Annotated in this window: 41 protein-coding genes (1 of these 41 running past the window's edge); 22 read left to right on the top strand and 19 right to left on the bottom strand. The window is 57.7% G+C overall.

Annotated elements, in window-relative coordinates; genetic code table 11:
• Positions 1-564: the 5' portion of a Gfo/Idh/MocA family protein gene (locus IEN85_RS00205; protein ID WP_191615045.1), read on the bottom strand. The gene continues 483 nt to the left of window position 1, outside the view; 564 of the gene's 1047 nt are visible here — the first part of the coding sequence; it begins with the start codon at positions 562-564; the stop codon falls past the left edge of the window.
• A gap of 552 nt (positions 565-1116) precedes the next feature.
• Between IEN85_RS00205 and IEN85_RS00200 the strand changes: the two genes are divergently transcribed.
• Entirely contained in the window at positions 1117-4491 is a 3375-nt protein-coding gene (locus tag IEN85_RS00200) for a TonB-dependent receptor plug domain-containing protein (RefSeq protein ID WP_224772372.1), read from the top strand.
• Positions 4492-5012: 521 nt separating this feature from the next.
• On the opposite strand, the gene IEN85_RS00195 is transcribed toward IEN85_RS00200, so the two are convergent.
• A complete protein-coding gene (locus IEN85_RS00195) occupies positions 5013-7259 on the bottom strand; it encodes a beta-galactosidase (RefSeq protein ID WP_191615044.1) in 2247 nt (748 codons plus the stop codon).
• Between the two features lie 203 nt (positions 7260-7462).
• Here IEN85_RS00195 and IEN85_RS00190 point away from each other — a divergent pair, with 203 nt between their 5' ends.
• Positions 7463-8506: a glycoside hydrolase family protein gene (locus IEN85_RS00190; protein ID WP_191615043.1), complete on the top strand. Its 1044-nt coding sequence runs from the start codon at positions 7463-7465 to the stop codon at positions 8504-8506.
• Positions 8507-8533: 27 nt separating this feature from the next.
• Here IEN85_RS00190 and IEN85_RS00185 read toward each other — a convergent pair whose 3' ends face one another.
• The 6 genes from IEN85_RS00185 to IEN85_RS00160 form a co-directional block, all read right to left on the bottom strand.
• The gene (locus IEN85_RS00185; RefSeq protein WP_191615042.1) at positions 8534-9475 is read right to left on the bottom strand and encodes a glycoside hydrolase family 43 protein; all 942 of its coding nucleotides are present in this window, start codon (positions 9473-9475) and stop codon (positions 8534-8536) included.
• Positions 9472-10518, bottom strand: a complete 1047-nt coding sequence (locus IEN85_RS00180) for a nucleoside hydrolase (protein WP_191615041.1) — start codon at positions 10516-10518, stop codon at positions 9472-9474. Before IEN85_RS00180 ends, IEN85_RS00185 begins: the two co-directional genes overlap by 4 nt.
• 486 nt (positions 10519-11004) lie before the next feature.
• Complete coding sequence (locus IEN85_RS00175) at positions 11005-13425, bottom strand: glucosidase family protein (RefSeq protein WP_191615040.1); 2421 nt, start codon at positions 13423-13425, stop codon at positions 11005-11007.
• A 72-nt stretch (positions 13426-13497) separates the two neighbouring features.
• Entirely contained in the window at positions 13498-15810 is a 2313-nt protein-coding gene (locus tag IEN85_RS00170; protein ID WP_191615039.1) for a hypothetical protein, read from the bottom strand.
• A gap of 154 nt (positions 15811-15964) precedes the next feature.
• Complete coding sequence (locus IEN85_RS00165) at positions 15965-17401, bottom strand: enolase-like domain-containing protein (protein WP_191615038.1); 1437 nt, start codon at positions 17399-17401, stop codon at positions 15965-15967.
• On the bottom strand, positions 17398-18114 hold the full coding sequence (locus IEN85_RS00160; protein ID WP_191615037.1) for a Type 1 glutamine amidotransferase-like domain-containing protein: 717 nt from the start codon (positions 18112-18114) through the stop codon (positions 17398-17400). Before IEN85_RS00160 ends, IEN85_RS00165 begins: the two co-directional genes overlap by 4 nt.
• A gap of 136 nt (positions 18115-18250) precedes the next feature.
• Between IEN85_RS00160 and IEN85_RS00155 the strand changes: the two genes are divergently transcribed.
• Positions 18251-19531: an aminotransferase class V-fold PLP-dependent enzyme gene (locus IEN85_RS00155; protein WP_191615036.1), complete on the top strand. Its 1281-nt coding sequence runs from the start codon at positions 18251-18253 to the stop codon at positions 19529-19531.
• Between the two features lie 78 nt (positions 19532-19609).
• Here the strand turns inward: IEN85_RS00155 and IEN85_RS00150 are convergent, their stop codons facing one another.
• The 4 genes from IEN85_RS00150 to IEN85_RS00135 form a co-directional block, all read right to left on the bottom strand.
• The gene (locus IEN85_RS00150) at positions 19610-20134 is read right to left on the bottom strand and encodes a RidA family protein (RefSeq protein WP_191615035.1); all 525 of its coding nucleotides are present in this window, start codon (positions 20132-20134) and stop codon (positions 19610-19612) included.
• Positions 20131-22089 (bottom strand): CRTAC1 family protein, encoded by a 1959-nt coding sequence (locus IEN85_RS00145; RefSeq protein ID WP_191615034.1) that lies wholly within the window; start codon positions 22087-22089, stop codon positions 20131-20133. The genes IEN85_RS00150 and IEN85_RS00145 overlap by 4 nt, the downstream gene beginning before the upstream one ends.
• 124 nt (positions 22090-22213) lie before the next feature.
• Positions 22214-23029 carry a sugar phosphate isomerase/epimerase family protein gene (locus IEN85_RS00140; protein ID WP_191615033.1) on the bottom strand — a complete coding sequence of 272 codons (816 nt, stop codon included), beginning with the start codon at positions 23027-23029 and terminating at the stop codon, positions 22214-22216.
• 400 nt (positions 23030-23429) lie between these two features.
• A complete protein-coding gene (locus IEN85_RS00135) occupies positions 23430-24278 on the bottom strand; it encodes a helix-turn-helix domain-containing protein (RefSeq protein ID WP_191615032.1) in 849 nt (282 codons plus the stop codon).
• Between the two features lie 100 nt (positions 24279-24378).
• On the opposite strand from IEN85_RS00135, the gene IEN85_RS00130 reads away from it, so the two are divergent.
• From IEN85_RS00130 to IEN85_RS00095, 8 genes are all read left to right on the top strand, one after another.
• Positions 24379-25302 carry a phytanoyl-CoA dioxygenase family protein gene (locus tag IEN85_RS00130; RefSeq protein WP_191615031.1) on the top strand — a complete coding sequence of 308 codons (924 nt, stop codon included), beginning with the start codon at positions 24379-24381 and terminating at the stop codon, positions 25300-25302.
• A 23-nt stretch (positions 25303-25325) separates the two neighbouring features.
• A complete protein-coding gene (locus tag IEN85_RS00125; RefSeq protein WP_191615030.1) occupies positions 25326-26648 on the top strand; it encodes a DUF455 family protein in 1323 nt (440 codons plus the stop codon).
• A 154-nt stretch (positions 26649-26802) separates the two neighbouring features.
• A complete protein-coding gene (locus IEN85_RS00120) occupies positions 26803-27525 on the top strand; it encodes a creatininase family protein (protein ID WP_224772371.1) in 723 nt (240 codons plus the stop codon).
• Between the two features lie 7 nt (positions 27526-27532).
• Positions 27533-28495 carry an aldo/keto reductase gene (locus IEN85_RS00115; protein ID WP_191615028.1) on the top strand — a complete coding sequence of 321 codons (963 nt, stop codon included), beginning with the start codon at positions 27533-27535 and terminating at the stop codon, positions 28493-28495.
• Positions 28496-28662: 167 nt separating this feature from the next.
• The gene (locus tag IEN85_RS00110) at positions 28663-29961 is read left to right on the top strand and encodes a Gfo/Idh/MocA family protein (RefSeq protein WP_191615027.1); all 1299 of its coding nucleotides are present in this window, start codon (positions 28663-28665) and stop codon (positions 29959-29961) included.
• A 17-nt stretch (positions 29962-29978) separates the two neighbouring features.
• A complete protein-coding gene (tdh, locus tag IEN85_RS00105; RefSeq protein ID WP_191615026.1) occupies positions 29979-31004 on the top strand; it encodes an L-threonine 3-dehydrogenase in 1026 nt (341 codons plus the stop codon).
• A 24-nt stretch (positions 31005-31028) separates the two neighbouring features.
• Complete coding sequence (locus IEN85_RS00100) at positions 31029-32213, top strand: glycine C-acetyltransferase (protein WP_191615025.1); 1185 nt, start codon at positions 31029-31031, stop codon at positions 32211-32213.
• A gap of 44 nt (positions 32214-32257) precedes the next feature.
• Positions 32258-33511 (top strand): BNR-4 repeat-containing protein, encoded by a 1254-nt coding sequence (locus IEN85_RS00095; RefSeq protein WP_191615024.1) that lies wholly within the window; start codon positions 32258-32260, stop codon positions 33509-33511.
• A 93-nt stretch (positions 33512-33604) separates the two neighbouring features.
• Here the strand turns inward: IEN85_RS00095 and IEN85_RS00090 are convergent, their stop codons facing one another.
• Together IEN85_RS00090 and IEN85_RS00085 are read right to left on the bottom strand one after the other, a co-directional pair.
• Entirely contained in the window at positions 33605-34999 is a 1395-nt protein-coding gene (locus IEN85_RS00090; RefSeq protein WP_191615023.1) for a M28 family peptidase, read from the bottom strand.
• A gap of 5 nt (positions 35000-35004) precedes the next feature.
• A complete protein-coding gene (locus IEN85_RS00085; RefSeq protein WP_191615022.1) occupies positions 35005-36192 on the bottom strand; it encodes a sialidase family protein in 1188 nt (395 codons plus the stop codon).
• Between the two features lie 127 nt (positions 36193-36319).
• Between IEN85_RS00085 and IEN85_RS00080 the strand changes: the two genes are divergently transcribed.
• From IEN85_RS00080 to IEN85_RS00050, 7 genes are all read left to right on the top strand, one after another.
• Entirely contained in the window at positions 36320-38368 is a 2049-nt protein-coding gene (locus IEN85_RS00080) for a heparinase II/III domain-containing protein (protein ID WP_191615021.1), read from the top strand.
• A complete protein-coding gene (locus IEN85_RS00075; protein WP_191615020.1) occupies positions 38358-39353 on the top strand; it encodes a zinc-binding dehydrogenase in 996 nt (331 codons plus the stop codon). Before IEN85_RS00080 ends, IEN85_RS00075 begins: the two co-directional genes overlap by 11 nt.
• A gap of 2 nt (positions 39354-39355) precedes the next feature.
• Entirely contained in the window at positions 39356-40321 is a 966-nt protein-coding gene (locus IEN85_RS00070; RefSeq protein ID WP_191615019.1) for a zinc-dependent alcohol dehydrogenase, read from the top strand.
• 51 nt (positions 40322-40372) lie between these two features.
• Complete coding sequence (locus IEN85_RS00065) at positions 40373-42283, top strand: hypothetical protein (RefSeq protein ID WP_191615018.1); 1911 nt, start codon at positions 40373-40375, stop codon at positions 42281-42283.
• Complete coding sequence (locus IEN85_RS00060) at positions 42280-43290, top strand: WD40/YVTN/BNR-like repeat-containing protein (RefSeq protein ID WP_191615017.1); 1011 nt, start codon at positions 42280-42282, stop codon at positions 43288-43290. Before IEN85_RS00065 ends, IEN85_RS00060 begins: the two co-directional genes overlap by 4 nt.
• 104 nt (positions 43291-43394) lie before the next feature.
• Positions 43395-44336, top strand: a complete 942-nt coding sequence (locus IEN85_RS00055) for an N-acetylglucosamine-6-phosphate deacetylase (protein ID WP_191615016.1) — start codon at positions 43395-43397, stop codon at positions 44334-44336.
• Positions 44337-44342: 6 nt separating this feature from the next.
• Positions 44343-45131: a 6-phosphogluconolactonase gene (locus IEN85_RS00050; RefSeq protein WP_191615015.1), complete on the top strand. Its 789-nt coding sequence runs from the start codon at positions 44343-44345 to the stop codon at positions 45129-45131.
• Positions 45132-45168: 37 nt separating this feature from the next.
• Here IEN85_RS00050 and IEN85_RS00045 read toward each other — a convergent pair whose 3' ends face one another.
• From IEN85_RS00045 to IEN85_RS00025, 5 genes are read right to left on the bottom strand one after another with little or no spacing between them, the layout of a single operon-like run.
• Positions 45169-46875, bottom strand: a complete 1707-nt coding sequence (locus IEN85_RS00045; protein ID WP_191615014.1) for a sodium:solute symporter family protein — start codon at positions 46873-46875, stop codon at positions 45169-45171.
• Positions 46876-46931: 56 nt separating this feature from the next.
• Positions 46932-47960: a cobalamin-independent methionine synthase II family protein gene (locus tag IEN85_RS00040; RefSeq protein ID WP_191615013.1), complete on the bottom strand. Its 1029-nt coding sequence runs from the start codon at positions 47958-47960 to the stop codon at positions 46932-46934.
• A 51-nt stretch (positions 47961-48011) separates the two neighbouring features.
• Entirely contained in the window at positions 48012-48821 is an 810-nt protein-coding gene (locus tag IEN85_RS00035) for a methylenetetrahydrofolate reductase (protein WP_191615012.1), read from the bottom strand.
• 20 nt (positions 48822-48841) lie between these two features.
• Entirely contained in the window at positions 48842-49708 is an 867-nt protein-coding gene (gene purU, locus IEN85_RS00030; RefSeq protein ID WP_191615011.1) for a formyltetrahydrofolate deformylase, read from the bottom strand.
• Positions 49695-51050, bottom strand: a complete 1356-nt coding sequence (locus IEN85_RS00025; protein ID WP_191615010.1) for an aminomethyl transferase family protein — start codon at positions 51048-51050, stop codon at positions 49695-49697. Before IEN85_RS00025 ends, purU begins: the two co-directional genes overlap by 14 nt.
• Positions 51051-51217: 167 nt before the next feature.
• Between IEN85_RS00025 and IEN85_RS00020 the strand changes: the two genes are divergently transcribed.
• The 4 genes from IEN85_RS00020 to IEN85_RS00005 all read left to right on the top strand — a co-directional run bounded on the left by IEN85_RS00020 (position 51218) and on the right by IEN85_RS00005 (position 57398).
• Positions 51218-52114: an AraC family transcriptional regulator gene (locus IEN85_RS00020; RefSeq protein WP_191615009.1), complete on the top strand. Its 897-nt coding sequence runs from the start codon at positions 51218-51220 to the stop codon at positions 52112-52114.
• Positions 52115-52183: 69 nt separating this feature from the next.
• The gene (locus IEN85_RS00015) at positions 52184-54025 is read left to right on the top strand and encodes a M61 family metallopeptidase (protein ID WP_191615008.1); all 1842 of its coding nucleotides are present in this window, start codon (positions 52184-52186) and stop codon (positions 54023-54025) included.
• Between the two features lie 257 nt (positions 54026-54282).
• Entirely contained in the window at positions 54283-55782 is a 1500-nt protein-coding gene (locus tag IEN85_RS00010; protein WP_263597499.1) for a sulfatase family protein, read from the top strand.
• A gap of 191 nt (positions 55783-55973) precedes the next feature.
• Positions 55974-57398: an SLC13 family permease gene (locus IEN85_RS00005; RefSeq protein WP_191615007.1), complete on the top strand. Its 1425-nt coding sequence runs from the start codon at positions 55974-55976 to the stop codon at positions 57396-57398.
• The last annotated feature ends 273 nt before the right edge of the window (positions 57399-57671 follow it).

Below are 57671 nucleotides of genomic sequence, written 5' to 3'. Positions count from 1 at the left end.
GGCTCCCCAATTGTTGAGGTAGCCGCCACCGAACTTGAGCTCTGTTTGCCAGTCTTCGCGTTTGCTGAACTGGGCGATGTAGCGGCGAATCGTGAAGACGCGTCCGATGGCGTTCTCCTCTACGAGTTGCTTGATTTTGCAGTATTCGGGAGACCAATACATCGGTATCCAAGGGAAAATCAGTTTGCCGCTGCCGAGCTGAGCTCGGATCAGGAGATCTGCTTCCTTGGTGTTGACCGCCCACGGCTTGGTGATCAGCACGTTGACGCCGGCGTCTAGCAAGTCGCAGGCTACTTGGCAATGGGTGTCGGATCGAGTGACGATGGAAGCGAGTTCGATTTCTGCCTTCGAATCCAGGAGTTCGCGGTGGTCGGCGTAGGCCGGGCAGCCGATGCTTTCTTGGGCGAATTGGCGTCGCTGGGGCGACAGGTCGCAGATGGCCACGATTTCGAACTCTGGATTGGCTTGAATGCCGTAGGCGTGGGAAAGCTCTCCGCTTTGCCCGTAGCCGACGATCGCCGTTTTGATCGGTGTAAACGCTTCGCTCACAAGGTGATTTGGCAAGTTTGAAGGTGAGGGGGGTAGGGTATGAACGAATGTGTCCGAAGTTGAGCCGTTTTGAGAAAGCTCAGGGTGCTTTACAGTAAAGCGCGGGGTTGCCGGGAAGGCTAGCGTGTTCTGCTCAGATCGAGCTACGGGGCGCAAAACCGTGTGCTCGCTTGCGGCTGAACCGCTTTGGAGTTAGGGTTTTCCGTTCGCTTGAAGATATCCCCGGTCTGGTAGCTTTCTCGCCGCGACCGCTTATTTGCAGCTATATTATAGGCCCAAGGAAGCTCGTGAAGGGGCGGTTTACGGATTACTGTAAAACAGCAAATGGGTAGATGAAATTGAGGTAAATCGGATAGGTTTTTTGTAAGGTCAGCCACTCTCTGTTTCGCGAGAAACGAAGCATCAATCCACCACAGACCTGATTTCATGTATCGAAGAAAGTAGGCAAGCTCCCCTTATTGGAATCGCTTATTTGGTACGCAGACTCGTTTCTTGGATTTGCTTAGTGGCCGTCAAATTACCCCTATTAGAACACCTCTAAAAATACGCCTTATGAAACTACTAAGAATGTCACTGCCATTATGCAGTGTTTTCGCGCTCTCGGGACTGTATGCCCAAGACGCTGCCTCTGATGAAGATGAGGTCTTTGAGCTGTCGCCCTTCGAGGTCATTGGCGACGACGACGTTGGCTACCGCGCCACATCCACCCTTGCCGGAACGCGACTGAGAACGGAAATGCGCGACATTGGTTCTTCCATATCTGTCGTGAACAAGGAGTTTCTTCAGGATACCGGTTCCACCAACCTCGAAGATGTTCTCATCTTTACCCCCAACACCGAGATCGGTGGCCTGGGCGGTAATCACTCCGGTTCTCAAGGCGCCAACCCGATTCCTGAGCAACAGCGTGACGACCCTAGCGGCGGTTTGACCCGCGTGCGTGGTTTGGCTAGCGCCGACCTCACTCGTGACTATTTTCTCACCAACATCCCGTTTGATACCTTCAACACCGATCGTGTAGAAGTCCAGCGTGGCGCCAACTCGGCCCTCTACGGTCTTGGCAGCCCGGGTGGTATCATCAATGCTTCTACCATTCGCGCCGATTTCAATGGCGACCGTGGCCGCATTCGCTTCGAAACCGACGAACACGGCACTGCTCGCTACTCCTTGCGCTACAATAAGGAGGTAACGGACAAAGTTGCCATCCGTATCGCGGCGCTATCCGAGGACAAAGGTTACGAACAGAAGCAGGCGTTTCTGGAAGACGACCGCCTCTTCGTGGCCGTAACTGGCAAGCTACCGTTTAACCTCACCGCTCGCGGAAGCGCGGAAGTTGCCGAGCGCCATTCCTCCAACCCAGACTACGTTCTGCCCAACGATGGCATCACGCCGTGGATTAACTTGGGTAAGCCCATCTCCAGTTCTCCGGCTGAAGGCGCGGCCATCTTTCGCGGCACGGGTACTTTCTTCCCCGGCGTGGCCAACTCCAACGTAATGCATCTCTCCTCTGGGAATGGAGCATCCGTTGGTCTTTACCGCTTCTATCAGGATCCGAACGATCCTAATCCGACCTTTGGCGGCCACAATTACCTCGTCCAGACTCCCGCCGATTCGGCGCTCCCTCCGGAGAACCAACGCCTCACCGAGCCCGGCGCCCCTGCTGGTCAGTGGATGCGAATCAAGGCTTGGGACGAAATTAACATCATTCGCCGCTCGGGTTACTATTCTGACGGAACGCCCGTTGCTCCCGGCACGGCCCCCTTCTTCAGCAACGGTTTCGTTTCTCACCAGATCACGGATCGCAGCATCTTCGACTACCGGAAGAATCTGTTCAGCGGAGGCACGGCTCAACAATACGGCGAGTGGGAAAACTATACCGCTAGCCTCGAAGGCAACTGGTTCGACAATCGCTTAGGCTTGGAATTCTCCCACAACGAGCAGACCTTCGAAAGCGCGGGTAACAACTCCCTGCAAGGTGTCCAGCAGCGCACTATCTACATCGATATCAACGAGTACATGCTGGCCACCACGGATGGTTCGGCCCAAGGAACTTTGGTTCCAAACCCGACCTTCGGCCGTCCGATAATGGGTGGCGGTTCAGGCGGCAATCGTATCTACAACGATCGCGACTCCACTCGTCTCCAAGGTTATGTCGAAGTTCGCTTCAACGACTTTATGGACGAGGACAGCTGGATGACCCGCCTCTTGGGCAAGTTCACCCTGACCGGCTTGATCGACGAGAGCACCCACTACAATCAGACGCTCTATTCGGCCCGAGCCGATCCTATCGATTCGTATGACCTCGACACCTACCTCCCAGGCCACCACGCGGTGACTCAGCGGAGCGGTCAGGAGTTCGCGCTCCCCGTTACGAACGACACGAACTTCCTCAACATCACTTCCATCAACGATCTCGCTGGAGTGGGGATTCAGGGTGTTTCCTTTGGTCGCCAACGGAGCAACATGAGCATTGTGCCCATCTCCGCTAACTTCACCGGATGGAATCCGACGGACGGAGAATTCGTCAACTTCGATTCCGTGATCAACACGCTCTATCAACCCAACAGCTGGCCTGCCGCGTCCCACGCGAACAAGGATATCAACACGGTTGATTCAGAGGTGATCATTGGCCAGCATTCCCTCTGGGACAATACAGTGGTCCTCACTGGAACGTGGCGTAACGACAAAGCCACTACAGCCACAGGACCTGGCCGTTCGGTCGCGAATGCCCGTCAGGACATCAGAGACACCCTTGATCCCGTCTACTTAGCCGGACCTCAGGGGCCTTACGAGGTCACCGCTGACGACGATACGACTTCCTATTCGGTCATGATCCACACGCCTCCGTTCCTGCGGGATCGTCTTCCCTTCGAACTCTCCGTCTACAAGAGCGAAGCAGACAACTTCCGTCCAACAGGCAGCAATGTAACCATCTTCAACGATACCGTCGGCGCGACTGCTGGTACCACCGAAGAAATGGGATTCATCATCGATGGACTCGACCGCAAGTTCTCCGCTCGTTTCAACTGGTTTGAATCCGCCGTGGTCAATAATCGTTTCGAAGAAGGTGCCCTTTACGCTTCGGAAGGAATCCTGCGTGGTCTGGCTCATGAGCTGAACAATCCTGCCAATGCCGGCTTCACTGTCGCGGATGTCCAAGCGGTACTGCCTCCCGCCGGCGTGATCGCTGTGAATGGCTTCCAAGTTGACTGGAGTAACCCCGACGCTGCGACCACTCTTCGTAACTCTTCCGACACCGGAACGCAGGACTTCAAGGCAGAGGGGATGGAAGTCGAAATCGGTTACAATCCAACCCGCAAGTGGACTCTGTTCTTCACCGCGGGTCAGCAGGAAACGATTGCCGATAACACCTACCCCGAGATGCGGCGATACGTTGAGGAGTTCGTCCTCGATAATTGGGTGAACAGCACCTTCGCCCAGAACTATTACATCGATGAGGGTGCCACTCAGACTCTCGCTGAGCGGGCGCAGACATCCATCGTAGAGGCCGTCCAACGTGCGGCCCTGCAAGACGGTAACCCTGCCAAGGAACAGGCTGAATGGCGCTTCGCTCTCAATACCAACTACCAATTCGGTTCCGACAGCGGAGTCATTCCTGGTTGGCTGGGGGACCTGACCGTTGGCGGTGGCCTCCGTTGGCAGGACAAGACGGGTATTGGCTTCGAAGTGAGCACGAACGAACTGGGCGATTACGCCCTGGACATCGACAAGCCATTCTACGCGCCCTCGAAGACATACCTCGATGTGTTCGCTCGCACGTCCTACCAGTTGAAGGATGATCGTTCCCTCGATCTCCAGATCAACATCAAGGATCTCACCAACCATGATGGTCTGATTCCCTTCGTCGCAAATCCCGACGGCAGTCTTCTCTACCGTATCGAGGAAGGCCGTTTGATCTCAGCTTCGGCTACGCTTAATTTCTAAGCTCCTATCGCTCGAGCTCAGCCTCTTGTTTCAAAGCCGGCTCCCTTTGGGGAGCCGGCTTTTTTTGGTTCATCGCCAAAAGCAGTGGAATTGCTGTTTACCTGTAGAACCGTCGCTTGCGACGTGCCGCAGCTCGCTACTCAATTGTCGGCTTGGCGCGAGCGCCAGCCCTACGCTCGAAAGCGTCTCCCGGCAAAATGGTGATAAACTCTTTTCGTTTCTAGCGAACAAGGACGGTTACCTGCACTCTCAAGAGCGAGACGTCTCAGGCTGTGCCCCAAATTGATATCGTAGGGCTGCCGCTTGCGGCATGCCGCTTTGCAGGAGAGCGACCAAAATTTTGGCTCGCTGCAGCTTGCCGCAAGGAACAGGCGTGCCGTTCGCAAGTATACTGCTTTAGGGGATGGCTCTGTGAGGTATCCAAAATCCAGCGACACGAATCGGTGGAAGAAGGATTCGCTTGGGGGAATAGGGGCCTTGAGCAAGTGCCCAAGCCCTTTCACACTGGGGAGAACGCCCTCTTACTCAGGGTAAGCCTCGACGAGCTCCCCGCGATCGACGCCGTACTCGTTGAGAAGAATCTCGCCTGTTGAGCCATCGAGGATGACCGTGGCGGGTCCTGGAGGCAGTGGGAGGGAGATCGTTTTGCCGTTGGGCAGTCGAATCTCTCTCTGCCCTCCGCTCAAACTGTGCGTCGCGAGAATTCCACTACCACCGTAGAAGAATGCGTCAGGCTCGCCGTAGCAATGGGCGCCGCAGCGCTCGAGGAGGGTGCGGAAGGGCTCGGTCGCTTTGCTGGGAAGGCTGACGAACCAGCTCGTATGGTTGGGAAAGGTTTTGCGGGCAATCGCGGCACTATCGCTACCTGCGAAACGGGCCAAGGTTTCTGCCTTGACGTCCTCCGCTGCGAAGAGCGGAGAAATTGGCGAGTCGCCCACGGTGTAAGAGGTGGCCTCTGCGAAACAATCGCCTAACTCCACAGTCGGGGGAGCGTCGATCGAAATCTCCTTCAGTTTGATGCCGCATAGCTCTTCCACGTTTTGCAGCGACGCTGATCGGTCTTGCGGAGAAATGTATCCGGGAGCGTAGTTCCAAATCAGGTGGCGCCCGTTGCAGGCGACCTTGCTCTGTATCCACTGACGCATGTCAGCATTCAGCGCAAAGGTGTTTCCGAATACGATGACCCGGTAGGGCGAGAGGTCCATCTGCGGCAGGTCGTCCAAGTGGATGGTATCGAATACGACGCCGCTGCGGAAAGCGGCGAGCGTGAGGTGGTCCAGCAAGGCCGGACTGATGGGGTCGCTGTGCTTCAAGCTAGCAGTGTAGTAAAAACTCTTTGTGTCGTAGACCATGAGCACGTCTGCCATGCTGCTGTGTGGCTGTTTCGCGTAGGCGGCCTGTAATTCGCGCAAACGCTCAATCTCGCGTAGCAGCACGGGATGATCCCAATTGCCCTGGGAGCCGCACAAGGGGTGCGTATAGCCATCGAGATCTACTCCGGAGACGTTGAAGTCGTAGTACCAGAGCCCCATTCCCTTTGTCAGCGAAAAGGCGGTATTGCGTCTCAGGTCGGCGACGCTTTGCTGCACGCGCTCCGAGTAGTCGGAGTCCTTCAGGATCGGGGTCTTGGGCTCGCAATCCATTTCGTCGAGCCAGAGCTTGCCGTGCATGCGAACCGAGTCGATGAGGCTGCGGGAGCGGTAGGGGTCGCCCAGCTCGATGGCTTCCGGCTCGTAGGCTTGGGGGCCGCTGAGGTAGTCGATCGCATCGCAGTCGAGGATGCGCTGCAGGTGAAGGTGCCCGCCGGCCGCATGGCGCCCGAAGCAGGAGAAGAAATAGCCGTAGAAGGTGCCCACGATGATGGGGCGGGGCCAGTCTTCCTTCACCGTCTGGGCGAAGTGAATGATAGCGTCGGCTGTGACCTGGTGCATGCAGTCGTAGAAGTCTACCACTGCTGCTTGTCTCTTGGGGTCGCGGAAAATGCCGTCGGTCCGGCGCTGCTCTACGCCAGGCGTTTGAGCGGTTGCGAAATCGGCATCGGGTTGTCCCCAGGCCTGTCTCAATGTATCCACGTTTCCATACTTGTTTTTGAGCCAGTCTCTGAAGGCCTGGGTCATCGGCTCGCTGACATCCGGTTCGTTGTCGAAGAAGCCCCAATTGTGCCACTCTCCGTAGACGCCATTGGCTACTTGGATTCCCACGAGGGCGCGGCTTTCTGGGGTTGCGGAGAATTCCGTGAGAAAGCGTTTGAACTGGATGGTAATTTCCTCTCGCCAGAGACGTGAGGCCATGCTTACCCGGCGGACTGGATTGTTGTCGTGTTCTATGATTCGAAGCAGTCCCCAGCTTTGCTCGTCAACGTAGTCGGTATCCGCATACGCGACCCATTCCTGCGGATGGGATTTAAGCCACCATAAGGGAGCTCTCACGTGGAAACGGAAGATCACGCTAGCGGAGGGACAGGCTTCGAGCACCCCTTGGATCTGGCGCTGAGCGACGCTGAGGTCGAAGCTTCCGTCCTCCTTCCAGATATGTTGGAGGGACAGGTCCAGTTGCACGAGCTTGATCCCTCTCTCGCAGAAACGCGCGATGTTGTGCTGGGGAAGCTCTTCCCATGACCACCTCCCGGAAGGTACATCGGTGAGGGCGTAGATCAGCGGCGAGACGGGAGTTCCGTCTATATGGATGCTGGGTCGTCCGTTGAGATTGGCGACGGAGGCGGTCCGCGCAGTTGCCGGGTATTGTAGTTTTTTTTGGGGGGTATGCATTTGCGAAAATCAGTTTGGATTGCGCTCACGATGGTGCGGAAAAACGGGGCTTTGGCAGGCCTGTTTTCAGGTCTTGCGCATTTACTGTAAACCGGGAATCGCGGTGAATTCGTCTGTGGCTTCGGATTGCTTGGATCACAGAATCAAGCCTTGGGTGCCGCTGGACCTGTGTCCTCGGGTGGCCTGCAACTTTACCCTGAATCATGAATAACAACTCGAACGATTCCGTTAAGAATGTCGCCTCTCGCATTTCCGTTGAACAAGCCGAGGAATGGTCTGAGAAGTTTCGCAACTGGCACTATTATCCTGAGCATGTGATACCAGCTGTCCCAGAGATAGAGGGGGTCGAGAACGTGCACATGACGGACGTGCCGACCGTTTTCCAATTACCGGATGATCCACTTTATTACATGAGTTTTCTCGGTTACGATGGCCGTGGCTACCAGTCGTTCATCGCTGACAGCGAGGACTTGGTTAATTGGCGAAACATCAGACTGGCCATGAGCTACGGTCCGGAAGGGGAATTTGACTTCGGCGGTCGTGTCATCGGAGCGTATCAGTATGAAGACTACGACTTGAAGGCTCCTCGCATCCTCAAGAAGCGGGACGGGCTCTACTACTCTCTCTATTTAGCCTTTCCAAGGCAGGGCGGGTATGAACTTCCTCCCGGCAGCCAAGGGATTGCCGCGAGCTCTGACGGGATTGCTTGGGAGCGAGTGAAGGAAGATCCTATTCTCTCCGTTTTTGATGAGAAGTGCGGAAATTGGGAAAAGGACTGCATCTTCCTTCCTTGGCTTGTGGAGCATGATGGTCGTTTCTACAATTTCTACAATGCTGCGAAAGGGAAGTTCGAACAGATGGGCTTGGCTACCTCTCAAGATTTGTATCAGTGGAACCGCTACACCGGAAATCCTATTCTGAGCAACGGAGAAGACGGATCGTTCCACGAGGTTTTCTGTTCAGATGCCAAGGTGTTCTGGGACGAGGACCATTGGTCTATGTTCTTTTTTGGAGTGGGGCGAGGGGGAGCTCACATCATGATGGCCTACTCGCGCGATTTGGAGCACTGGACAATCGATCCGGAGCCGCTTTATAAAAGTGGCGGTCATCCAGCCGGTTTGGATTCTCAATACGCCCACAAAATTTCCATCGTATGGAACCCGAGTAACGAAACGTTTTATATGTACTACAACGCAGTTGGGGAAAAGGGGCGCGGTATCGGTCTGCTCACCAGCAAACCGCTGTAAAAATTCGATAGATACAGGATCAGTTTATCAGCTGCCGGAAGGTAGGGCTTGCGGAGAACGGGTTGGACCCTCTATTCGCAAGTGCCCGCTTTCCACGAATATGCGGTCGATGTTGACGCTGCGTTTTTCGTTGTTGGGATCCGCAGGGTCTTGGTGGGTATGATAGACGATGAAGCGCTCGCTTCCGTCGGGCGAAGAGACGATTGAATTGTGACCCGCTCCGGAGTAGCCGTTCGCGAGATCGGTTCCCGCTATGGGGTTTTCCTCGGCCTTGGTCCAAGGGCCCAAGGGGTGAGCGGCGGTGGCGTATCCTATGCCGTAGCCGGGACGGAAAGTATGGTTGGCCGAATAGGTCATGTAATATGTTCCATCCTCGTTGATGACGAATGGCCCTTCGTTGCAGCGGTTGGAGTTCCAGGCGATCCTTTCCCAGGCTTGGTCCGCTTCGAGTAGGAGAACGGGTTCGCTTTCAAGGCCGGATAGGTCGGCTTTGAGGGGGGCTCCGTAGACCTTGCCGTAGGAATAGCCGTCCTGTTCCCCGTTTCGGCTGAAGAGTAGGAACGGTTTGTTTTCAGTGTCGCAGACGATATGGGAATCGATGGCGGAATAGCCGAGGTCGAACCAAGGCGCGTGCCAGTTCCTATAGGGGCCTTGAGGGCGGTCGCTCACTGCGATTGCGCTGAGCAGGCGTCCAGTGTCGCCGTGCTGGGCGCTGTAGGTCATGTAGTAGCGATTTTGATACGTTATCACCTCGGGCGCCCAAAACGGCGCGTTGCCCCAATCCTTGGGTCCGTTCTCAAGGGCGAAGCCCAGCTCTCGCCAGTCGCGGAGGTTTTCGGACTGGTAGCAACGGAAGCCGCGGTCGGGATCGGTAGTGCCGAAAAGGTAGTAGCTGCCCTCCGCTTTGAGGACGAAGGGATCTCCCATGAGGAGGTCGTCTCCAACGGGATTTGTATAAGAATTGTTCATACGGGAATCGATTGGAAGAGGGCGTTCAAGGCTTGGGCCATTGCCTCTCCGTAGCCGACCCCTTCTTTTCGGCCGAAGAGTTTGTGCGGCGTTTCCGATTCGCTTACGCTCCATTTGACGAGCGTCTCGTTATCGACCGCGGCGTTTATGGAGTCCAGTCGCCAAGGCCAAGTTTCCAGGCCGGATGCGGCTTGGGCCTGCAAAAAACGCCAACCGTGCGGCGTTTTAGCGAGGCTGCGACCTGCGGCCATGACAAGGGAGGCAGTCGTCCACATATTGCGCTCGCCAGCAAGCACGTGTTCCCAGACGGCGCCTTTGCCGAGATCGGTCAAGGAACTGATGATATCTCCACGGGCGGAACCAGAAAAGCCGTAGGCGATCCATGCTCGGATTGCTTCTGGAATGTCGTGGAATAGGGTTTCGTGGCTGGCTTTCCAATAGGTGCCGCGAGGGTCCCTGCGGTTGAAAGCGCTGTGTTCCGTGGCGCAAGGGTACCAATGGATGCGAATGCCCGAGCGCCAAAGTCCGGTGTAGGCATGTGGGTCGAGGCCTACGTTCCATTCTCTTTTCTCTCCAGCGGTGGCGCCAGCGTTGAGCAGCACGGCCCGCGTTTTGTTTCGGACCAAGTCAGGCGCTCGGTTGAAGGCGGCGGTGATGATGCGGGCGGAACCGACGGAAGAGATGAGGACCGGTTCTGGGCTCGCTTCCAAGCTTTGTAGAAGCAGGTCGATCCCGGCCTGTTCGCTGCGCGGTCGGGAGCGTGCATCGTCGCTTGGCGACGATAGCGGTTCGAGAGGACCGAGGGCGCAAGGGAAGGTACGGCCGAGGATATGACCCAACTGTGCGACCAGTACGTAGCCCGGGTCGCGTCGTACATCCCAGCCAGCGGGGGCTGGTTCGAGAAAGGGTTGCGTGCAGTCGAGGATGACTGCTTTGAGGTCGAACTCCGGCAAGGCAGCAACGGTGAGCAAGTCTAGCTGGTCGTCCGGATCCTGCGGAGAGTGGTAGAGATCGGTGACATGAATGAGGGGAATGCGTGACATTTTCAGATTCAGTGATGGTGAGGGGTGTGTATTCGCGGATACATTTCTGTGGAGAATGGCAGCTGCTCCTAGAAGTGTCGCCCTTGCAAGAAAGCGTCTTCGGTTAAGTGATGACATGGGATGTATGGGGGATTTCTCGACTCGATAAATCGAAGAGTAAAGCGAGGCTCTCGCCAAGTCGGTTAAACGTATTCGCGAAGCTCAAGGGTGCGCAGGGATCGGCGCGGTAGGCTGTGTGGTCCAGGTTATGGTGCGATGAGGTATCGGCCGCGGATTTTCTTTGTTCCGGAGTTCACGGATGGTGTATCCGAAATCTGAATAAACGACTAGAAATCGTTCCATCGGGATTCTCCTTGTTTCTACGGCTTTGCTTCCGTCCCAGTATGAGACGGCGCATTTCGTTTCTCCAACAGGCCCCCGATAAACTTAAAATCGGAGGACGGAACAGGATTGGTGCCCTTTTGAACGCGCATGGGATCGAAAGAGCTAAGTCGGATCGACGCCGTAGCGTTCGAGGATGAGACCGATGATGCCGAACTGGTCGGTCAACAAGCCTTCGTAGCCGCAGGGGCGGTCGTCCCAGTAGCGCCAGTCCAGCCCGCTCTTGCAGCCGCCGAAGACGGATGCGTCGGCGAATCCTTCGCAGAGCTCTTGCAGCATAGCGTCGGCCGCTTCGTGAAGTCCGACTGCGTAGAGCCCCCGCAGGAAATGGCGAGCTTGAGCGTGGGTCCTGCCACCGTTCTGGTAGTAGCCGAACGGGTAGCCTTGGATGATATCGGACAGGTCCTCGTCGGGGATGGGGCGCAGGTTGCCCGGAAGTCCTAATTGGGCGGATGGCATGCCAACGGCTTTCGCCTCTTCGAGCAAACCTTGGAGGAGCTCTTTTGCGGAGTCCTTCGGGACGAGGCCGACGGCGACGGCTGCTCCATTGACGGCGAGGAAGGCGTGGTCGTGACGTTTGCCTTCGCGGCAAACCCAGCCGGCGAGCCAACCGGTTTCCGGATTGTAGAAGGTGTTGAAGTAGGAATCGCGCAGCCGCGTCTTCCATTGCGCGAGGGGGGCGGACCAATGGGCGAGCGAGGTTTTGGGCAGGGCGTCGGACAGGTGTTGCAGGGCCTCGTAGAGTAGGGCGTTCGCGAAGGCGTCTTTCCAGCCGTAGGAGATCACGTCGTACCAGCAGGTGCTCCATTGCTGGGATCCGGAGGTGCCGGTGCGGTAGGGACTCTCGATCAATCCGTCTCCGTCAAGGTCGCGCTCTTTCATCTCGCGGAGCTTTCTCTCGATTTGGAGGGAGAAGCGTTCAATCCATTCGGAGGAGGCGGCTTTGCTTAGGTATTCAGCAAGCCCGAGCAAGGCGGCGGTGCCGGTCATGAGGTACTCGTCCTCTCCGGAGTGAAGGGCGCCGTCTTGTTTCAGGTTTCCTCCTGCGTAGCCGGGGCCGCCGTCGAGCCACCGCTCGAGAGAAAGGCGCAGAAGCTCTTCGCTGCGTAGAGAGGGAACAAGTTCGCCCATGCGAAGGCATTGGCAGGACCATGTATCCATGGAAATGGGACAGTGCATGGAAGCCCCGTTGTTGCTGAGCGTCGCGGTGTCCGGTCGGAAGTTCAATCCGGTGAAGCCTGCTTGCTGGATGGCGGCGCGAACAACGTCAGGTGTGTTTTCAGCAAGCGGAAAGTGGGGGCGGGTTACCGCGAATGTCCAGCTGGCTTCGTTCACTCCCGCTTCCAGCTGCCAATCGCCTTCCGGGCGGGGAGACTCTCCCACTTTGAGTTCAAGTTCGATACGGTCGCGAGGACGGAAGACTTCCAGGCGAGCTTGAGCTTGGCCTTTCGCTTCCAGGGCGAAGCTCCCGTGAGCGGGGGCATGCAGAATGGCGGGGGAGGTGAAGCTGCCGCTCTGTCCTTGGGGATCGATCATGGCGATGATCTGGCTGGCTGCGGTGGGAGCATGAAAGCTCATGCGCCAGGCGGCGCTGTGCCAGGCCCTGAGCGTTTGCTTCGAGTTGCGATTTACTCTGAAGTGTATCCGTTCCGGAAAGACAGTCCATTCCAAGCGGTAGCTTTGCTCGCAGCGTTGGTTTTGCAGCTGGTAGACGATCTTGTTTCCGTTCACCGATACGGTCCCGGTGAAACGAAAACGCACTGCAGGGTCGGCGACTGGGATGTCGCCTACAGGGCTGAGCATGGTGCCTTGGTGGAAGGATCCGGGGCCGACCTGCAAGAGGTTGGTTTGGGTCTTTCCTTGACCTTGTTGGTCGATGCCGAGGTGGGAGAACCCGGTGCGGCTCAGCAGGAATCCTACTTCTAGGAAATTCGACTTAAAGGTGACTTTTCCGTCTCGCTGGCTTGCTTGCAAGCCGGCAGGTAAGGTGGAAAGGTCAATTTGGGAAACTTGGATGAGGGACTCGTTTCGTGGCGCGATAGGTTCGTGTAGTTTGCCTTTCACTACAAAGGCGTTGGCCGCGAGGTTCCAAGGAGTCCACCAATCGTCGATGCCGCAGCGGCGGATCTCCAGAATGAGCCCGTAGGTTTCTTGTTCGCCCAGTTCGATCCAGTGGATCTTATCCGCTTCTTGGGGAGGAAGGTCGCGAAGGTACTCGAGCTCTCGCCAATTCGAGTTTGGCGTGTCCAGAGTGAGGATACGGAGATCGACGATCCAGTCGTCTTCCTGATGGCTGCCGCACTTGTGGTAGCCGGGGGCGTTGTGGAATCCGATGCGGTTGACGGTTGCCTTGCCGGTGGGAGTAAAGACGCGGCTGTGGATGATGCGGCGTTGGGGAGCTCCGCTTTCGCCATCGGTGGGCTCAGTCCAGACGGAACGGCACTGTGAAAGGGTGCGGAAGGAAAAGAGGTCCCCCATTGGAGGATCGAGGTCCGGAGTGTCGAGCAGGTTGGTCGATTGTAGCATGGCGAGGGCGGAAAAGGAGACCGCCCCTTCGAACGAATCAAAAAGGGGCGGCGTGTTTCAGTTAGAATAGCGCTAGCAGTTGATTCCGGGAACGCGCCACATGTAGTCGGGATCGACGAAGGGCTCGTCGTCCTCGCGACCTTCCATGAGGGCGATCTTCTTCTCGAGCAGTTCCGCGAGGTTGGATCCGTAGATAAAGGTCGTTTCGCCGACGGCGGACGCGATCATCCATTCGGTCGTCGCGGAGCGCACGTGTTCGAGCAAGGCGGTGGCGTTGGCCTTTTCGTCGAGCACGGTGAGCTTGGTCAGCTCGCGGGCTGCTGCCTTGGCTTTCTCGTCGGTGGCTTCCAGGTAACCGTGTACGCCTTCGATCCAGGCGGCGACGTTGCGTTGGGTGCGGAACCAGTTTTTCATGGGGATGAAACGTTCCAGCAGGGTGGTCCAAACCTCTTGGCGTCGGGAGCCGTCCGGAGCCGCGTCGCGGGCTTGGCGAGCGAGCTCGATAGCTTGCTCGATCGGGGGGAAGACGTTGTCGGTGATGGCGTGGCGGCACTTGTTTCCGTATTCGGGCGTACAGAAGTCGAAGTTGACCTCGCGGCGAAAGTCGGTGCGCACGCGGTTGTTGGCGTGGCCGAGGTGGAAGTCTTCGTAGAAGGCCCGGTCTTCCTCGCTGAGCGCTTCGAAGTTGGGAACGAAGGGGCGAACGAGGATGCGGTACCAAGTGCTCCAAAAGGAAAGCACGCTGACGGGAGGCGGATAGCTGCGGTAGGCCTCGTCCACGAGGAGCCAAGCCTTGACCAGCAGGTCGGCGTCTTCTTCGCCGATCCAACGGACAGCGGCCCGTTTAAGCACGGTTTCCAACGGAAGCTCCGGATCGGCCTGGAAGGCTCGCAGGACTTCTTGGTTGATATTGTAGGAGGCCAGCGAATCGGGAATGGTTCCAGTCATGTTGGCCACGTAGTCGACGCGTTGCTCGCGCAGGTCGCGCAGCTTTTCCCACATGAGTTTCGGGTAGGGAACCGCTTTGATCGGCTCCAGATTCCAGAAGGCGCCGGAGTTGATGTAGACGTGCACGTTCGAGCCTTTTGCCTCGATGGCGTCCATGTGGCGGCGCTCCTTTTCGTGGAACTGGTTGAAAAGGCCGGTGAACATGAAGTCGTCCGCCCAATCGTATTTAGGATGCTGATACCCGCCTTCGAATCCCTTAGTGTCGAGGGTGCTGGTTTCGAACTCCAGGCCGGGCTCGAGGTTGGCCCGCAAATGGTCCTGTTCCGCGTAAAAGACTTCGTTCTTGAGGATGCAGCGGAAGTCGGGATTCACCTTTCGGCCGGCGGCCCGCAAGGTTTTCATGAAGCGCAGGATGTTGTTGGCCGCCGCCTCCACGATCTCGTTTTCGCCCTTCCACTCGCGGATTTCGTAGCCGCCGCCGTTGCGTCCCACGTAGAGGGAGGCGGTGTATTCGAAACCGGCTCCGCTGTCGTTCGACCAGATGGACATGAAGTCGATATTGGGAGCGGCCCGCATGATCTTCTCCAGCATTTCCTGGTAGTGCTCGAGCACGACGGGATGGGAGGTGCAAAGGTTGTAGCGGGGACGGAAGCTGCGCAGCGGGTGGTCGACGCGAGCCCCGCGTAGCATGGGATAGCGCTCGAGTAGCTTCTCCGAAACGGAGCGTGGCTCGAAGCAAACGAGTCCGGCGCGGAGGCCGTACTTTTCCGCTAGCTGGGCGGAACGGACCAGCTTGTTGAGGTTGGCCTGCAGGTAGTGGTAAGGATAGATTCCCTTGTTGAGCCTGCTGTAAACGAATTGGTCGAGCGCCGCGCAGTAGGTGTAGAACAAATACAGCAGTTCGCCGGGAGCGTTTTCTTCAGCTGGGAAGGTGGTAGCCAGTCCGTTGACCTCGACATGGGTGAAGCCCATCTGAGCCATCTCGCGGATGTGGTCCTCCGCGTCGAAGTCCTTGGCGGTACGGGCGTGGTTGTTGAGGAGGGAATCGTAGGCGGTGCGCAGGTTCTTGAAGGTGGCTTGTCGCAGCTCTCCCTCTGATAGCTCAGCAACGGAGCGGTTGCCGAAGTCGTGGATCAGCTGGTAGGCAAGGCGGTAGAGGAACCAGGTGTGGGAGGCGTAGAGCTCGATGCCCGATTCTTCCGTGGCGCGGAGGTACATCCACTCCTCTTTACCTTCGGTGTTGACGGAGCGTGCCTCGGCTTCCTCGGGCGTGAGAACGGCTACGGTAAGGTTGCTGCCTTGGCTGGTGCCGCCGTTCGCGATCTTTGCTTCGGGCAGGTGGCTTTGCAGGAGTTCCGCAGCGGTTTTTTCCACGGGGATGGACTCGTGGAGCGTGATGATTTCGCGGGTGCTTTGAAAGCGTTCTAAAAGTTTCATTTCGTAGGGTCCTCGTTGGAGTTTTCGATGTCGGGAGAGCGCCCGAAGCCTTGCGAGGAGCTCTATCCGACTGCAGTGGAGGGGGAGAATCGAGAGGGTTTTGAGTTTACGATAAAGTCCTTGAGGAAGCGCGGCAAGGGAAGGGCTCGCAGCCCTAGCTCAAGGGGGAGAGGCCGAGGGCGGCTGCCAGTTCCTCGGGCTGGAAGCGAGTGCCGAAGGGGGCTTCATGCAGGCCGGCGGTGGGAAGCGATCCGCCTCGGATGGTGAGGGTTGCAGTCTGGTCGGAACGATTTTCGAAGAGCTCGGGATGGTGTTTGCAGACGAGCTCCTGCACGGCAGCGGGAAATTGGGAGAGGCCGTAGAAATAGTGGTGGCCGTTGCGCTCCACGCTGGCGTTGCCCAACAGGGATTGGGCGGCGAGATCTTGCAGAAGGGCGACTGGGCCTAGGTTGCAAAGGTCTTCGCCGCTCATGAATAGCCCCGTATTCTCTTTTTGGTTACGATATTCGATCAAGCATCGATTGGCGATTCCCTTGAAGACGCCTTTGCAGTTCTTGTGGCTGATCCCGCGGTAGCCGCAGTCGAGGGCATCGCGAAAGCTCTCGGAACCTGCGTCGGATTCATCGATGATCACCGGGGGCGTTTCGCTGCCGTCAGAAAGCTTTCCGATACCCTTGTCGCAAAGGGCGTTGTGGCGCGAAAGCGGTTGCTCAATGAAGAGTACCCTGTTTAGGAGCGCTTGGAGAGCCGGCTCGGCCCGAGCCTGTTCCCAGAAGGCGCGGAATTGGGGCCAGTTTTCGAACTGCTCGTTTCCGTCCAAAGAAAGGGCGTAGCCTTGCGGACAGCGCTCTGCGAAAATTTGGGCGAGGGAACGCAGGCGAGCGAGGTCCTCGTCCAAGCGTCCGTTGATCTTTACCTTAAACTGGGAAATCCCGTAGTGAAGGATCGCCGCCTCGAGAGATTGCGGAAGGGCGTCGGCAACCTGGTTTTCGGGGGTGATGTCGGAATCGCGCAGGGGATCGCCGAAACCGACCGTATGGCGAACCTGGATACTGGAAAGCGGGGTTTTCGGTAAAAGGTCCACTGGCGACAGCCCGTAGAGCTCGGGGTGGAGGGGGCCGAGCTCGATTCCCAGCTTGCGGCGATAGATCAGATCGCAAAGCGGCGTTTGCTGGTGTCGGGAAAAGGCGTCGAGCAAGGCCCTTTCGACGAAGCTGGTTCCGAAGTTGGCGAGGAGAGGAGGGATTTCCTTCGCCTCGGCCCACTCCAACTGGGCGCGGTAGAGCTGGTCCCAGAAAGCGAACGGTGTTTCGGTGCGCAGACCCTTGGCGGTTTCGATCGCTTTGTTCAGTACGGCTTTGAGTTCAGCAATCTCGGCCTCGGGCGCTTGCTTGGGGTCCTTCTTGAACCAGCGTGGCGGCAAGAGATCGGACGCCATTCCCCAAGCGCTTTCGGAGCGGGGTTCGCCGAATTGAAACTTGAGAAAAACGAAGGCGATCGGGAGTCGCGACATCGTCGCGATCCCGTAGCGGAAGGGCATACGCGTCGATATCGTTGAAAAGTGGATACGCTGTTCGAGAAGGCGGATCATGAGAGACTGTGGGATGCGTCGCCGAGGTAGTGGGTGGCGAGGGGCTTTTCTTGGATGTCTTGGCCGATCAGGCTGACGTGGAAGGCTCTGGCTTGAGGGCGGGAGGTGACGACTCGGTCGAGCTTGCTCCCGAGGAAGTGGGCGGCGGCTCCGTCGTCGAGAGCCAGCCCATCGTGGATCGATCCCGATTTAAGAAGTTGATGGTAGGAGCCTTGCCTTTCCGCTTCGCCGTCGTAGTGAGGCGAGCAGCTCCCGTGCAGGAAGCCGAGGCAGTCGATAGCGGTGAGGGCCCCAGTGGAGTCGGTGTGTCCTTCTTCGAACCAGCAGATGGCTCCAGCGCTGAGTCCAGCCAGGACGACGCCGCGTTCCCAGGCGTCTCGCACGAGCTTGTCCATACCGCTCGCTTTCCATATGGCGAGCAGGTTGCGGGTATTGCCTCCGGTGACGTATAGGATGTCGCAGGCGGCGACCTCGGCCTGAAGGTCGACCGGTTGGCGGAACAAGGGCAAGTGCTTGGGGCGACAGGGCAGCTGGTTGAAGGCTCGGTAGAAGCGGGAGATGAGCCAGTCCGAATCGCCGCTGGCGGTGGGCAGCAGTCCAACTGTCGGGAGAGGCTTGGGGGAGCTGGCGACGATGTAGGCGTCGAGCAGGGGATTGTCCGGTTCCATGGAGAAGCCGCCGCCACCCATGGCGATGATCTGTTTTTGTGGCATTTGGGAACGGGAGTGCGTCGGGTGAATAGTTTGAGAAGGCGAACGGCGGAGGGCGAGGTTTTGCCAATCGAAGTTTCCGTTACCGTAAACCGGAAGTTTCTTTCAATTCCCTCTAGGCTTCTCTCAACTTGCCGGCATGGGATTTATGGATCGGAAAGGCTTTCTTAGAACGATTGCGGCCAGCGGTGCGGGCGCGATGCTTGGCGGCAAGCTACTTGGGAAGACGCAAGCCGCCGCCTCCGGGGCGCAGGAAGGCGCTTGGAAGGCATCCAACTGGAACGAGGTGCGCTCGCTCTTTCCCTTGCGGAAGGAGGTATGCTACCTGAACACCGGTGGCCTTGGACCCGCTTCGCAGCCGGTTTTGGACGCGATGGCTCAGCAGAACCAAATGCAGGCCCGCATCGGCGAGCATTTCCACAAGTATTTCGGCGAAGCGAGAGAGACGGCAGCGGCGTTTTTCGGGGTTCAGCCCAGCGAAATCGCCTTCGTGCGCAACGCGTCGGAAGGGAATTCCATCCTCTCGAGCGGCCTGTCCTTGCGCAAGGGGGACGAGGTGGTGTTCGAGTCTCACGCCCACCCGGGCGGCTCTTTCGCTTGGATGAACCGCCAGAAGCTCGATGGGGTAAAGGTGAAGGTTTTCGAGCCTAGCTCTGTGAGCCCAGAAGAGAACTTGGACCGGCTGTTCGCTCAAGTGACGAAGCGGACGCGAGTCATTCAGGTGAGCCATGTGACCGCGACGACCGGCCTGATTTTCGATATCCCGGCAATTGCAGCTGAAGCGAAGCGCCGCGGGATCTGGCTGCACGTCGATGGAGCGCAAAGCGCAGGCATGTTCCCTTTCAATCTCAGGGAACTCTCTTGCGACTCTTACGCGACCAGCGGACACAAATGGCTCAATGGGCCGATCGAAACGGGGATCGTCTACATCGCTGCCGAGCGGAACGACGAAGTCGATTGCAGTCACCTGGGAGCGTATTCAGACGACGGATATGAATTGCCGACGTCGCTCGAGTATGTCGATGCGGCTCGCCGCCACGAATACGGCACCCGCAATGCCGCGAGCATCCTCGGCTTGCAGACTGCCTTGGAGCTGCAAACCCAGATCGGCAAGGAGCGTATCGCGCGGCACGGAGCGGGACTTTCGCAACTCGTTTTGCAAGGGCTGCAGGAGATTGACGGCTTGGAGATCCTGAGTCCGCTCGATCCCGCCATGCGAAGTTCCATCCTAACGTTTCGCGTTCCAGGCGTCAGCTGCATGGACCTAAGCGCTCGCCTCTCCAAGGAGCATCAGTTTCGCACTCGCGTAGTGACCGAGCAGGATCTCAACGGTGTGCGCGCCTCCTGGCATGTGTATCATCAGGAGGAGGACGCGCGACGTTACGTCGAGGCGGTGCGGGCGACAGTTGCCAGCTTTTAGTGATGGTTGGGCGGGATGCGGGCGGGTGTGGCGATCGGACCGCATGGATCGCGACGCGAGGTCGCTCCTACAAATACGCTACTCGACTTCTATGATGAGGTCGATTTCGACGGCTGCGTCGAGGGGGAGGGAGACGTAGCCGCAGGCGACGCGGGCGTGCCGTCCTTGTTCTCCGAATACGTCGACGAGCAGATCGGAGCAGCCGTTGATGACCTTGGAGTGTTCGGTGTAGTCGGGGGTGGCGTTGACCATGCCAGATACTTTGACGATGCGTTTGACTTTGCTGAGATCGCCGAGTTCGGACTTGAGGGTGCTGACGAGGGCGATGGCGGTGAGTCGGGCTGCCTCGTAACCCTCTTGGGTGGCGAGGTCCCGGCCGAGTTTGCCGGTGACCAGCGAGCCGTCGCTTCGCTTGGGCAAGTGTCCTGCGAGGAAAATCAAGTTACCCGAGCGCACGGCGCTGACGTAGTTGGCCACGGGCGCGTTCGACTGGGCGAGGGTGATGTCGAGCTCCTGGAGCCGTTTTTCAGGGGTGTCGGCGCAGGATGCGAAGCTGATGCAGGTAAGGGTAAGGCAGGCGGTGGCGAGGATACGTTTTTTCATAAGGCTGAGAAGTGGTGGTAGCCAGCGGGGAGATTTTCGGCGGTGGTGATTTTCCGCTCCGGATTGGGCCAGACGATTTCGATAGAGCTGGCGTGGCTTGCTTGGCCGAGACCGAAGTGGAGGATGAACTGATGTTGCTTGCCCGCGTGTCCGGCAGGACCCATGAGCTGGCGGATTTGGGTTACTTCCGGTGTGCTTGGGTCGTTGTCGAGATCAGCGGTCAGGCGCACGATGGCGCCGAAGGCGTCGCGGGCAATGCTTTGCCCGGGGTCGCCTTCGAGGCTGACAAGGATGGACTGGCTGCTTTCGCTCGCGGGGTTGAGGAAAAGGCTGGCACGCAGTTCTGGTGACGCGTCGGGGGTGTGGTTTGCGGGCAAGGCTCCGCTTGCGACGGAAGCGGCTTGACGCTTGCCAGTGGGCAGCCGGTTGAAGCTTTGGCCGACGAGGAGGTCGAGGTCGCCGTCGAGGTCGACGTCGGCGAGCGAGGGCATGCCGGCCCCGATGTGGTCGATGCCGTAGCTTGCGGTTTGGTCGGCGAAGCTGCCGTCGTCTTGTTGGATGAAGAGGCGCAGGCGCTCTTCGTAAGGAGGTTCGTCGGCGTAGTCGGAGGAGCAGAGAATGAGGTCGAGGCGCCCGTCTTGGTTGAGGTCGGCGAGCTCGGCGAAGATGTCGCCCTGGTTTTGGCGAACGTGATGGTATTGCCACTTTTCGCCAGCAGCCGGCGGGCGAGGCAGGCGATCGACGGAGAGGTGTTTCGATTCCTGGAAGCGAAGTTTGCCGGTCTCTTGCAGCTGGTTGACGAGAAAGCGGGAAAGGTCGGAAGAGGTTCCGGCCCAGGCGTGATAGATGGTGCTGAAGAAGAGGTCGAAGTCGCCGTCGTTGTCGATATCGCCCACGGCGATGTCGAAGGTGTTTCCGTTGGCTCGGAAAGGAGGCTCGTCGGGGCGGAGGGAGCGAGGCTTGTCGCGGGCGAGCTCCTCGGGCCATTTCTGGTGGCGGCCGTGCCGGATGGCGTCACCGTCCACTCCGGCTTCCGCGGCGATGTCTCGGCCTTTCAAGTGGCGAACGAGGTGCGCGGCGGTGGCGGCGGGGTCCTTGTTGACGAAGGGGGTTGCCGGGTAGTTCTTGAGTAATCGGAGCGGGCTGCGTGTATCCATTTTGTATAGACGGTTCCAACGCCGACCGTAGTTCAGCTCCACGAGCGAGGGCAGGCCATTGTCGAGCCGCACGAAGGCGGTGCCGTAGGTGGGGCGTCCTCCGAGATCGGTGGTGAAATCGGTGGGGACGGTTTCGTTGGGCAAAGGCCAGCGCGCGAAGGCGAGCTTGTCTTGGGTGGATGGATACTGCAGCAGTAGGTCGTTGGCGTAGGCTTCGTAGCCGGAGAAGTAGCGCTCGTACCAGTTGCCGATGAAGAGGTCCGGCAAGCCGTCCTCGTTGACGTCGCCGACCGCTATGGCGCAGGTTGTGGCGATGGTGGCGTTGCTAATCCGCTGGGCTGGGCCGAAGGATCCGTCGCCCTTTCCCGGGAGCCAGGAGCTGTAGGCAGGCCCTGTGGCGGGGGGGACGAAGTTTTCCTGGTAGATATCGAGGTTGCGGCCGATTATTGCGTCCTGCTTGCCGTCGTTGTTGAGGTCGGCGAAGGCAAGGATATCGGCTTTGTTGAGGGAAGGAAGGAATGTATCCGATTTTTCGATATACTTGAAACCGAGGGAGGGATCCTTGGGTGCGTTTATGAAGACGCGAGGGGTGGCGGTTGGGCTGCTTGGCAAGATGACGGCATCGGGGCGACGATCGTCGTTGAGGTCGACGAACTTGAGTCGCGAAGATTGAATGCCGTCAAGGCCCGCTTCCGCGGTGGCGCGGATCCAAGTGTTGCTGGGCTTCGCGTGGCTAAAGGTTGCGAGGGCGAGCAGGCAGAGGACGGCGCCCGCGGGGTTAGGGAGTGGCTGGGGCATTTCAGCGAAATCGGGGCTTAGCGAGTGTTCGGTTGATCTATCCAGCGGAGCGGCGGACTGGGCCAGTCCGCCCTACCAAAGTGAGTCAACTGCTGAACGTTTGCGTTCATCTAAAGAAAAGGCCCTAAGCTTGTTCCAGTTGCTTGATGGTTTCGAGGTAGATTTTCAGGCGGCGCATTTCTTCGCGGGTGGATTCCAGCACGGGAAAGACGTGGGTTTCCACGGTGAGAAAGGAGAGGGCCCGGTCCTTGATGACAGCTTGCAGTTGACCGATCCAATTGACGCCGCCGTCGCCTACGAGACGGTTTTCCCACTTGTCCGGAGGGATGGGGATGGTGTCTTTGATGTGCATGTTTTGCAAATAGGGGCGCACGTGCTCGTAGCCGATGGGGAAAGGCACTTCGCCGGCGGTGAGGGCATTGCCCGGGTCCCAGTTGATGCCGACGTGGTCCATGCCGATCTCCTTTACGATGGCGGCGGTGGCGGCCCCGGTGTCGCAGAAGGATCCCGGCTCGTTTTCCACTGCCAGCTTGAGCTTGTGTCGCCGGGCGATTTTTCCGGCTTCCTTCAGCAGAGAGATTACCTCGGATCGTTCGGAGCCCGGTCCCCGCATGAAGCCGAAGACGATTACGGTGGGGGCTTTTAGCCGGACCGCCATTTCGCAGCTAAGTGGCAAGGTTTCGTCCAGCTCTTTACGCACGCGTTCCGGGTCGCTGAGATCGATTTTGAAGACCCCCGGAGTGACGGCCGAGACCTCGATGGCGCCGGAGTCCACTTGGGCTTGCAGGTATTTCTCGCGGCCCTCTTTGAAGTAAGGAAGGCGGTGTTCGTAGTCGTCGATGCAGCGAATTTCGTACTTGCGAAAGCCCAGGGCGGCTCCGTGTTCGAGGGCTTCTTCGATATCGAGCGAAATCTCGTCGGAAAGGATTGAAAATTCCATATGTTTTAAGCGGGAAAAGGGTCTGAATGCTACTTCTCTAAAGTAAGGGAGAAGGCGAAAAAGGAGCCAGCGGGCAGGCCGCTTTTCGGTAAATCAGACGCGCTGTTGAAGGACGGCAGCGGGGCCTATGGCTTGGACGGTAAGTTGACTGACGACTGTTTGGACTTATCAGTACGACACCTTCACCGGAAATCCGGCTAGCTAGTTGAAGTACGCCTACTAAGGAATGGAGCTGGAAGCGGAGCTTCACGGGAACAGGTCAAAACAGTCCTTTCATATTTCCAATCTGGATTCTTCTGGGGGAAGCGACCTTGCGTCGCGATCGAGCGGCCTCCAATCGCGACGCAAGGTCGCTTCCTACAAAATTAAATAAAGGTAAGGAACTTAGCTTACAGCAGCACTAGCTGCCGTTTACGCGTTTGCGGTATGCGGAGGGGGATTCGCCCATGACTTGGGAGAAGACCTTGGAGAAGTGGAAGACGTCGCAGAAGCCGTGCTCGTCGGCGAGGTCCTTGAGCGAGCGGGAGCTTTGGTAGATCATGGCGCAGGCGTGCTCGATGCGGCGCCGTTTCTGGAAGGCTCCCGGGGACTCGCCCACGCGCTTGGCGAAGAGCTTGCGAAAGTTCTCGTAGCTGAGGCCGACGCGCTGGGCAGCTTCTTGGGGGGTGAGCCAGCCTTGGCTGCTCGGCTCGGCAAGGAGATGCATGCTCTCGCCTAGCCAGGCGTCGCCGGGCGATAGCTTCGTTTCCGCCTGCGTGGCTGCCATGTCGCTGAGTAAGGCGCTGAAGCGGCCGAGAGTGCGGGCAGAGCTGAGTTCTCCTTGGGGCGGACTGACTTGGAAGATTTCCTCCAGGCGGTGCTGCCAGTGATCGACGGCCCCGAGACTCCAGATCGGGTTTGCCGGGTTGAGGATGCCAGCGCCCTGCAGCAGCTCGAATTGCGGACCGTTGAAAACGGTATAGATTTGTTCCCACTTGCGGGAGGCGTTGGGGCCGTAGGCATGGGGAAGATCCGGAAAAACCAGAATCGCGTCGCCTGCCTTGAAGCTCAGATCCCGGCCATTCGCGTCTTGATAGCGTCCTTTCCCGGAGCGGATGAGAATGAGGGCGTAGCTACCCAAAATACGCATGGATTGCGGATTGATACCACGGGTGTCCTTGATGCTCCCTACCAGGGAGATGGTCCCCAGTTGGCTGCGTACAGGGGCTTTTAGCCAGGATCCGTAGCGGACGCTTGTGGATTGGGGCATGCTTCCCAAAATCTACATGTTAAATCCCATTACAACCATTTTCTCAGGCAGGTTTTTCGCGTATGCTAGGGGTTTGCTATTAACGAGCTTACTAGTGCCTATGAAAACCACTTACCCCATTCCCCAGCTGACTTCTTACGGCCATAAACTTGAGATGGACGAGGACAAGGTTGGCTTGTTGAGAGATTCTTCGGATGCCGCCGAGGACTTTTTAGAGCTTCGACGTCGCCTCGAGGAGGACGGTTACCTCTACATGCGCGGCTACCTCGATCGCGACAAGGTACTAGCGGCCCGCTCTACCATAACGGCGCAGCTGGCGGCGGACGATATCCTTGATCCGGCCTATCCCGAATTCGAAGCCCGCTGCAAGAAGGGAGAGGGGCTATGTTTCATGCCAGACGCGGCCCGCGACAGCGCCAGCGTGCAAGAACTCTTGTATTCAGGAAAGCTGACGGATTTCTACCGCCAGCTGTACGGGGAGGAGATCAAGCACTACGACTTTACGTGGCTGCGAGCCATGCGTCCGGGCAAGGGGACGAATCCGCATTGCGACTTGCCGTACATGGGTCGCGGCACGCACCAGCATTTGACCTGTTGGCTGCCGTATGGAGATATTTCATACGAGTTGGGCGGCTTGATGATCTTGGAAGGTTCGCACAAGCGAATGGACTTGCTGGAGCGCTACGTTTACCGGGATGTGGACAGCTACTGCGAGAACAAGCCCGAGCAGAAGAAGCGGGCGGAGAACGGAGGCTGGACCTTCACGGGAACGCTTTCGCACAATCCGCCAGCGGTGCGCAATTCCTTTGGCGGCCGGTGGCTGACCACGGAGTTCGAGGCTGGCGACTTTCTGACCTTTGGCATGTTCTTGGTACACGCCTCGGTGGACAACATGACCGAAAATACCCTGCGTATCTCCAGCGACAGTCGCTACCAGCGGGCGAGCGAGCCGATCGACGAACGTTGGGTGGGCGTAAGTCCCCCAGGCCACTCGAAGGCAGGGAAACGCGGCCGTATTTGCTAGATAACTACACCCCCAAAATTGATATGGTTTCTTCCAACGCAAAGGTATCGGGCTCTCGCCCGTTGGGCGGCCGCATGGCTGCAGTTAAGGACATGGCTGGCTACTTGCGGGCCCTTTTCGAGGTGGAGCGCGAGTTTGTGTCCACGGCGACGACTTTGGTGTATCGGGTCGGCGATATCGAATTGAAGTATTTGCTTTGCCAGCACGTCTGGGAGGCAGCAGGGCATGCCCGCTTCATACGCGAACGAGGCCGGGAACTAAGCGGCTTCGGAAAAGGCGAAGCGGTGCGGGCGGAAATACGCCAGATTTTCGAGGAAGCGATCAGTCCAAGCGACGCGATGCAGGCCTTAGCTGGTTTCTACAAGGTGCTCAAGCCAGCGCTCTTGGCCGCTTACGAGCGGTATTTGGAGGAAACGAACCACTTGGCCGACTGGCCGTCCAGCAAGCTGGTAGAGGAGTTCATCGCCGACGAGAAGCGGCATGGGCAAGAGATCGAGCCCTTTTTGGAAGGGGTAGACTGCGGGGAGTGGGAAGAGCGGCTGGCGGCCTGCCTGCGAGCGATCGGCGGTTGGTTGCTTAGCGGGACGCGAGAGCCGTTGCCGGAAGGTTTTGTCTGGAGCGTATCCAAAAAGCCGTACCAGCACCCGGCAACCTGCAATCGCGGCAAGTATCCAGTGTGCTCCAGCGTCTTTGGCCATGATCCCGAACAGGATCCGATCGTGCGTGACTGGTTGGAAGATCCCAAGACGGATGCCCGGGTGGTCCGCCTCATGATCTACGTTTGGCTTATGATGGAGCTCGATGCGGTGGACTATTTGGCCACGGTATTCTACGACACGCGGGATGCCCCCTTCGACTTGCATTTCGACTTGGCTAGGCATCTATGGGACGAATCGCGGCACAGCCAGTTCGGCTTTCGCCAGCTGCCGAAGCTCGGGGTGGACCTCTCCAAGCTGGAGCACTCTCTGGACTTGTACAACATCCTCGTGCAGATGTCGCCAGCCGAGCGCTACGCGATGATGACCATGGAATTCGAGGCGGGTAGCTTCCCGACGAAGGCGAAGATCATGGATCGGGTGCGGGAGCTGAACGACTTCGAAGCGGACACCTTGTTGGCGTTCGACCGTAATGACGAGCAGGGGCACGTTCGCTATGGGCATCGCTGGCTGCCAGAGATTATGAAACTCTTTGGGGAAACGCGACCGGTGCCGGAATTTGTAGAGGCCACGCGGATACGCTTCGAAAAGCTAGCCGCAGCGTTCGGTGGCAAGACGCCGCACAGCTTAAGTCCGCAAGAGAGAATAACGGGGAGTGATCTGTTGGCTTTGGCCAAAGCGGAGTCTTAAGTCGTCAGCAATTAGAGAACAAAACTGTCAGATTTCGAACAGGGTGGGGCGTGCTTGTCGCGCGAGGGCGACTTTGCCTTGAGGTTGTTGTTTATCGCGTGACAAGCGCACTCCCACAACGAGGAATGTGTGACGCTGAAGAATTCGATTTTTTATGAGTATCTCGTCCAACGAAATCTTATCTTCGACAGCTGTCGCGTGGGGTCGCTACAGCGACATGAAGCCACGGGAAATAGAAGGCGTTCTGGCAGCGAGCCCGATCGCTTACGTGCCGTGGGGAGCTTTGGAGTGGCACAGCGCCCATGCCCCGATCGGCCTCGACTCTACCAAGGCGGAGGGCATTTGTGTCGCTCTCGCGCAAAGAACGGGCGGTGTAGTGCTTCCGGCGATACCGCTCGCTGCCAACACGATTAAGCCATACAAAGGCTTTCCCCACTCGATCGATATATCCCAAGGCCTGATCACGAGCTTGGCCGAGGAGGTTTGCAGTCAGCTCGCCGACGAAGGCTTTCGCCTGGTGATCCTTTTTACCGGGCACTATCCGCCGGAGCAGATCGATGCCTTGCAGGCGGGGGCCACGCGGGCCCAGGCGAAGTGCGAGGGCACGGTGTTCCAGGTTTGCGCGGACAACCATTTTCTGGAGGGCGGAGATTTCACGGCTGACCATGCGGGGGCCTACGAGACCTCCTACCAAATGCATTTCCAGAAGGGCAGCGTGGATGTGTCGCGCTTGCCGGATCGCGAGCTTTCGCTTGACGAAGACGGGATCACGGGAGTGGACCCGCGCAAAGCCAGCGAGGCGCAAGGAGCGAAGCAGCTCGAAGTTTTATTGAAAAATGCCCTGCCGCAGATTCGGGCTTGGGCCAAGCAAGGATAGCAGAAAAATGAAGACGCGTAAGCTTGGGCGTACAGGCCTGCAGGTGAGTGAGATCGGTTTGGGAACATGGGCGCTCGGGAGCTCGGTCTACGGTGACGTGGAGCGCTCCGCTTCGGAGACCCTCATTCAAGGTTCGATCGACAAGGGTATTAATTTTTTCGATACGGCTCCGCTGTACGGTTCGAAAACGGAGGACGGGATCGCGGAAACGGTTTTGGGTGCGGGCCTGGGAGCTCGCAAGGACGAGGTTATCATCTCAACCAAGTTTGGACGAACCGCGACGGATGTGATGCCTGGGCGTTTTACGGCGAAGGAGGCTCGCCAGTCGTGCGAGGCGAGCCTGCGTCGCTTGGGCCGCAGCTACATCGATCTGCTTTTTTTCCATTCGCCTTTCGGTCCCGAGGAAATCGAAGACGACGTTTGGGCGGAGTTGGACAAGCTGCAAGCGGAGGGCAAAGTGCGTTCGCTTGGGCATTCGGTTTCCATGTACGAAGACACGCGGGACATGTCGGCGGATTGGATGCGAGATCGCAAGATTGACGCGATCCAGGTCGTGCTGAGCCCCTTCAATCGGGAGACGCGTCCCTTGATCGACATTGCCCGTCACCTCGATTGTGGCGTGGTAGCCCGCGAGTGCATGGCGAACGGATTTCTGAGCGGGGCGATCCGTCGCGACACCGTGTTTCCGCAAGGGAGCCTCAACGCCCGCTACTCCCGCGAGGAGATTGGGGAGCGAGTGGACTATGCTGAGTCCTTGAAGGGGCTTTTGTTGGGCGGAGCGGTCAAGACCTTGCCGGAGGCGACCTATCGCTGGGTATTGGACCAGCCCGGCGTCTCTCTAGCCTTGTCGGGGGCGAAGTCCTTGGCGGAGCTGGAGGATTCGGTGCGAGCCAGCCAGCTGGAGCCTTATTCGTCCGCCGTTCTAGAGCGTGGCGAGGCCTTGCACACGCAGGACTTTTGCCCGGCTTAGGCTGCAAAAAGGCGGTGGTCCGCGGAAATCCGCTTTACTGGAAAAACAACTTTTCCATGACCGGCGGAACGTGATGGGCTAGCTTGTTGATTATCGGCAGTTCTGCGTCTTTCGCAGGACTGCGCTTCTCGTACTATCGGAGTCGATTCGACTCTTTTTTCCTGCGGATGATCAACACTAGCACCTCTCCCTTTTCAGAACCGCCGCGCGGACCCGTCCGCGTGGGCCTCGTCGGTGTAACCGGCTACGGTTCAGCCTATTTTGAAGCCCTGACCCGACTGGTCGATCTTGGACGCGTCGCTTGGGGGGCGGTCACTATTATCAATCCCGAAGAGACGGCCGAACAAATCAAGTTTTTCGAGGAACGTTCGGTCCCGGTTTTCGGGGATTATCTCGAAATGCTCGAGGAGGGCAAGGGGCTGATTGACTGGGTTTGCATCCCGACTGGCATTGGCTGGCATACTCGGATGGTTGTCGAGAGTCTTGCTCGAGGTTACCAGGTAACGGTAGAGAAGCCTTTGGCCCCCACCTTGCAAGATGTAGCGGAGATCCAGGAAGCGGAGCGACGTTCAGGGATCAGCATCAGCGTCGGTTTCCAGTACGCCTATCAAAAGGAAACGTGGGATATCAAGAAACGCCTTTTGGCCGGCGAGATCGGCACGGTGCGGCGCATCGATTGCCTCGCTCTTTGGGGGCGGGGCGGCGCTTACTACTCGCGCAACAAGTGGAGCGGGCGCCTGCACGACGGCGAGAGCTGGATCTTGGACTCCCCCTTGCACAACGCCCTCTGCCACTTGATCAACTTGATTCTCTTCTGGTCGGGCGACGAGCTCGGCAAGGAGGCGAACATCGTGAAAATGCAGGCGGAGACCTATCGGGCCAAGCCCATCGAAAGCTACGACACGGTGCGTAGCGTCGCCACCATGGACTCAGGGATCGAGGCTGCGGTGGTGCTCAGCCACAGCGCCCATCAGCGCTTTGACCCGGAGATCCGCATCGTGGGCGATCGGGGCGAAATTGTTTGGCGCTTCATTGGCGACTACGAGGTGGAAATCGCCGGGGAACGCACGCGTCACCCGAAGCTCGGCCAGATCGCGGTCCGGGATCACATGTTCGACAACATCTTGGATCGCATGGAGGGCAAACCCGCTCGCATCTGCACCAGCGACCTTGGAAGGGGCACTGTCAAGTGGGTGAATACGGTGCATGACACGACGGAGATCCAGGACATTCCGCGAGCCTACCGGAGGGCGATTCGCGACGAAAGCGGGGACGTATTTGATACGGTGGCAGACTTGGAGTACTTTGCTATCCGTTCCTTTAGGGAGCGGAAAACGTTCAAGGAAGTAGGCGCTCCTTGGGCGGTGCAGCCCAGCGCGGCGGATGTCGCGAATTATGACGCGTTTCTCGCCACCTATTGCGAGGATCCGACTGAGGGTGAAGCCGTCCAGCGGATCGCAAAGTAGTCAGGCAATCGAATCAAATGAAAGGGCTGGTCAAACGCTACGCGCGCCGTGGGTTGTGGCTGGAGGACGTTGCCAAGCCTGAGTTTGGCATCAACGACGTATTGATCCGCGTGATACGCACGGGCGTGTGCGGCACGGACCTGCATATCTACGTTTGGGACGAATGGGCGCAGCAGACGATACCGGTACCCATGGTGGTCGGCCACGAGTTCGTGGGCGAGGTCGTAGAGGTGGGAGGAAACGTCCTAGATTTTAAGAAAGGCGACCTCGTTAGCGGGGAAGGGCACGTGGTGTGCGGACTATGCCGCAATTGCATGGCGGGTCGGCGTCACCTTTGCGCCCACGTGAAAGGGATCGGCGTCAACCGACCGGGAGCGTTTGCCGAGTACATCGTACTGCCGATGAGCAACGTCTGGCTGCACCACGAAGGCGTCGATCTGGATATCGCCTCGATTTTCGATCCCTTTGGAAACGCGGTGCATACGGCCCTGTCGTTTCCCCTTTTAGGGGAGGATGTTTTGATCACGGGGGCGGGACCGATCGGCATTATGGCCACTGCGGTGGCGCGGCACGCGGGGGCTCGCTACATCGTGGTGTCGGACTTGAATGAATACAGGCTGGAGCTCGCTCGTAAGATGGGCGCGACCCTGGCGATCAACGTGAAGGAACGCGACGTCGCTTCCACTCAGGAGGAGCTCGGGATGCACGAGGGCTTCGACGTGGGGCTGGAGATGTCGGGCAACCCGAAGGCCTTTCAGGACATGATCAACAACATGTGCCACGGCGGTAAGGTGGCCATGTTGGGGATTCCCAGCGGAGCGATGGGCATCGACTGGAATCACGTGGTATTCAATATGTTGACGATCAAGGGCATCTACGGTCGCGAGATATTCGAGACTTGGTACAAGATGTCGGTGATGTTGCAGAGCGGCTTGGACTTGAAGCCGGTGATCACGCATCGCTTCCACTACACGGAGTTCGAGCAAGCGTTTGCGGCCATGGAGTCGGGGCAATCGGGCAAGGTCATTCTCGATTGGGAGTAAGCGAAAGAGCGTATCCAAAAAGCAATGTACGGAGAGTTTAGAGACTATTTGAAGAGCCAATTGTCGGAGCTGCGGGAGAGCGGACTCTACAAGGAGGAAGCGGTGCTCGAATCGCCGCAGAAGGTTCGCTTGCAGGTAAGCGGCGGACGGGAAGTGGTCAACTTTTGCGCCAACAACTACCTCGGGCTCGCCCAAGACGAGGCGGTGCGGGAGGCCGCGACCGAAGGCCTGCGGAAGTGGGGCTACGGACTGGCGTCGGTTCGCTTCATTTGCGGGACGCAACGATTGCACAAACGGCTTGAGGAAAAGCTCAGTGCCTTTCTGTCTACGGAGGATACGATTCTGTATTCATCCTGCTTTGACGCGAACGCCGGCCTTTTCGAAACCCTGCTAGGTCCCGAGGACGCCATTATTTCCGACGCGCTGAATCACGCCAGCATCATCGACGGGATCAGGCTTTGCAAAGCCCAACGCTTCCGCTACCGCCACGACGACATGCAGGACTTGGAGCGTTGCTTGAAGGAGGCCGCAGGAGCGCGTTTTCGCATGGTTGCGACGGACGGGGTCTTTTCCATGGACGGCACGATCGCGAACTTGCCGGCGATTTGCGAGCTTGCCGAAAAGTATGGGGCCTTGGTGATGGTCGACGATTCGCATGCGACCGGATTTGTAGGCAAGACGGGACGAGGCACGCCAGAACACTGCGGCGTGGGCGATCGGGTCGATATCCTGACCAGCACCTTCGGAAAGGCTTTGGGAGGGGCCAGTGGAGGATTCGTGTCCGGGCGTCGTGAGATTGTGGATATCCTGAGGCAGCGCTCGCGGCCGTATTTGTTTAGCAATACGCTGGCGCCTGCGATTGTTGCTGGGACAATGGAAGTGCTGGAGCGATTGAGCCGGTCGACGGAGCTGCGGGATCGCGTCGTGGAAAACGCCCGTTACTTCCGCGAGGCCATGGCTGCGGCGGGATTTGACCTCGTAGCGGGGACGCACCCGATCGTGCCAATCATGCTGGGGGATGCGGCGCTAGCGGTCCGTTTCGCCGAGCGGATGCGGGAGCGGGGCGTTTACGTGGTAGCCTTTACTTATCCCGTTGTTCCAAAAGAAAAGGCGAGAATTCGCGTTCAGCTTTCGGCGGCCCATTCGCGGGAAGATCTGGAATTTGCAGTAAAGACGTTTGCGGAGGTGAAAAAGGAGATCGGTCTATGAGGGCGTTTTTATTTGCTTGGTTGTTCGTTTGCCTAGGGGTAGCTATGTCGGCGAGGAACGCGGTCCTGCTCTCCCAGCAAGGTTCGGGAAGGGCGACGGCCTACCTGGAATCTCCCAAGATCGTAAGCTTTCAGGGCAAGACGCATGTGGCGTGGTTGGACTCTCCGGAGGAAGGCTTTCGGGTTTGTATCCGTACTTTGGATCATGCGTCGGAGACTTGGTCGGAGAAATATACGATTGGAGAGGCTCAGGACAATCACGGCGGGCCAGCCTTGACGATTGATGGCGAGGGGTACTTGCACGTCATCTACTACGCGCACCATCACCCCGTCCGCTACCGGAAATCCTTGCGGCCCAACGACGCGTCGCAGTGGAGCGAATACGAGCCGTTCGGGCATAACTTGACCTATCCGTCGCTCTTGTGCGCCAAGGACGGGTCGCTGATCCTGACGGCGCGGCGGAGCTATGACGAGCGTCCTTGGGAGTTGGAGATGTGGCGGAAAAATCCCGGCGAGACGTGGCAGCGGGAGCGGGCCTTGGTGAGTTCGCGACATGGGATCTATTCCCAGTTCGCCGCTTCCTTGGCCTGGGGCAGCGATCATGAAACGATACACCTTGCCACTCGGATTTACGAGATGCCGGAGGATGAGATTGAGCAACCGTTGACGACGGTTGGCTACATGAAGAGCGAGGACGGGGGCGTGACTTGGACGCGCTCGGACGGCGGCGAAGTGCCTTTGCCGGCAACCGCTGACACCATGGATGTGATCGCCAGCGGGCGAGGCATCGAAGGGCGCATCCTCAATGCAGGCTCAATCGCAGTCGGGCCGGATGGCAGGCCTTGGGTTCCTTATGGCGTGCGTACCGAAGACAGCAGCGAATCGTATTTGGCGAGCCCCTACGGTGACGGGAAATGGCGTCACCGACAGCTCAACAAGTACCTGCCTGAGGAGCTGCGGGATTGGGCCCTTTTCATGCACGGCGGGGTGTCGTTCGGGAAGTCCGGGCAAGCGGTGGTGACGGCAGTTGCCATGCGGGTGCAGCCCTTGGCCCCGGATTGGGGCGACCCGACCTCGGAGCTGGTCTGCTTTCTTGCGCGAGATGGAGGGGCGCGTTTTGAAGGGATGCTGGTTGGCGAGATTGACGCTGACTTGCCCAGTTGGATGCCGAACATGGAACGGCCGACCGGGTTCAACGAAATGCTGGCGTATCCAAGTTACGTTTACACCAAGGGCGTTCGCGGCGAAAGCTTGAGCGACCAGTTGAGCAACGAAGTCTGGTGGGTGCCGGGCGAGTGATGTTGGGTGATGTTCTAGTGGGAAGCGACCTTGCGTCGCGATCGGAGAGCGGTTTATCGCGGCACAAGGCCGCTTCCCACAAACGGGTCTGAGTTACTCTTCGGGGAAGGGCCAGATGCCGGCTCGTTTCATGCGGAGGTCGAGGCGGGCGTTTTTCAGCAGCTCGATGGTTTCCTCTTGGCTCAGGCGAGGGCGGTCGAGTTCGGGATCGTTCGCGAGCTGGTAGGTGAGAAGGGAGAGGATGCCGATGGATTTGGAAAGCACTTCCTTGTCTACCTTTTCGAAGGTGTCGCCGAAGTCGTGGTAGAAGGCGACGGCCTCGGGGTCGATAGGCGCGTTCAAGGTGATGGAGGGGATGCCTTGGTTGATGAAGGGCATGTGGTCGCTGCCGAGCCAAGGCGCGTTGACTACGGGCTTGGGCAGGGAGAGGCCGCCCATGCCTTGGGAGAACTCCTTGAGCGGCGGGATGAGGGAAGCGAATCCCATGGCGTTGGCGCCGAGAGGATTTCCCACCATGTCCATGTTGAGCATGGCTACGATCTCAGCGTCTTGATGGCGCTCCATGTAGGCGTAGGAACCGAAGAGTCCGAATTCCTCTGCGTTGAACCAAACGGTCTCGATAGTGTAGTGGTTTTCTGGATTTATTTTGTGGATGAGGCGCGTGATGTCGTAGGCTTGGGCGATGCCGAGGCCGTTGTCCAAGGCGCCTTGGCCGAGGTCCCAGGAGTCGAAGTGGGCCCCGATCACGATCTTCTTCGAGGTTTTTCCAGGCAAGGTGGCGACGAGGTTGTCGCAGGTAATCTCTTTAACGATGGATTGGGTGGAAAGCCGGACTTCCGGTTTTTGCTCGCTTTCGATGAGACGTTTGAGCCAGTGGCCTTCCTCTTCGGTTACCGAGTAGATGGGAATAGGAGAGGCGTCGCCGCTGTAGTTGGCGGTGCGGGCAAGCAGTTGGCCGCCGTTTTTGCGGTTGGTGAGCAGAAGGCCCTTGATCCCGTTTTCTGTAGCGAAGGCTTGGATACTGTCTTGGGTCAGTTTCACGTTGGCGGCGAGCAGGCCGATTTTGCCGTGCGCGTTGGCGGGAATTTCTTCGTCGGATCCGCGTCCGAGGTAGACGAGTTCAGCGGTGAAGGGCGCGTGCTGGTCGACGTAGCCCATGGCGATGGAGCGGAGCGTGCGCTGGAGTGGGTGGACGAGGGCGGCGTGGTCTTCGCGTCTCTCCCAACCGGGAAAGGTGAAGGATTCGCGGTGGTGGGCGATGCCGTTTGCAGCGAGGGCGTCTTCGAGGAGTTGCAGGGACTTCTCGTTGGATTCGGTACCGGCGAGGCGGCCGCCGTAGAGATTGGTCATCTCCTCGAGCAGGGCATAGGACTGGTTGTCGAGGAAGGCGGCGCCCATGAGGCGTTCGCGAACGGCTTGGTCGCCGTTTCCGGCGAAGGCGGCGGTGCCGGCGAGTGTTAGGAAGAGCGTAAGGGAAAGCGTTTTCATCGGGTTTATCTAGTGCGCAAAGGGAGTTCCCACACGGTGCCGAGAATGCCGGGCTTTTTGCGGTTGGGGTGCGGGGGATGGGTGGCCGGATTGGATCCGGCGGGAATGTTCGGTTGATAGTAGACGGTGAGGATACGGCCCGGGTCGAGCTCTATGGATACGGGATAGCCGAGATCCTTGTTGGCGGCGTCGTCGCGGAGGACGAACTCGTTTTCGAGTTTCCAGGTGATGCCGTCGTCGCTGACGCAGGCCCGTTGTCCGAAGGGTGGGCGTCGGTAGCCGTAGCTACAGAGGATGCGTCCGTCGGAAAGCTGCAAAAGGTGCGGCGGGTAGCCCCAGAGGGGCGTTTGGTAGGCGGGGGTCCAGCTCTGGCCGTTATCGTCCGAGTAGCTGGCCCAAAGGTGGCAGCGGGGCGAAGCGTCGTCGTAAGGCTTGGCGGTGGCGCGGATCATCATGATGACGCGTCCGCTGGCGAGCTGCAGGATATGGGGTTCCCCGAAGCGGATGGTTTCCGGTTGCGGGCAGTTGACGGTGGCGACCTTTTGCCAGGGCGTTTCCGGGTTCGGGGTGGCGTGCACGCCGATGTTTCCGCCGTCGTCGCGGTAGGACGCCACGAGCAAGCTGCCGTTTTGCAGCTGGATGCCGCCATGAATGGAGTCCACGCCCGGAGTCGGCTCGCTCCAAGTGACGCCATGGTCGGTGGATACGGTTTGCCAGGCCCGGCTGAGAGCGGTGGAGTTTTGGTATTCCGGCTTTTGCACGTAGTCGCTCCAGCGGGCAATGAGCTCGGGCGGGTAGGCGGTGTCGGGCAAATTTTGGTAGGTGGAAGTCTCGAAGCGGACCGAACGCAGGTGGGTGAGCAGCCGCCCGTCGTCGAGGCGGGTGAGGCCTGATTCGCGGTCGTCGATGGGAGTGTCGTAGACGATGGCGGGCGGCAGCCATGTTTGGCCGTTGTCGGTCGAGCGGGAGAGGAGGATTTCCCCGTTGGGGGCCATGTGTTCCTCGGTGCGGGTGAAGAGCACTACGAGGTCGCCGTTTTCGGCCCGGGCGATGGCGGGCCAAGCGCAGTAGGCGTCCCGTTTCTCGTAGATGCTGAGGTGCTCGAGCACGCGGGCGTTCTCGCTGCCCGCCACGTGCGAAAGGCCAAGGCAAAGGGCGAGGCAGGCGGGGGCGAAAGGGGAGGCTTTGAACATAGGGCAATTCCAAGGGCAAAGGCGGAGGAGGCCAACGAATGCCTTGGTTTACAATATAGCGCGGAACAGGGTTCCGAGGTCTGGGGTAGCTGGTAGCTTTTGAACTTTCCCCCCGAACCACCCAAAGATGATGATGAACAGACGAGACGCCCTCAAGGTAGGCGGAATCGCACTCGCTGGAGCGAGCTTGCCGCCGTTTCCCGTTTGGGGCGGCCTGAATCGAGGGAAGGAGTCCGGTCGCATTTTCTTCGAGAAAGAGGACATCCCGCGGATTCGTCGGAACGCGCGTACGGCGCTCCTTGGCTCGAAGTACGAAGAGTGGGCCTCTAAGGGACCGCAATCCGTGGTAGATGCTTGGAAGAAGTTCGAGGCCTCCGGCAATATCGTCTACGACTTGCGCGACTTTTGGGCCGCTTTCGAGCGTTGCTCGGTGGTCTACATCGTGGAACCGACGGAAGAAGGACGCGATGCGCTTTTGTTCGGCTTCGAGCGGGTGGTCGCTTTGCCGAAGTGGGACTACTTGATGGATGGCGAGGAGGATATTGGTTTGATGCGGGCGGCGATGGCGGTTTCGCGCCTGCTGTTTGCCCGGGAAGCCTTGGGCGACGCCTTTGGCGACGAGTTGAACGAAGGCTTCTTGTCGGTGTTGGCGGAAAAGGGAGCGATTCCATGCGAGCGTACGATCCTAGGCATGAACCAGCCTGAATCAGTCGCGGGCTGGCGCTACGATCCCGAGCACCCTTTTATCAACGAATACAGCTTGGAAAACTGGCCGTATTTTCTTGGTCGCACCAATTTGCGCGGCACCTCGACGATGGGATTGGGATTGGCAGCGCTCGCACTGCGGGGGCGTGACTCTCGTTGTGACCAATGGATGGATACAGCGGTGGACAGCACCTACCAAGTGCTAAGCGAGTTTTCTCCCAATGGTAGCTATTTGGAAGGTCTGAGTTACGGGGCCTACGCCTTGCGGCTGGTGCTGCAATTCTGCGAGGCCCACTACCGCCTGATGGGCGATATCGATTGGGCCAAGGCTGCTAATTGGTCGGGGATCATCGACGACGTGGCCGTAATGCAAGCTGGCAAGAAATCGGATGGTACGCCGGACGTCGTTAACTTCAGCGACGCGTCGGCTTCGATCCATCCCTGTGTCGGATCTTGGATACGCGAACGCGCAGGGAACGAGGCCGCTCAGCACGCGACCGAAAACTTCGCCGCTCCGGGTTATTTCCTCGATTTTCTTTGGTACAGGCCCGGACGCAGCAGCGAGCCGCCCCGTGACGAGCTGAAGAATTACCGTACGGATTTGGACTGGGTCATTTGCCGGAGCGGCTGGGGCGCGGAGGACGCAGTCTTGGCCTTTCGCAGCGGAAATCCGGCGAATCACGAACACGCGGACCGCAACAGCTTTCTTTTCAAGGCCTTCGGAGAACGTCTACTCAACGATCCCTTCGGCGCGGCCTACGACCGCCGCGACCCGAAGTGGACGCTGCGCATGACCAAGGCCCACAACGCGATTTTGATCGGCGGTCGCGGACACCAGTACCACGAAGGCGAGGAAGGGGTAAACGCCGGAAAGGCGGAAGCCAAGATCCTGTCCTTCACCGACAAGGGTGACCACGTTTGGTGGACGAGCGACGCGACGCATGCGTATCAACTTGCCAATGACAATGTACGCAAGGTCTTGCGGACTATGGTTTTTCTCAAACCGACGGTCGTTGTGGTACTAGACCAAGTACAGTTGGCCGAGTCGGCGGAGTCGATTGAGGCCCGTTACTTCCCCGACAATCGTGATGGTCTAGCGGAAGTGTCGCGAAAGGGCGGTAATTTCGAACTGAAGCGGCCGGGAGCGATCTTGTACGGCGCCTTCGCTGCGAATACTCCTTTGTCGGTAACGGGGAGGACGCTCGATTTCAGGGAAGATTTGGTGGAAGGGGTGAGCTTGGAAGAGCCGAATGAATTGGGAGACTATCCTTTTGTGTCGGCCAAGAGTGCGCCAGCTCGACGTCACGAGCTCCTGACGGTCTTGGTTGCGGAACAGTCCGGAAGTGGAAACCGCCCCGAACTCAAGGCCCGGAAGTCCGGTTCGCTTTGGCGGTTCGAGGCGAATGGAATGACAGGGATTTTGGATACGAGAGGCGACGTTCCTTCCGTGGAAATAAGAAATGAAGGCTAAAGCTGTTGTATTCACAGACCGGAACACGGTTTCTTTTCAAGAGGTAGACTGTCCCGATCCGGCGGCGGATCAGGTGCTGGTGCGGGTGACGCACAGTTGGATCAGCAACGGGACGGAAGGCTCTTACCTGCGGGGAGAAAGGGTCGATGGCGATACGCCCTGGCGGCCCGGCGACCCGCATCCCTTTCCCATCGTAGCCGGTTACCAGAAGGTCGGCATCGTGGAATGGGTCGGCGCGCAGGTGGACGACCTGAAGGTAGGCGACCGCGTTTTTGCTTCCATCGGAAAAATCGACGGGATGTTCGAGCCGCGAGGCGGGCATGTTTCGCCTTCCGTTTGCCCGCGAGCGGCGGTCCTGAAGCTTCCGGAAGGAGTGGATCCCTTAGCCTTTTCCGGACTGGTGCTTACGCAAGTGGGCTACAACGCTGGCATTCGGCCGCGCTTGAAACCCGGCGATGGAGCCATCGTGGTCGGCGATGGACTGGTGGGACAGTGGACTGCCCAAATGCTTGCATCCCGCGGGGCGAAAGTGGTTTTGGTCGGCCGGCACGCGGATCGGCTCGCTTACTTCAAGCAAGGCGTCACGCTGCTGGAAGCGGGAGGGAAGTGGGTCGAGGAAGTGGCCAGGCTTTTCCCGGAGGGCGCTCAGGTAGCGGTCGACACGGTAGGAAGTATCGAGCTGATGGATAGGTTGCAGGGCCTTTTGCGACGCTTCGCTCATCTCGTTTCGGCAGGCTTTTACGGACCAGACGACCAGCTGCAGTTGCAGCCGCCACGCTACAAGGAACTCTGTATCGATCTCGTCTCTGGAGCAACGCCGGAACGCTTGGCGGAAACGATGGAGCTCGTCGCGAATGGAACTTTGGATACGCTGTCGCTCATCACGCACCGTTTTCCAGTCGATAAGGCAGCCGAAGCATGGAAGTTGATCGAGACCAAGAGCGAACCGGTGATGGGCGTGATTTTAGATTGGGGAGTCGAATAAGGATGAAAGCGATTCGTTACGAAGCGGCGGGACAGCCCGAATGGGTGGAGGCGCCCATTCCGGATCCCGGCCCGGGCCAAGTTCTGTTGAAAGTTGAAGGGGTGGCCACTTGCCCGCAATGGGATATGCATCTCATGCGGGGCGAGTCTATGGTTCCGGGAGGGGTTATCGATTACCCGACCGCGATCGGCCATCCAGGACACGAAGCGGTGGGCATCGTGGAACGCCTCGGCGGGGGAGCCGAGGGCTTCGCAGTGGGAGACCGGGTCGCCCTTTGGCAGGACCAGGGGGCAGGCCGCGACGGATGTTATGCAGAGTATGTTATAGCGGATACAGCGAATCTCATAGCGGTACCCAAAAACTTGAGCATCGAGGAGATCGCTTCGTTGGAGCTCGCCATGTGTATTCAAGTTTCCTTTGACCAGATCCTGAACATCGCACCGATCGAAGGAAAGCGATTCGGAGTCAGCGGGTTGGGGCCGGCCGGGCTGCTGGCGGTGCAGTTGGCCAAAGCCTATGGAGCCAGCGAGGTTGTGGCTTTCGACCCGGTGGAGGCCAGGCGAGACCTAGCCCTGAGCCTAGGTGCAGACCGAGTTTTGGACCCTCGGGATCCCGAATGCTTTCCGTATAACCGATTTAAGCCGGAGCGACTAGAGCTCGCGGTCGATTGCACGGGCTTGCCGGTTTCGGTAGAGTTTCTGATGCAGCGAACGCGCGAAGTGGTGGCCTTGTTCGGCGTATTGCGGGAGGAGGTGCGATTTGGCTTTTTCCACTGGTGTGGAGCCTTGCACCTAGTGGGCTACGGCAACCAGAATCGGTTTGCGGCGGAGCGGGCATTGCAGCATATCAAGTCAGGCTCCCTCAAGCTAGCCCCCTTGATTAGCGCCACAATGCCACTCAGCGATTACCGTAAAGGCATTGAGTTGCTGCAAAAACAGGAAGCGATCAAAATTTGTTTTACCCCATAGAAGAGCCAACGAGAGATGTTGGAGCCAACTTAACCCATGAGTATCAGGATAATGAATATCAGACGAAAGTTAGCCGTGGCGATGGCTGTGGTCGCTTTGCCGGCTTTAGTGAACGGGCAAGGGCCCGAGCCGTTTTACAGCGACGCTGAGCTGGCTATCCAGTTTCGTGAGCGTTGCGAATACGTGATCGACCAGCAGGTCGAAAGCACCGACACCAGCAACACGAAGCGCGGAGGCATGTTTCGAGTAGCGGCCAATTTGCACCGCGGCGCGAATATTGAATGGGCGCGGGCTCACATCCGGGAAGCCAACCAAAACCCGACAGGGGCTATGTTTTGGATGCACCCGATGGTGTTGATGATGGAGACGGGCCGCGGCGTCCTGAACGACGACGATTGGGCATTCATCCGGGAGCTGTGGCGAACTTACTTCCCGTATCGTGGCGATACCGAGAACCATTGGATCATGTATTATGCGAGTATCTACCTCGCTTGCGAAATGTTCCCCGATGCCGGACCAGAGTTTTGGTACAATGGAAAGTCTTCGGAGGAAAACATGGCGGAAGCCAAGGACTACATTACCGATTGGATCCGTATCACGACCTCGTATGGGCAAGGTGAATACGATTCGCCCAACTACATCGAAGAGTACACGCGGCCCATGGCCTTGCTTGCTGGCTGGGCTCAGGATCCGGTGGTTCGCCAGCAGGGCAAGATGATGATGGACTACATCCTGCTGGACTATGTGGTGGAAAACCTGGAGGGCGCTTACGGAGGAGCCCACAGCCGACTCTACCCCCGCTACTTGCTCCAGCCTTCCTTGACGGCGGGGGCGGCCCACGGGTGGCTTTTCTTCAATCAAGGCGAGTATCGACCCAACGCAGGCAATACCTTGATTGCCCTGAGCGGATACACGCCGCCTCCGATCTTGTATCGCATTGCCCATGGTCGGGCTGACGAGGCCTATGTGCAGCGGGAGCTCAAGCGCACGCGCTGGCGGGTACGCCATGCGGGCGAAGATGCCTTCGAAATCGACGGCAAAAGCACCGCACCCGTCTACAAATACAGTTACGTGCACCCCGACTTTATTCTCGGTTCCTCCCAAGGAGGCTTGCTCCAGCCCATCCAGCAGCAGACATGGAGTTTGATCTGGCGAGAAGAGGATGCGTCAGGAAAAACGAATACGATGTTTGGCGTGCAGCCGTACTCCTCGCCTCTTGAGGGAACCATGTATTTTGGTGAGTACTGGGATACGGTGACCGACCTGATAGCCCGTTCGAAAGTCGATTACGACTCGCCAGACAAATTGGAAGGAGGATCGCCTTACGAGCATGTCTTCCAGGACGAATCGACCTTGATCGCCCTTTACGATATCCCGGAAGGAACGCGTTTCCCGTTGATCCACACGCTTTTCTCCCGCGACCTGAAGCAGCGGGTTGAGGACGAGTCAGGGTGGATCTTCGGACAAGGCGGGGCTGTGTACGTGGCCTATCGTCCTTTCGCTCCCGGAGAATGGCGAGAAGTAGACTGGACCGGTTTGCTCAAGAGCGGGGCCGGAGCATGGTTCAGCACGAACTTCGAGGAACTGGCTCGCGGTAGCCAATGCTTGGTAAGCGAGTCGTTGAAAAATGGTTACATTTTGGAGGTGGCTCCGGTATCGGAGTTTTCATCTTATGAAGCGTTCAAGAATGCGATTCGTTCCCTTCCCATGGTGTATTCCTTGGAGCCAACCCCAAAGGTTACTTTCACCAACCTGGCAGGAAAAAAGCTCTCTGCGACCTATGGCGGTCATCTTTCCGTGAACGGAAAGGCGGTTGATCACAGCGAGTGGAAGCTGTTCGACGGGCCATTTTCGTATGCGGAGCGTGAGAGCGAGCGCTTGGAAATCCGTTTTGGCCAGGAGCGCTACACGCTTGATTTCGAAAACCTCACTACGGAAACGTCTATTTCAACAGCAGAATGAAGCACTCAATTCTCAAACTAGCGACCGGTTTGGCTGCGGTAGCCATTGCGGTTCAGGGGCAGTCGGCAGAGGAAACCAAGATCTTTGCGGCCCTGGCCATGACGAAGGCCCAGGAATCCAGCCCGATCCCAACCGACTCGGGAGTCTTCCTCTATGATCGGGAGGCGGACGACTGGATACGCACCGGACCGGTGATCCAAATGATCAGCAGCATCACGACGGACCCTGCGGATCCGGAGCGCATTTTTCTCGCCTGCGGAAACGGAATTGTCCGCTCCCTCGACGGCGGAGAAACCTGGAAGATGACCTCGGGCTGGAGGGAAAGCGACTTCACCAAGATCGCGATCGACCCGCAGGACGGCCGCAACATCTATGCCTCCTCGATCTGGGGCGTGAGCGTGAGCTACGATGGTGGCGAAAGCTGGAAGCCAGCCAACCGAGGTCTGGCGGAGAAGTTTTCCCGCACCGTTGTCGTAGACGAGCGGAATCCGAAACGGGTTTTGTTGGGAACAGCCGATGGTGTCTATCAAAGTATCGATAGAGCTCATACATGGAAGCGCGTTCGTAGCACGCCTCGTTCCGTCATCCTGCGTATGGCTCGCAGCGAGGCGAACCTGGATCTTTGGATTGTTGGTACGGAAGGCGAAGGCGTGTATTTGTCTCGCAATGACGGAAAAACGTGGAGCCAGACAGCTCCCGCTCTAGCGAATAACAATATATACGCGGTCGCAGTGGATCCCTTTGACGCTTCGAGGATGGCGGCTGGTGGTTGGGGAACCGGTGTTTGGGTTTCCAACGACGGGGGCGAAACGTGGAGGGCGAGAGGAGAGGGGCTGCCCTCTCAAAATGTCACCTCCATGGTTTTCGACCCGCAGCAAAAGGGCCGCCTATGGGTGTCTACCTTCGAGGAGGGCACGGTGCATTCCGATAATCTCGGTCGCAACTGGAATGAGGGAGGTCTGATGGGAGCTTACGTTTACGATCTCGGCGTGATTGGGGTCGAGTAGTTCGGAGGCTCTTTCTTTTTGTTCACAGATCAATGGAGTCGTTTTCCTGCAGCGGTTTAGTTGCCGCTGCAGGTTTGCGGATTTGGAGAACGTGAAGGTGTTGTATGTCACGAACGAAACAGAAGCTTTTTGATCTGCAGGTAAATGGATTCGCGGGAGTTGATTTTCAATCCCCGGATTTAGAGTTGCCGCAGCTTTTGCATGTCGTGGAGGCTTTGCAGAGGCATGATACGGTAGGAATTCTGGCAACCTTGATCACCGACAGCATCGACAGCCTTTGTTGGAAGCTGGAGAATTTCGAACGCTTGCGAAACCGCGATCCAAGTATCGCCGCGGTTGTGAAGGGGTATCATCTCGAAGGACCTTGGATTTCCTGCGAGACTGGCTATCACGGAGCTCATTCGAGGGAGCTAGCATGCGATCCCAAGGCTGCAGACTTTCTGCGTCTCTACGATGCGTCAGGAGGCAAGTTGAAACTGGTGACTTTAGCTCCGGAACGGAGAGGATCCGAAGAGGTCGTTGCCTTAGCTGCGGCTAGGGGCGTTCGTATTGGACTGGGACATACCAACGCTTCGGAATCCGATATCGATCGTGCGATTCAGGCAGGAGCGACTCTGGCCACCCATTTGGGAAACGCGGTTCCGCTGGAGATGCATCGTCATGACAACGTGGTTCAGCGACTGCTCGCTCGCGACGAATTGATAGCCTGCTTGATTCCGGACGGAATCCATTTGCCTCGCTTCGTTCTTCAGAATTTTTACCGGGCGAAACCTCTAGGGAAGGTCTTTTTCACTACTGATTGCATGTCAGCAGCGGGATCGCCTCCCGGCGTGTATCCTCTCGCTGGTTACGATTTGGAAGTAGGCGAAGATGGGGTGGTGCACTTGCCGGGAGACGGTCGCTTTGCTGGTTCCTCGCTGACGATGGACAGGGCTTTCCGTAACGTGTTGAATTGGCTCGAACTCGAAGAAAGCGAGGCTCTTGCCCAATGCGCGACGGCTCCCGCCGCTCACTTCGGAATCACTTTGGAAGAAACAGGGAACTGAAAAACGATGACAGTTGAGAAACCGATCAAGGAAGTGAAAAGCGGCAGCTTAAAGGTGGGGGTCTACCCATCACGGCCCGGAATGGGCGGAGCCGCAGCTGCCTACGTGACGGACACGTTGGAGAGCTTGCTAAAGACGAAGGAAGAGGTGCGAATCGTGGTGGGCAGCGCTCCCTCGCAGGACGAGTTCTTTGCGGCCCTGACGAGCGCTGCCAACCGCGACAAAGTGGACTGGGGACGAGTCGTTGTATTTCACATGGACGAGTATATCGGATTGTCGGCGAGCCACGATCAGAGCTTTCGCAACTACCAGTACGAGCATTTTCTGAAGCATGTATCCGTGAAGGCATTTCACGAGATTCGAGGTGAAACTCCGGATGCTAAGGCGGAGTGCGAACGATTGAACGGCTTGCTGGGTGAAGCTCCAATCGACCTTGTTTGCCTTGGGTTTGGCGAAAACGGGCACCTCGCCTTCAACGATCCCCCAGCCGATTTTTCGGAGCAACAGTGGGCCAAAGTGGTCCAGCTTGACCAAACCTGTCGCCAGCAACAGGTCAACGATGGTTGTTTTGCGAGCATCGATGAGGTGCCAACGCATGCGATCACCTTAACTCTGAAGGTTTTTTCGACAGCAGGTGTATTGAGTGGGGTGATACCAGCCAAGACGAAAGCCGCGGCAGTAAAAGCAGCGGTGGAGGGGCCAATCGGAGGACACTGTCCGGCCACGCTCTGTCGCCAACACCCCAACGCTCGGCTCTTCTTGGACTTGGATTCAGCATCGTTGCTGAAGCTGTAGGGGAATTAAAGCTTGTGCCCCAAGGGGCAAAGATTGTTCAGGCGGCTGCGATCCAGTAGAGGCTGAGGATGATGGCGGCAACACAGAGCCAGCCTGCGGCAAATCCTACGAGAGAGCGTTTGCTGGGGAGGGAGAGTTCCAGTTCCGTGTTTGGAAAAAGCGTTTTGCGGGGGAGCGGTTGGGTTCCCTCTGGGAGGGTGCAGGGTAAGGCGCTATTGTCCTCTTGCTCGAGTACCGGAGTGCGCTGCAGGGCGTAGTAGCGGTCCAGCTTCTCGGCAGCAGTTCTCTGTGTGCAGAAACTGGTTGCGATGCCGACTAGGAATCCAAGGCTGAGATAGGCGGTCATCTGCCAGGGCAGGTAGATTTCAGTTGTTCCCTGCGTTTCGACTACGATGCGCCAACTGCGAGCGAAGTCGAAGTGGGCGAGCCACGAGGCAAAGAATGGCTGGGAACTCAGCCACCACACCATGAGGGCGGTAAGGGTGGAGGCCCAGGCTGCGGCCGAGGTAGTCCGTCGCCAGAAGAGGCCGAGCCAAAAGGCGATTCCCATCATCGGCCCGATTTTCCAGAGGAACTCGAGTCCTTCTATGACTCCGGATAGTGAATACGCGTAGAGCACGCCAAGCAGCACGACCACCACCGACATGGCGCGGGCTGCCCATAGGTAGTGACGGTCGCTCTTCTTGGAACGCAGCGGCTTGTAGATGTTTTCAGTGAATAGGGCCGAGGCGGAGATCATGAAGGAATCGCAGGAGCTCATGACGGAGGCTAGGAGGGTGGCGATGAACAAGCCCAGAAGTCCGGGCATGATTTCAGGAAAAAACTCGCGGGAGAGCATGCCATAGAGGTGGTCGGGGTCGATGTCCTGTCCTGCGTAGTAGGCGATGCCTGCCAGACCGGTCAGGCACCAAGCTACGGTGCAGAAGCGTTTGGTGAAGCTGCCGACCACGAAACCGAACTGACCCTCGCGTTCGGTTTTTCCGGCGGCGCAGCTGGAGAGTATGTGGGGCTGGGTAACGATACCGATCAGACCGTTTATGGCGATGGCAACGATGTAAAAGAATCCGATTTCGCTGGGGGCGACGAGCGAGAATACCTGCGGGTCGGCTACGGTTTGGCGAACGCCCTGCATGCCGCCAGTAGCGCTGAGCACGAAGGGGAGCAGCAGGAAGGAGAAGATGATCGTCATGATTCCTTGCACGAAATCGGTCACGATCGCTCCCCCCAAGCCTCCAGCGGTACCGTATCCAACAAAGAGCACCGTCATCAGGATGATGGCAATATTCGGGGAAATAACGCCTCCGCTCGCTCCTGAGATGACGGCTCCGGAGCCTTTGAGCATCAAGCCGATCGTTGTCACCATCATTCCAATACTGATTACGGAATAGAGCATGGCCACGCTACGATTGTAGCGGAGTTCGAAGATGTCTGCGGTGGTGAGGGCCCGAAAGCGCCGCATCATGGGGGCGATCAGCCAGTAGAAGGGCGTGCCGAAAAGGTAGAGCCACTGGTACCAGATTCCCGAGAGCCCGTTGGTGTAGGTCTTGGAGGCGACGCTTACGGCTTGGTCCGAGTGAGTTCCCGAGCCGAAGGCATGCATGGTCATCATCCACTTGCCGAAGCGCCGCGGCATGATGAAGTCGCTCATGCCCTTGATTTTCCTCATGGAGAGCGTTCCAAGAAGCGTTACGCCCAGCAGGTACGCGATGAGAACGACAAGGTTGAGGAAACCGATACCAAGCATAGGGCTATGACTGTTTGCGGTGACGAGCCTTTCTCGCAGCTGTCGCGGTCCTAGCTCTAGCGTCCGAGGAACTTGTCGCGACCTTGCACGAGTGCCTCTAGCTTGCGGTCGGCAATCGAGCGCTTGAGCATCCAAAATCCGCAGTCCGGGTGAACCCAGCCGATACGGTCAGCGCCGACGACCTTGGCAGCTTCCTCGATGCGGGCAGCCACTTGGTCAGCGGTTTCGACATGGTTTACCTTAATGTCGATGACACCGAGTCCTAGTTTTATTTTAGGGTCGATTTCCTTGAGCGCCAACAAGTCACTCTTGGGTCGATGGGCTAGCTCGAGGACGAGGTGGTCGGTTTCGAGCCCGTTCAAGAAGTCAGTCAGCGCTTTCCAGCCGCCTGCTTGTATCGATTGGCCGCCATAGTTTCCAAAGCAGAAATGGACGGCTCGCTCCGCATTCACTTTGCGAAGGATCCGGTTGATCGCTTCCTGGGCCAGCGGCGCGTTTTCCGGACTGCCCGGAATGTTGGCTTCGTCGACTTGCACGCAGGCGCAAGGCAGTTCGGACACCTGCTCCGCCAAGGTGTCGGCGATGGCAAGGGTGAGGTCTTCGAGACTTCCGTAGTGCGTGTCCAGCAAGGTGCGGGCGAGCATATAGGGGCTGGTCAAGGTAAACTTGAGCGGGCCGTTGGCTACGGAGGCGGACCGGGCGCAGGCTTCCTCCAAGTCCAGCGAACCTTCGTTGAGCGGGCCACGTACGACTCCTGCTGGTTTGCGCCGGAATCCCATTTCCTTCTTTTTCCGAAAGGCTTTCGAATCGGAGATGCCTACTTGTGTATCGATACCGCCGATACGTGAAATGAAGTACTCGATCATCCCGTTGGTATCGGGGTGGTTGACGTCGAATCGATAGAGTTCGCCGTCGGTCGGCAGGTCGATGCCGCATGACTGTTGGGTATGGATGACGACCGCGGTAGCGTCCAGCACCGCCTGCTCGCTGGGGAGGGCGGCAAGCCAGTCAATCGGGCTATAAGATCCGACGGTGGTGGTGAGGATCTCTGGTTGGCTAGGGATTTTTTGGAGTTCGCTTGGCATTTTGTCTTGAGGTCGTTTTTTTTCAGTTGAACTGGGTCGTCCTGTTCGGGGCTAGGCATTGACGCCCGCTACCTCATTTTCTAACCAAGTCGCGCATTTTTGCAATCCACCGAATGGATAGAGGTGAAAGAGGTGAGACCCGTGCACCTTGGAAACGAACTTGTTTGGGTTGTTGGATACGAGAAGACGGGCCATATTGAAACCTTGTTTCTTCATCACCGTTGTCGCTGCGTTTACCCCGCAAACCTTTGCGTACTTGATCAGCGTTTTGAGCGATGCTGGACCGGCGACTCCGACCCGGACAGGAGCCTCTATACCCCTCGCCTTGAGCGCTGCAAGGAAGTTGGAAACACTTTCTGGAGAGAAACTCCATTGGGTGACGATTTCGGTGTCGATTCCCATCACGCGAAGTCGTTGAACCTTCTTTTCTAGGTTTTTCCAGCAGTTTGGATCTTCCGGGTTTCCCTCCGGATGTCCGGCGATGCAGGCGGTTTGGATGCCGCTCGTGGCAAAGCTAGGATGCTTGATGATGTCCAAGGCTTCCGAGAAAGGACCCTCCGCTCTGGCTTGTCCTCCCGCGAGAAGAAGTACCTTGCGAATGCCCAGTTCCTTGGTTTTGGCGAGAAAGCACTTTAGCTCCGCCTCGCTTTCGAAATTTCGTGCCGCTATGTGTGGTACGGGTGTGAAACCCGCATCTTTCACGATTTCCAGAGCCTCGATACTGTCGAGAGTTGAGCTTCCCGGTATCATGGTCACGAATATTTCGCGTACAATATCCTTGAAGATCGTTACTCGATCCGCGTGAGAGGGAACGATCTCCAGTGTCCACTCCGGCTGCGAGAAGTTGTTATGATGCTGCATTGGCTGAAAGGCTGTGTTGCTTAGTCGAATACGATTGTTTTGTTTCCTTGGACGAGAATTCGGTCTTCCAAGTGGTAGCGTAGTCCTATTGACAATACGCGGTTTTCCACGTCCTTGCCCTGCCGCATCATGTCCGCAATGGTGTCGTTGTGTTTGATGCGAACGATATCCTGTTCGATGATAGGGCCGGCATCTAACTCCTCGGTTACGTAATGGCAGGTGGCGCCGATTAGCTTGACGCCTCGCTTCTCGGCTTGGTGGTAGGGCCTCGCCCCAACAAACGAGGGAAGGAAGCTGTGGTGAATGTTTATGACTCGATGGCGATACTTTGAGCAGAGCCAAGGGGGGAAGATCTGCATGTAGCGAGCGAGTACGATGACGTCAGGGCCAGCTTCCTCGATCTTGTCGGCAGTGGCCTGGAAACCAGCTTGTTTGTTCGCCTTGTCGATCGGGATGTGGTGGAAGGGCACGTCGTACCACTCGACCAGATTGCGCAGGGAATCGTGGTTGGAAATCACGCAGGGCAGTTCGAAGGGGAGGTCGCCGACCCTCCAGCGATGTAGCAGGTAGGCGAGGCAATGGTCGAACTTGCTGACGAGAATGACCGCTCGTTGCTTTTCAGACGCGTTGGCGATCCGCCATTGCATCTGCAGCGACTTAGCGACTGGTTCGAATTCTGAGGAAAACGCGGCAAGCGAGAAGTCGTGGTCCAGCGCGCTGACGACGTAGCGCATGAAGAAGGTGCGCGTGCGTGGGTCTTCGTACTGGCCCGCCTCCACGATGGAGGCGTTGCGAGACGCGATGAAGACCGAAACCTTCGCCACGATTCCAGCTTGATCGGGGCAGCTCGCAACGAGGCGAAAGCTTACTTTCTCAGGATCGCTCATTGAGGCGTTTGGTGCTTATCGTGGCGCGGATTTCAGTTTGCACGTGCGGTTCGACGATAGGTTTGTTCGAGCCGCCATCTTCTTCTCCCCAAACGACGCGAACCTCCTTGCCATCCTCCACGACCGCCTCGTCAACCATGGCAAGGGAGAACCAATGGCGTACGTTTGCTGTGAATACAGTGTAGGTAGAGAGCCCGACCATTTGGTCGCCGAGCAGAATTTTGTCGAATGGGAGGATGGAATAGTAGGCGTTCGGCGTTTCCATGTATTTGAAGCGGTCGCCGTCGCCAAGCTGGCTGGCGAAAACGCGCATGACGTCTTCGTCGTTCCACTGCAGCCAAACCTTTTGGCGGTGCGGCATCTCCGCTTTTTTCTCCAGCGCTTCGCGACCTATGAAGTCGTGATCGAACTTGACGTGGCGTCCGTATCCAAGATCCCATGGCGTCTGGTAGTAGTCCTCGATGTTGGACGAGTAGAAGCTGCCACCTAGGGAGGCGTTTGCCTCGAAGCCGGAGGCGGAGAGCCATTCGCGGTAAGGCTTCATGGAATCTCCAGAGTAGATCGCGGGCATGGGGGAGGGAATCCAACCGCTTTCTGGCGAGACGGTGGAGTAGGACCGGCTGCCACCACGGCGCAGTCCGAACTCTTCGCCTACCGCAAGGATGGCCTCCAGCACAGCTTCGCGATCCTCGATCGGGCCGTGCAATTCGAGCCCTTTCGAGCGAGACATGCTGTGGTTCAAGGCGCGAACGTTTTTGCCGGCGATCTTGATGTCACCCAAGTTGAAGAACTTGATGTCAGGAAGCGGGCTGCCGCTGGCTTTGGCGATGAGGTCCAAGGCGTTTGGACCCTGAATCTGGTAGCGATAGATCAATCGGTCCGCCGCGTTGCTGACGGTGCGCTCGTCACGGGTGATTTCGACGTCGTAGTTTCCGGTCCGGGCATTGAAGTCGACCCAGTTGGGAACGGAAGGCCGTCCAACTACGCTGATTTTCTCGTCGGTATGGCCAAACAAGATGGCGTCTCCGATAACGTTGCCTTCCGGAGTGCAAGTGACGAGCTGCTTGGCTTTGTTCGCCCCGAAGTTTTTCATGGTGTTGACTCCGAGGTCCGATATGAGCCGTTTGACGTCAGGCCCCTCGAAGTAGACGTCGGTCATGTGGAAGGACTGGTCGAAGATGACGACGCTCTTGGTCCAGGCTTCCTGCTCGTCGCGCCAGTTCGTGTATTCTCCGGGAAAGGGGAATGCGTAGCCGCCAACTTTTGCGTGGCGGAGCATTTCTACGGGATTGGAGTAGTTTTGGAGTTTTTGCTCTAGGCTTTGGAACTTTCCTGTATTCATAAACTGGTGTTTTTTGGGTTTTTCTTCTTTTATTTTAGGTAGGGAATCCCGGGCGGTTTGGCTGACATTCTCAGGATAGGGAGGCGCGATGGGGTGACGTTGCGGGGGATGTTGAAAAGCTTAGCGGAAAACGAAGATTATTTCTTGGAACTCTCGACCAAAACGAATTGTATTATCTGGCAATGGAGGGTGGTAAGATGAATTCGGAGCGACGTCTCAAACCGGCAGAGGTCAGCTTGGGGCGAGAGGGGGTAGCGGTCATTGAGAGTCACCATGACGTCGATTTTGAGATGGCGATGGGGGTATGGCCTTTTCGCAAAATTTGTTGGGTAGCAGTGGGTAAGGGGTTGTTGGCTGGGGAACGCAGATCCCATGTAATCGAGAGGGGAGACTTTCTCTTGTTACCCTCGGGGTGGTCACACCGCTTTGTAGACGACCGAAAAGAACCCTTAACGCTTGTGATCATCTGTCTTGAAGAACCTTGGTTCGAAGCTCTAGGCAGGGATTGGGGAGAATTGTGGAATACGGCAATTCAGGAGAATGATATAGGTGCCCCTCTGCGTCCCCGTTCCAGTTTTCACGAAGCTTTAATGGTGGAGCTGATGCGTAGTGCTCTCCGTGAGAATAGGCAGAAACGAATCGGTTGGTTGAGCTCCATGCAGGCAACGGTCGGAGAGTTGCTGGTACGGTTTGGTCGCGGGCAATGCGAGATTAGCCGAAATCGAGAAAATCGCAGCGAGAGGGCAGTTGCCGCTGCGATCGAGTACGTCGATGAGCACCCGTATTTGCCATTGCGAATCGAAGAAATGGCGTCTCAATGCCAGCTTTCGCCTCGTCGCTTTACCGACTTGTTCAAGCGTCAATCGGGTGAATCGTTCAACCAATACTTGCTTGGCAAGCGGGTCGAGTATGCGAGCCAGCGCCTCCTGGAAACCGGACACATCTTGTATGCTTGCTATGAGTCTGGTTTCAATGACCCAGCCTATTTCTATCGTGTTTTCAAGAAACGGGCAGGTGAAACACCCGGTCAATTTCTCCGAAATCGCCGTGCTCGAGGCGAATGACAGCGGTTGCGTTTTACGATAAACAGGCAAAGTCTCGCTCCTAGGACAGCGAAGCTGCATGGTTTTTGCATGATGAGAGTTTGCGTAATCTTGCTTTGGGTGGTTGGCATCTCTGTGCCCTCGATTGTTTTGGCGGAGCGGGAGGCGATTCGTTACACGCTGGAATTTGGCGACGCGAAGAACCACTACATGGACGTAAGGGCTGAGATTCCGTTGGAAGAGCCCGGAGAGGTGCAGTTGTTTATGCCAGTTTGGACGCCTGGTTCGTATTTGGTACGCGAATACTCGCGCAATATCATTTCCTTGGAAGCCAGCGACGGAGAAGGCCGCGAGCTGGAGGCGAAGAAGCTCAACAAAAACCGCTGGAGCATAGCAGCTGGCGACAGCAAGCGCATCGAGGTACGCTACCGGCTCTATTGTCGAGAGATCAACGTTAGGTCGAATTGGGTGGAAGCCGAGTTTGCGGTGATCAACGGAGCGCCTACTTACCTCTCGGTAGTGGATGACTTCCAGCGTCCCTACGAAGTGAAGCTTGTATTGCCGGATGGCTGGCAGCGGAGCTGTTCGCCGCTTCCTCCGGCAGGAGCGCGCAACCTGTACCGTTCGCCCGATTTCGACACTTTGGTCGACAGCCCGGTCGTCGCTGGTTCACCTCAGGTGGATGGCTTCGAGGTGGATGGAGTGGAGCACTACCTCGTCACGCTGGGAGGCGGGACTGTTTGGGAAAACGCTCGGGCTGCACGCAACGTACAAAGGGTAATAGAGGTTCAGAGAGACTTCTGGGGAAGCCTACCGTATTCGAAACCTTATTACGTTTTTAATTTCCTTACCGGGTCCAGAGGCGGATTGGAACATCGCCAATCCATGGTGATGACGGCGGATCGCTGGTACTCCAAAAACCGAGGAGGGATCCGGTCTTGGCTTTCTTTGGTAAGCCACGAGTTTTTCCACGTTTGGAATGGCAAGCGCCTGCGGCCGGTCGAGCTCGGTCCCTTCGAGTACGAGCATGAGAACTACACTCCGTCGCTTTGGATCGTGGAAGGCATCACCAGCTACTACCAGCATGTGCTGCTCGCCAGAGCGGGTTACAATACTCACGATCAATATTTAGGAGCGCTGAGCGGATCGATTGCCGGGACGCAGCGCACTCCTGGCCGCTTGGTACAGTCGTTGAGCGACTCCTCTTACGATGCTTGGATCAAGGCCTATCGACGCGACGAAAACTCGGTCAATACCCTCTTTAGCTATTATTCTGGGGGCGCGGTGGCGGGCTTTCTGATAGACGCAGAAATCCAGAGAAGAAGCGACGGCCGGGTCTCGCTCGACGACGTGTTGCGGCTCGCCTATGAACGTTTCAGCGGCGAACATGGCTACACGGAAAGCGAGTTCATCGAACTTGCCAGCGAGGTGGCGGGAGACGATTTGGGTGAGTGGTTTAACGAGCTGGTTCGCGAACCGGGGGCATTCGACTACCAGCCAGCCCTCGACTGGTTTGGACTGGAGTTCGAAGAACCGAAAACGTCAGTGAATTCCGGATACTTTCCAGTCGAGGGAGAGCCTGAGGATCGGCCCAAAGGATGGTTAGGCGCGTCGACAAAGGAAAGCGAAGGGGCGTTGTCGGTGACTTCCGTTCCGAGCGATACCCCGGCGTCGGAGGCGGGGCTTTGCGTGGACGACGAGATCATCGCAATCAATGGAAACCGTGTAGACGCTAGGCAGCTGAAGCGAATTTGCGCCCTGTTGGGGGCGGGCGCCGAAGTGGAATTGCTAGTGGCGCGCCGGGGACTCTTGAAGACATTGAAGGCCAGGCTCGGGGAGGAACCGACCGAGACGTGGCGTTTGCGCCTCCGCAAGGATTTGACCGAAAAGCAAAAAGCCCGCGTCGAGAAGTGGCTTGGTCCTTCGCGTTGAGGTTGTTCGTTAACACGCCGCCCTAGCTCTGCGCAGATAAATTTCCCGTCAGCGGGCTGCAAGGGCTCAACGCTTCTTGGGCTCTTGCAAAAGTTGAAGGGCGAGCTAGGGAGGAGGGTATGGAATTGCTTGCGAATCGATGGCTGGGGTGGGGAGCTGTGCGAATTGGGGCTTGGTTGATGTCGCTAGGCCTTTCGTTAGCACATGCTTCAGCTGAGGTGGACAATGAGAATTCGTGGGAGGCGAGGCCGAACATATTGTTCTGTATCTTAGACGATGCTTCGTATCCACATTTTGGCGCCTACGGATGTACATGGGTGGATACGCCGGCATTTGATCGAGTCGCCCGAGAAGGCTTGCTCTTCCAAAACGCGTACACGCCCAATGCCAAGTGCGCCCCGTCACGGTCGTCCATATTGACCGGTCGGAACTCTTGGCAATTGGAGGAGGCTGCCAATCACGTGGTCAACTTTCCGGCGACGTTCAAAACCTTTCCCGAAGCGTTGCGAGACGCAGGCTATGCGACGGGAAAAACGGGGAAAGGTTGGGGGCCGGGAAATCCAGGTGAAGTCGATGGAAAGGTCCGCAAGCTGATTGGGGAGAGCTACAACAAGCTGAACTTGGAGGCTGCTCCAAGCCATGGAATTTCCGGCAAGGACTACGCAGCTAACTTCGAGTCCTTCTTGGACGCTCTGGGCGAGGGGACGCCTTGGTTCTTTTGGTTTGGGGCCCATGAGCCGCATCGAAAATATGAATACGGTAGTGGTCGCCATCGTGGAGGGAAGTCCTTGGAAGCGATAGAGACGGTTCCGCGTTTTTGGCCCGATAACGACAAGGTGAGAAACGACATGCTCGATTACGCGTTCGAGATCGAGCATGCTGATAGGCACTTGGGGCTTATGCTTGAAGCCTTGGAGCGGCGAGGATTGCTGGAGAATACGGTCGTACTTGTCACTTCGGACAATGGTATGCCTTTCCCGCGAGCCAAGGCCCAGAAGTACGAGTACTCCATCCATATGCCGCTCGCCGTAATGTGGCCGCAAGGTATTCCTAGTTCGGGTCGAAGGATCGAAGACTACGTGAGCTTTATCGACTTCGCTCCCACTTTTCTCGAGCTTGCGGGAATCCCTTTTGAGAATTCCGGAATGAGTCCGTCTCCCGGTCGCAGCTTGACCGACATCTTCGCTTCCGAACGTTCCGGTCAGGTGAATCCAGATCGTAACTACGTCTTAATCGGCAAGGAACGCCATGACTATTCGCGGCCGCAGAACCAAGGGTATCCCGTTCGCGGTATCGTGAGCGACGGCCACTTGTTTTTGCGCAATTATGCGATTGATCGGTGGCCGGCGGGAAATCCTGAGCTGGGCTACCTTGACGTAGATGGGTCGCCGACGAAAACGACTATCTTGGAACTGTTTCGTTCGCAGGTGGACCGCTCCTACTGGACGCTTTCGTTTGGCAAGCGCAAGGTAGAAGAAGAGCTTTACGATGTACGCTTGGATCCCGAGTGTCTGCTCAACTTGCAGGGTGAAGCGAGCTTTGACGCCTTGCGGCAGGGGCTCAGGGAGAGGATGGAGTCGCTCTTGCGGGAGCAGGGCGATCCCCGCATGTTTGGCGAAGGCGAGGTGTTCGATTCATACGGCTACTCGGAGGAGAAGGCCTGGAATTTCTACGAGCGTTTCATGGAAGGAGAGTTTGGGTCGGAGGACACGGGCTGGGTGAGTCCGAGTGACTACGAAATTGCTCCGCTTGACTAGTTAAGCATAAAGGGCGTCGTGCTCTGAATCCAATAACGCTCGACTCTCTGGCTTTGCTCAGCGAGCTTCGGAATTCGAGTTGGCTCATTGCTTTTCGGTCTGACTGTCTAGCGATTTGCTGCTCGGCCGAGCTGCGCCGCTGCCTCCCGTATCCAATCGTTTTTTCAAGCCCTCTCTAGCCCTGATCCCCGATGAAAATCTCCGTCAAGCGCGCCGGTTTCCTAGCCGGCATTCTCGTTTTCGCAGCCACTTTGTTTTTCGACTCTCCGTCGCCGGATCTCTCGCAAAAAGGCTTTCAGACTCTGGGCTTGGGGGCGATGATGGCGATCTGGTGGATGACCGAGTGCATACCCTTGGCGGCGACCGCCTTCTTGCCGCTGGCGATAGCTCCATTGCTCGGGATCGTCTCGATCAAGGAAGTGTCCTCCGCCTACGCCCATCCTCTCATTTTCCTCTTCCTAGGGGGCTTCGTGCTGTCAATCGGAATGGAGCGGACCGGACTGCATCAACGAATCGCATGCAAGGTCGTTTCCATGGCCGGAACCAACCTGAAGGCCCAGATCGGTGGCGTGATGTTCGTGACCGCTTTCCTCAGTATGTGGATGTCGAATACAGCGACAGCGGTCATGATGCTGCCTATCGCCGCCTCAACGGCTAGTGTGCTTAAGGAAAATGCTTCGAAGGGAGCGGGGGCATCTATCGGGCGGATAATGTTGTTGGGGGTAGCCTACAGCGCCAGTATCGGCGGCATGGCGACTCTCATAGGGACGCCTCCGAACGCTTTGCTTGCGGCGTACTTGGAAACGAACTACGGGATTGTGGTCGGATTCGGCCAATGGATGCTCATTGGTGTGCCGTGGAGCATTGCCCTGTTGATTGCGACTTGGTTTCTATTGACGCGGAAATGCGTCAGCGAGGAGGGGAACGAACAGGTGCGCGAAGTGGTTCTCGCTCGCCTGCGGGGGATGGGCAGGATGAGTCAAGGAGAGCTAACGGTCCTCGCTGTGTTCTCTACCGCGGCCGTCATGTGGATGATCCGTCCCTGGTTTGTGGAGGTCACGGGCCTCGATCTTTCGGATACTGGGATCGCAATCATTGCAGCGCTCTTGCTATTCATTTTTCCCTTGGAGCCAGGAGGCGGTCGACTGCTGGAGTGGACGCATGCGGAAAAGCTGCCTTGGGGGGTCTTAGTTTTGTTCGGTGGCGGACTTGCGTTGGCGGCCTTGATGAAAGGCTCTGGTCTCGCCGAGTTTCTCGGGCAAAAGTTTGCGGGGCTCGAGGGAGTGGACAAGATTTGGCTGGTGGCTGTGGTCGTCGTGACTGTCGTCTTCCTGACGGAGGTTACCAGCAACACCGCGACCACGGCGGGCTTGTTGCCATTGATGGGGCCGGTGGCGGTCACCCTAGGCGGGAGTCCAACCATGCTGGCGGTTCCTGCTGCCTTGGCGGCCAGCTGCGCTTTCATGTTGCCGGTGGCCACACCGCCTAACGCGGTCGTTTTCGCCACCGGCGAGCTTCGCATTTCCGACATGGTCAAAGCGGGCATCACCTTGAATTGCCTTTCCATTGTCTTGCTGGTGATTCTCTCCGAGTGGTTCATGCCGCTCGTGTTTTAGGGAAGTAGGCCAGTTGCTTGACTAATGCCTCGCTGGTTGTGGCCTCATGCGAGGCTCGGGATTGAGTTTAGGCAAGAGGAGAAGGAGGGATTGGCTTTCGCTTCGCTTCAGGTCCTGCGGACTTATGCTGCGCATGCCCCATCTCCAGTCGCTTCGCTCCTTTCGTCGAACCCCTTGGGGTTCTCATCCCTCCTTCACTGTATGGAGGCGTTTTACGACGGTTTCAACAGCTGTTGGAAAATGGCGGAGAAGGAGGGATTGGCTTTCGCTTCG

The organism is Pelagicoccus enzymogenes, from assembly GCF_014803405.1.
GTDB classification, from domain to species: domain Bacteria; phylum Verrucomicrobiota; class Verrucomicrobiia; order Opitutales; family Opitutaceae; genus Pelagicoccus; species Pelagicoccus enzymogenes.
This window is presented reverse-complemented; position numbering and strand designations above follow the sequence as displayed.

Coding starts and splice junctions, on each gene's coding strand:
- IEN85_RS00200 (WP_224772372.1), top strand. CDS start 1,117: ATGTCACTGCCATTATGCAGTGTTTTCGCGCTCTCGGGACTGTATGCC.
- IEN85_RS00195 (WP_191615044.1), bottom strand. CDS start 7,259: ATGCATACCCCCCAAAAAAAACTACAATACCCGGCAACTGCGCGGACC.
- IEN85_RS00190 (WP_191615043.1), top strand. CDS start 7,463: ATGAATAACAACTCGAACGATTCCGTTAAGAATGTCGCCTCTCGCATT.
- IEN85_RS00185 (WP_191615042.1), bottom strand. CDS start 9,475: ATGAACAATTCTTATACAAATCCCGTTGGAGACGACCTCCTCATGGGA.
- IEN85_RS00180 (WP_191615041.1), bottom strand. CDS start 10,518: ATGTCACGCATTCCCCTCATTCATGTCACCGATCTCTACCACTCTCCG.
- IEN85_RS00175 (WP_191615040.1), bottom strand. CDS start 13,425: ATGCTACAATCGACCAACCTGCTCGACACTCCGGACCTCGATCCTCCA.
- IEN85_RS00170 (WP_191615039.1), bottom strand. CDS start 15,810: ATGAAACTTTTAGAACGCTTTCAAAGCACCCGCGAAATCATCACGCTC.
- IEN85_RS00165 (WP_191615038.1), bottom strand. CDS start 17,401: ATGATCCGCCTTCTCGAACAGCGTATCCACTTTTCAACGATATCGACG.
- IEN85_RS00160 (WP_191615037.1), bottom strand. CDS start 18,114: ATGCCACAAAAACAGATCATCGCCATGGGTGGCGGCGGCTTCTCCATG.
- IEN85_RS00155 (WP_191615036.1), top strand. CDS start 18,251: ATGGGATTTATGGATCGGAAAGGCTTTCTTAGAACGATTGCGGCCAGC.
- IEN85_RS00150 (WP_191615035.1), bottom strand. CDS start 20,134: ATGAAAAAACGTATCCTCGCCACCGCCTGCCTTACCCTTACCTGCATC.
- IEN85_RS00145 (WP_191615034.1), bottom strand. CDS start 22,089: ATGCCCCAGCCACTCCCTAACCCCGCGGGCGCCGTCCTCTGCCTGCTC.
- IEN85_RS00140 (WP_191615033.1), bottom strand. CDS start 23,029: ATGGAATTTTCAATCCTTTCCGACGAGATTTCGCTCGATATCGAAGAA.
- IEN85_RS00135 (WP_191615032.1), bottom strand. CDS start 24,278: ATGCCCCAATCCACAAGCGTCCGCTACGGATCCTGGCTAAAAGCCCCT.
- IEN85_RS00130 (WP_191615031.1), top strand. CDS start 24,379: ATGAAAACCACTTACCCCATTCCCCAGCTGACTTCTTACGGCCATAAA.
- IEN85_RS00125 (WP_191615030.1), top strand. CDS start 25,326: ATGGTTTCTTCCAACGCAAAGGTATCGGGCTCTCGCCCGTTGGGCGGC.
- IEN85_RS00120 (WP_224772371.1), top strand. CDS start 26,803: ATGAGTATCTCGTCCAACGAAATCTTATCTTCGACAGCTGTCGCGTGG.
- IEN85_RS00115 (WP_191615028.1), top strand. CDS start 27,533: ATGAAGACGCGTAAGCTTGGGCGTACAGGCCTGCAGGTGAGTGAGATC.
- IEN85_RS00110 (WP_191615027.1), top strand. CDS start 28,663: ATGATCAACACTAGCACCTCTCCCTTTTCAGAACCGCCGCGCGGACCC.
- tdh (WP_191615026.1), top strand. CDS start 29,979: ATGAAAGGGCTGGTCAAACGCTACGCGCGCCGTGGGTTGTGGCTGGAG.
- IEN85_RS00100 (WP_191615025.1), top strand. CDS start 31,029: ATGTACGGAGAGTTTAGAGACTATTTGAAGAGCCAATTGTCGGAGCTG.
- IEN85_RS00095 (WP_191615024.1), top strand. CDS start 32,258: ATGTCGGCGAGGAACGCGGTCCTGCTCTCCCAGCAAGGTTCGGGAAGG.
- IEN85_RS00090 (WP_191615023.1), bottom strand. CDS start 34,999: ATGAAAACGCTTTCCCTTACGCTCTTCCTAACACTCGCCGGCACCGCC.
- IEN85_RS00085 (WP_191615022.1), bottom strand. CDS start 36,192: ATGTTCAAAGCCTCCCCTTTCGCCCCCGCCTGCCTCGCCCTTTGCCTT.
- IEN85_RS00080 (WP_191615021.1), top strand. CDS start 36,320: ATGATGATGAACAGACGAGACGCCCTCAAGGTAGGCGGAATCGCACTC.
- IEN85_RS00075 (WP_191615020.1), top strand. CDS start 38,358: ATGAAGGCTAAAGCTGTTGTATTCACAGACCGGAACACGGTTTCTTTT.
- IEN85_RS00070 (WP_191615019.1), top strand. CDS start 39,356: ATGAAAGCGATTCGTTACGAAGCGGCGGGACAGCCCGAATGGGTGGAG.
- IEN85_RS00065 (WP_191615018.1), top strand. CDS start 40,373: ATGAATATCAGACGAAAGTTAGCCGTGGCGATGGCTGTGGTCGCTTTG.
- IEN85_RS00060 (WP_191615017.1), top strand. CDS start 42,280: ATGAAGCACTCAATTCTCAAACTAGCGACCGGTTTGGCTGCGGTAGCC.
- IEN85_RS00055 (WP_191615016.1), top strand. CDS start 43,395: ATGTCACGAACGAAACAGAAGCTTTTTGATCTGCAGGTAAATGGATTC.
- IEN85_RS00050 (WP_191615015.1), top strand. CDS start 44,343: ATGACAGTTGAGAAACCGATCAAGGAAGTGAAAAGCGGCAGCTTAAAG.
- IEN85_RS00045 (WP_191615014.1), bottom strand. CDS start 46,875: ATGCTTGGTATCGGTTTCCTCAACCTTGTCGTTCTCATCGCGTACCTG.
- IEN85_RS00040 (WP_191615013.1), bottom strand. CDS start 47,960: ATGCCAAGCGAACTCCAAAAAATCCCTAGCCAACCAGAGATCCTCACC.
- IEN85_RS00035 (WP_191615012.1), bottom strand. CDS start 48,821: ATGCAGCATCATAACAACTTCTCGCAGCCGGAGTGGACACTGGAGATC.
- purU (WP_191615011.1), bottom strand. CDS start 49,708: ATGAGCGATCCTGAGAAAGTAAGCTTTCGCCTCGTTGCGAGCTGCCCC.
- IEN85_RS00025 (WP_191615010.1), bottom strand. CDS start 51,050: ATGAATACAGGAAAGTTCCAAAGCCTAGAGCAAAAACTCCAAAACTAC.
- IEN85_RS00015 (WP_191615008.1), top strand. CDS start 52,184: ATGATGAGAGTTTGCGTAATCTTGCTTTGGGTGGTTGGCATCTCTGTG.
- IEN85_RS00005 (WP_191615007.1), top strand. CDS start 55,974: ATGAAAATCTCCGTCAAGCGCGCCGGTTTCCTAGCCGGCATTCTCGTT.